The organism is Pseudomonas sp. GM48 (assembly GCF_000282335.1).
Taxonomy (GTDB): Bacteria; Pseudomonadota; Gammaproteobacteria; order Pseudomonadales; family Pseudomonadaceae; genus Aquipseudomonas.
The window spans coordinates 1-57,426 of the sequence record NZ_AKJM01000051.1 but is presented as its reverse complement, the minus strand read 5'-3'; the positions used below and the strand labels follow the sequence as shown (position 1 = coordinate 57,426).

General features: G+C 59.2%; 52 protein-coding genes and 1 pseudogene (1 of these 53 only partly in view). 37 read left to right on the top strand and 16 right to left on the bottom strand.

Annotation, left to right across the window (positions count from 1 at the left end; translation table 11 throughout):
* The 3 genes from glyS to PMI28_RS19085 all read left to right on the top strand — a co-directional run.
* Positions 1–851 carry the 3' end of a glycine--tRNA ligase subunit beta gene (glyS, locus tag PMI28_RS19075; RefSeq protein ID WP_007985081.1) on the top strand. Its footprint begins 1,204 nt before the window's first position, so only the last 851 of its 2,055 coding nucleotides appear in the window; its start codon lies off the left edge, out of view; it ends in the stop codon at positions 849–851.
* A gap of 4 nt (positions 852–855) precedes the next feature.
* Positions 856–1,395 carry a D-glycero-beta-D-manno-heptose 1,7-bisphosphate 7-phosphatase gene (gmhB, locus tag PMI28_RS19080; RefSeq protein WP_177318960.1) on the top strand — a complete coding sequence of 180 codons (540 nt, stop codon included), beginning with the start codon at positions 856–858 and terminating at the stop codon, positions 1,393–1,395.
* Between the two features lie 82 nt (positions 1,396–1,477).
* On the top strand, positions 1,478–2,257 hold the full coding sequence (locus PMI28_RS19085) for a lysophospholipid acyltransferase family protein (RefSeq protein ID WP_007985076.1): 780 nt from the start codon (positions 1,478–1,480) through the stop codon (positions 2,255–2,257).
* Between the two features lie 203 nt (positions 2,258–2,460).
* Here PMI28_RS19085 and PMI28_RS19090 read toward each other — a convergent pair whose 3' ends face one another.
* The gene (locus PMI28_RS19090) at positions 2,461–3,993 is read right to left on the bottom strand and encodes a sensor histidine kinase (RefSeq protein WP_007985074.1); all 1,533 of its coding nucleotides are present in this window, start codon (positions 3,991–3,993) and stop codon (positions 2,461–2,463) included.
* A 169-nt stretch (positions 3,994–4,162) separates the two neighbouring features.
* Between PMI28_RS19090 and PMI28_RS19095 the strand changes: the two genes are divergently transcribed.
* Positions 4,163–4,879 carry a response regulator transcription factor gene (locus PMI28_RS19095; protein WP_007985072.1) on the top strand — a complete coding sequence of 239 codons (717 nt, stop codon included), beginning with the start codon at positions 4,163–4,165 and terminating at the stop codon, positions 4,877–4,879.
* A 62-nt stretch (positions 4,880–4,941) separates the two neighbouring features.
* Here PMI28_RS19095 and gyrB read toward each other — a convergent pair whose 3' ends face one another.
* Genes gyrB through dnaA form a run of 4 tightly spaced genes read right to left on the bottom strand, consistent with a single transcriptional unit; the run spans position 4,942 to position 11,155 of the window.
* Entirely contained in the window at positions 4,942–7,359 is a 2,418-nt protein-coding gene (gene gyrB, locus PMI28_RS19100; protein WP_007985070.1) for a DNA topoisomerase (ATP-hydrolyzing) subunit B, read from the bottom strand.
* A 5-nt stretch (positions 7,360–7,364) separates the two neighbouring features.
* Complete coding sequence (recF, locus tag PMI28_RS19105; RefSeq protein WP_007985068.1) at positions 7,365–8,468, bottom strand: DNA replication/repair protein RecF; 1,104 nt, start codon at positions 8,466–8,468, stop codon at positions 7,365–7,367.
* A 20-nt stretch (positions 8,469–8,488) separates the two neighbouring features.
* Positions 8,489–9,592, bottom strand: a complete 1,104-nt coding sequence (dnaN, locus tag PMI28_RS19110) for a DNA polymerase III subunit beta (RefSeq protein ID WP_007969885.1) — start codon at positions 9,590–9,592, stop codon at positions 8,489–8,491.
* A gap of 39 nt (positions 9,593–9,631) precedes the next feature.
* A complete protein-coding gene (dnaA, locus tag PMI28_RS19115) occupies positions 9,632–11,155 on the bottom strand; it encodes a chromosomal replication initiator protein DnaA (protein ID WP_007985066.1) in 1,524 nt (507 codons plus the stop codon).
* A 566-nt stretch (positions 11,156–11,721) separates the two neighbouring features.
* Between dnaA and rpmH the strand changes: the two genes are divergently transcribed.
* The 23 genes and pseudogenes from rpmH to PMI28_RS29475 form a co-directional block, all read left to right on the top strand.
* Positions 11,722–11,856 (top strand): 50S ribosomal protein L34, encoded by a 135-nt coding sequence (gene rpmH / locus PMI28_RS29495; protein WP_003213577.1) that lies wholly within the window; start codon positions 11,722–11,724, stop codon positions 11,854–11,856.
* Between the two features lie 16 nt (positions 11,857–11,872).
* Positions 11,873–12,274, top strand: coding sequence for a ribonuclease P protein component (gene rnpA, locus PMI28_RS19120; protein WP_033063215.1), 402 nt, complete (start codon positions 11,873–11,875; stop codon positions 12,272–12,274).
* Complete coding sequence (gene yidD / locus PMI28_RS29490) at positions 12,267–12,512, top strand: membrane protein insertion efficiency factor YidD (RefSeq protein ID WP_081501401.1); 246 nt, start codon at positions 12,267–12,269, stop codon at positions 12,510–12,512. Before rnpA ends, yidD begins: the two co-directional genes overlap by 8 nt.
* Before the next feature lie 2 nt (positions 12,513–12,514).
* Positions 12,515–14,194 carry a membrane protein insertase YidC gene (yidC, locus tag PMI28_RS19125; RefSeq protein ID WP_007985062.1) on the top strand — a complete coding sequence of 560 codons (1,680 nt, stop codon included), beginning with the start codon at positions 12,515–12,517 and terminating at the stop codon, positions 14,192–14,194.
* 79 nt (positions 14,195–14,273) lie between these two features.
* Positions 14,274–15,644 carry a tRNA uridine-5-carboxymethylaminomethyl(34) synthesis GTPase MnmE gene (mnmE, locus tag PMI28_RS19130; protein WP_007985060.1) on the top strand — a complete coding sequence of 457 codons (1,371 nt, stop codon included), beginning with the start codon at positions 14,274–14,276 and terminating at the stop codon, positions 15,642–15,644.
* A 550-nt stretch (positions 15,645–16,194) separates the two neighbouring features.
* Complete coding sequence (gene mnmG, locus PMI28_RS19135) at positions 16,195–18,093, top strand: tRNA uridine-5-carboxymethylaminomethyl(34) synthesis enzyme MnmG (RefSeq protein WP_007985058.1); 1,899 nt, start codon at positions 16,195–16,197, stop codon at positions 18,091–18,093.
* Positions 18,090–18,734 carry a 16S rRNA (guanine(527)-N(7))-methyltransferase RsmG gene (rsmG, locus tag PMI28_RS19140; RefSeq protein WP_007969895.1) on the top strand — a complete coding sequence of 215 codons (645 nt, stop codon included), beginning with the start codon at positions 18,090–18,092 and terminating at the stop codon, positions 18,732–18,734. The genes mnmG and rsmG overlap by 4 nt, the downstream gene beginning before the upstream one ends.
* A gap of 18 nt (positions 18,735–18,752) precedes the next feature.
* The gene (locus tag PMI28_RS19145) at positions 18,753–19,550 is read left to right on the top strand and encodes a ParA family protein (protein ID WP_007969897.1); all 798 of its coding nucleotides are present in this window, start codon (positions 18,753–18,755) and stop codon (positions 19,548–19,550) included.
* Positions 19,551–19,559: 9 nt separating this feature from the next.
* Positions 19,560–20,432, top strand: a complete 873-nt coding sequence (locus PMI28_RS19150; protein ID WP_007985056.1) for a ParB/RepB/Spo0J family partition protein — start codon at positions 19,560–19,562, stop codon at positions 20,430–20,432.
* Positions 20,433–20,580: 148 nt separating this feature from the next.
* Positions 20,581–20,988 (top strand): F0F1 ATP synthase subunit I, encoded by a 408-nt coding sequence (locus PMI28_RS19155; RefSeq protein WP_007985054.1) that lies wholly within the window; start codon positions 20,581–20,583, stop codon positions 20,986–20,988.
* 16 nt (positions 20,989–21,004) lie between these two features.
* Positions 21,005–21,874, top strand: coding sequence for a F0F1 ATP synthase subunit A (gene atpB / locus PMI28_RS19160; protein ID WP_007985052.1), 870 nt, complete (start codon positions 21,005–21,007; stop codon positions 21,872–21,874).
* A 133-nt stretch (positions 21,875–22,007) separates the two neighbouring features.
* Entirely contained in the window at positions 22,008–22,265 is a 258-nt protein-coding gene (atpE, locus tag PMI28_RS19165; protein WP_003097235.1) for a F0F1 ATP synthase subunit C, read from the top strand.
* Between the two features lie 58 nt (positions 22,266–22,323).
* Positions 22,324–22,794 (top strand): F0F1 ATP synthase subunit B, encoded by a 471-nt coding sequence (locus tag PMI28_RS19170; RefSeq protein WP_007969903.1) that lies wholly within the window; start codon positions 22,324–22,326, stop codon positions 22,792–22,794.
* 12 nt (positions 22,795–22,806) lie between these two features.
* Positions 22,807–23,343: a F0F1 ATP synthase subunit delta gene (locus PMI28_RS19175; protein ID WP_007985049.1), complete on the top strand. Its 537-nt coding sequence runs from the start codon at positions 22,807–22,809 to the stop codon at positions 23,341–23,343.
* A 21-nt stretch (positions 23,344–23,364) separates the two neighbouring features.
* Complete coding sequence (gene atpA / locus PMI28_RS19180; protein ID WP_007969905.1) at positions 23,365–24,909, top strand: F0F1 ATP synthase subunit alpha; 1,545 nt, start codon at positions 23,365–23,367, stop codon at positions 24,907–24,909.
* A gap of 50 nt (positions 24,910–24,959) precedes the next feature.
* Complete coding sequence (atpG, locus tag PMI28_RS19185; protein WP_007934344.1) at positions 24,960–25,820, top strand: F0F1 ATP synthase subunit gamma; 861 nt, start codon at positions 24,960–24,962, stop codon at positions 25,818–25,820.
* A 27-nt stretch (positions 25,821–25,847) separates the two neighbouring features.
* Positions 25,848–27,224 (top strand): F0F1 ATP synthase subunit beta, encoded by a 1,377-nt coding sequence (atpD, locus tag PMI28_RS19190; RefSeq protein ID WP_007969907.1) that lies wholly within the window; start codon positions 25,848–25,850, stop codon positions 27,222–27,224.
* 45 nt (positions 27,225–27,269) lie between these two features.
* Positions 27,270–27,695: a F0F1 ATP synthase subunit epsilon gene (locus PMI28_RS19195; protein WP_007985046.1), complete on the top strand. Its 426-nt coding sequence runs from the start codon at positions 27,270–27,272 to the stop codon at positions 27,693–27,695.
* A gap of 113 nt (positions 27,696–27,808) precedes the next feature.
* The gene (gene glmU / locus PMI28_RS19200; protein ID WP_033063210.1) at positions 27,809–29,176 is read left to right on the top strand and encodes a bifunctional UDP-N-acetylglucosamine diphosphorylase/glucosamine-1-phosphate N-acetyltransferase GlmU; all 1,368 of its coding nucleotides are present in this window, start codon (positions 27,809–27,811) and stop codon (positions 29,174–29,176) included.
* Positions 29,177–29,393: 217 nt separating this feature from the next.
* On the top strand, positions 29,394–30,170 hold the full coding sequence (locus PMI28_RS19205) for a DeoR family transcriptional regulator (protein ID WP_007985041.1): 777 nt from the start codon (positions 29,394–29,396) through the stop codon (positions 30,168–30,170).
* Position 30,171: 1 nt separating this feature from the next.
* Positions 30,172–32,004 (top strand): glutamine--fructose-6-phosphate transaminase (isomerizing), encoded by a 1,833-nt coding sequence (gene glmS / locus PMI28_RS19210; RefSeq protein ID WP_007985040.1) that lies wholly within the window; start codon positions 30,172–30,174, stop codon positions 32,002–32,004.
* Positions 32,005–32,223: 219 nt separating this feature from the next.
* Positions 32,224–32,610 carry a TnsA endonuclease N-terminal domain-containing protein gene (locus PMI28_RS29480; RefSeq protein ID WP_081501399.1) on the top strand — a complete coding sequence of 129 codons (387 nt, stop codon included), beginning with the start codon at positions 32,224–32,226 and terminating at the stop codon, positions 32,608–32,610.
* A pseudogene (locus tag PMI28_RS29475) lies at positions 32,571–32,756 on the top strand (hypothetical protein); the annotation flags it as partial. The gene PMI28_RS29480 and the pseudogene PMI28_RS29475, both read left to right, overlap by 40 nt.
* Here the strand turns inward: PMI28_RS29475 and PMI28_RS19220 are convergent.
* The 6 genes from PMI28_RS19220 to PMI28_RS19245 all read right to left on the bottom strand — a co-directional run bounded on the left by PMI28_RS19220 (position 32,686) and on the right by PMI28_RS19245 (position 38,660).
* Entirely contained in the window at positions 32,686–33,828 is a 1,143-nt protein-coding gene (locus PMI28_RS19220; RefSeq protein WP_007985037.1) for a DegT/DnrJ/EryC1/StrS family aminotransferase, read from the bottom strand. The pseudogene PMI28_RS29475 and the gene PMI28_RS19220 sit on opposite strands and share 71 nt — an antisense overlap.
* Before the next feature lie 247 nt (positions 33,829–34,075).
* Positions 34,076–34,444: an antibiotic biosynthesis monooxygenase family protein gene (locus PMI28_RS19225; RefSeq protein ID WP_007985036.1), complete on the bottom strand. Its 369-nt coding sequence runs from the start codon at positions 34,442–34,444 to the stop codon at positions 34,076–34,078.
* A 78-nt stretch (positions 34,445–34,522) separates the two neighbouring features.
* Positions 34,523–35,233, bottom strand: coding sequence for a glutamine amidotransferase (locus PMI28_RS19230; protein WP_007985035.1), 711 nt, complete (start codon positions 35,231–35,233; stop codon positions 34,523–34,525).
* Between the two features lie 37 nt (positions 35,234–35,270).
* Positions 35,271–36,332 carry a 2Fe-2S iron-sulfur cluster-binding protein gene (locus tag PMI28_RS19235; protein WP_007985033.1) on the bottom strand — a complete coding sequence of 354 codons (1,062 nt, stop codon included), beginning with the start codon at positions 36,330–36,332 and terminating at the stop codon, positions 35,271–35,273.
* A complete protein-coding gene (locus PMI28_RS19240) occupies positions 36,329–37,291 on the bottom strand; it encodes an AurF N-oxygenase family protein (RefSeq protein WP_007985032.1) in 963 nt (320 codons plus the stop codon). Before PMI28_RS19240 ends, PMI28_RS19235 begins: the two co-directional genes overlap by 4 nt.
* Before the next feature lie 154 nt (positions 37,292–37,445).
* The gene (locus tag PMI28_RS19245; RefSeq protein WP_007985031.1) at positions 37,446–38,660 is read right to left on the bottom strand and encodes an MFS transporter; all 1,215 of its coding nucleotides are present in this window, start codon (positions 38,658–38,660) and stop codon (positions 37,446–37,448) included.
* Between the two features lie 260 nt (positions 38,661–38,920).
* Here PMI28_RS19245 and PMI28_RS19250 point away from each other — a divergent pair, with 260 nt between their 5' ends.
* Positions 38,921–40,219, top strand: coding sequence for a serine hydroxymethyltransferase (locus PMI28_RS19250; protein ID WP_007985030.1), 1,299 nt, complete (start codon positions 38,921–38,923; stop codon positions 40,217–40,219).
* 30 nt (positions 40,220–40,249) lie between these two features.
* Positions 40,250–40,426, top strand: a complete 177-nt coding sequence (locus PMI28_RS30745; RefSeq protein WP_007985029.1) for a hypothetical protein — start codon at positions 40,250–40,252, stop codon at positions 40,424–40,426.
* Here PMI28_RS30745 and pdxR read toward each other — a convergent pair.
* On the bottom strand, positions 40,423–41,919 hold the full coding sequence (pdxR, locus tag PMI28_RS19255; RefSeq protein WP_007985028.1) for a MocR-like pyridoxine biosynthesis transcription factor PdxR: 1,497 nt from the start codon (positions 41,917–41,919) through the stop codon (positions 40,423–40,425). The genes PMI28_RS30745 and pdxR overlap by 4 nt on opposite strands.
* A 135-nt stretch (positions 41,920–42,054) precedes the next feature.
* Here pdxR and serC point away from each other — a divergent pair, with 135 nt between their 5' ends.
* The 5 genes from serC (at position 42,055) to glyA (ending at position 47,856) form a co-directional block, all read left to right on the top strand.
* Positions 42,055–43,137, top strand: coding sequence for a 3-phosphoserine/phosphohydroxythreonine transaminase (serC, locus tag PMI28_RS19260; RefSeq protein ID WP_007985027.1), 1,083 nt, complete (start codon positions 42,055–42,057; stop codon positions 43,135–43,137).
* 123 nt (positions 43,138–43,260) lie between these two features.
* Entirely contained in the window at positions 43,261–44,514 is a 1,254-nt protein-coding gene (locus tag PMI28_RS19265) for a benzoate/H(+) symporter BenE family transporter (RefSeq protein ID WP_007985026.1), read from the top strand.
* The gene (locus PMI28_RS19270) at positions 44,514–45,359 is read left to right on the top strand and encodes a YggS family pyridoxal phosphate-dependent enzyme (protein ID WP_007985025.1); all 846 of its coding nucleotides are present in this window, start codon (positions 44,514–44,516) and stop codon (positions 45,357–45,359) included. Before PMI28_RS19265 ends, PMI28_RS19270 begins: the two co-directional genes overlap by 1 nt.
* 24 nt (positions 45,360–45,383) lie before the next feature.
* Positions 45,384–46,565 (top strand): aspartate aminotransferase family protein, encoded by a 1,182-nt coding sequence (locus PMI28_RS19275; RefSeq protein ID WP_007985024.1) that lies wholly within the window; start codon positions 45,384–45,386, stop codon positions 46,563–46,565.
* 25 nt (positions 46,566–46,590) lie between these two features.
* The gene (glyA, locus tag PMI28_RS19280; RefSeq protein ID WP_007985023.1) at positions 46,591–47,856 is read left to right on the top strand and encodes a serine hydroxymethyltransferase; all 1,266 of its coding nucleotides are present in this window, start codon (positions 46,591–46,593) and stop codon (positions 47,854–47,856) included.
* A 255-nt stretch (positions 47,857–48,111) separates the two neighbouring features.
* On the opposite strand, the gene PMI28_RS19285 is transcribed toward glyA, so the two are convergent.
* From PMI28_RS19285 to PMI28_RS19300, 4 genes are read right to left on the bottom strand one after another with little or no spacing between them, the layout of a single operon-like run.
* Entirely contained in the window at positions 48,112–49,137 is a 1,026-nt protein-coding gene (locus tag PMI28_RS19285) for a DUF2955 domain-containing protein (RefSeq protein WP_007985022.1), read from the bottom strand.
* Positions 49,127–50,245 (bottom strand): HlyD family secretion protein, encoded by a 1,119-nt coding sequence (locus PMI28_RS19290; RefSeq protein WP_007985021.1) that lies wholly within the window; start codon positions 50,243–50,245, stop codon positions 49,127–49,129. Before PMI28_RS19290 ends, PMI28_RS19285 begins: the two co-directional genes overlap by 11 nt.
* Positions 50,238–51,749, bottom strand: coding sequence for an efflux transporter outer membrane subunit (locus PMI28_RS19295; RefSeq protein ID WP_007985020.1), 1,512 nt, complete (start codon positions 51,747–51,749; stop codon positions 50,238–50,240). The genes PMI28_RS19290 and PMI28_RS19295 overlap by 8 nt, the downstream gene beginning before the upstream one ends.
* Positions 51,750–51,763: 14 nt before the next feature.
* Positions 51,764–52,921 (bottom strand): AI-2E family transporter, encoded by a 1,158-nt coding sequence (locus PMI28_RS19300; protein WP_007985019.1) that lies wholly within the window; start codon positions 52,919–52,921, stop codon positions 51,764–51,766.
* 595 nt (positions 52,922–53,516) lie between these two features.
* Here PMI28_RS19300 and PMI28_RS19305 point away from each other — a divergent pair.
* From PMI28_RS19305 to PMI28_RS19315, 3 genes are all read left to right on the top strand, one after another.
* On the top strand, positions 53,517–54,419 hold the full coding sequence (locus tag PMI28_RS19305; protein WP_007985018.1) for a LysR family transcriptional regulator: 903 nt from the start codon (positions 53,517–53,519) through the stop codon (positions 54,417–54,419).
* A 127-nt stretch (positions 54,420–54,546) separates the two neighbouring features.
* Positions 54,547–55,173, top strand: a complete 627-nt coding sequence (locus PMI28_RS19310) for a glutathione S-transferase family protein (protein ID WP_007985017.1) — start codon at positions 54,547–54,549, stop codon at positions 55,171–55,173.
* Between the two features lie 63 nt (positions 55,174–55,236).
* Complete coding sequence (locus tag PMI28_RS19315; RefSeq protein ID WP_007985016.1) at positions 55,237–57,267, top strand: 2Fe-2S iron-sulfur cluster-binding protein; 2,031 nt, start codon at positions 55,237–55,239, stop codon at positions 57,265–57,267.
* The last annotated feature ends 159 nt before the right edge of the window (positions 57,268–57,426 follow it).

The window sequence follows — 57,426 nt, the reverse complement described above, 5'->3', positions numbered from 1 at the left end:
AGATGCAAGGTGTCGCCGGTTACTACTACGCCCTCAACGACGGCGAGCCGGAAGACGTCGCCCTGGCCCTGAACGAGCAGTACATGCCGCGCGGTGCCGGCGCTGAACTGCCGTCCACCCTGACCGGTGCGGCCGTGGCCATTGCCGACAAACTGGACACCCTCGTGGGTATCTTCGGTATCGGCATGCTGCCAACCGGCAGCAAAGACCCGTATGCCCTGCGCCGTGCCGCACTGGGCGTGTTACGCATCCTGATCGAGAAGCAACTGGACCTGGACCTGACCGACGCCGTGGCCTTCGCCGTGGACGCGTTCGGTGCCAAGGTCAAGGCTGCCGGTCTCAACGACTCGGTGCTGGAATTCATCTTCGACCGTCTGCGTGCCCGTTACGAAGACGAAGGCGTCGACGTCGCGACCTACCTGTCGGTACGTGCCCTGAAGCCAGGCTCGGCCCTGGACTTCGACCAGCGCGTGCAAGCGGTAGAGGCCTTCCGCAAATTGCCGGAAGCCGCTGCCCTGGCCGCGGTGAACAAGCGTGTGTCGAACCTGCTGAGCAAGGTCGAGGGCTCGGTGCCTACCGTCGTAGAAGCCAAGTACTTCGACAATGCCAACGAGTTCTCCCTGTACTCGGCGATCCAGCAGGCTGACCAGGCTGTACAGCCAATGGCCGCCTCGCGTCAGTACAGCGAATCGCTGGCACGCCTGGCTGCCCTGCGCGAGCCGGTGGATGCGTTCTTCGAAGCCGTGATGGTCAACGCGGAGGACGCAAAAGTCCGCGCCAACCGTTATGCGTTGCTGGCGCGTCTGCGTGGGTTGTTCCTCGGCGTCGCCGACATTTCACTGCTGGGTTGAGGGATTGCTGTTGAAACTGCTGATTCTCGATCGGGACGGAGTGATCAATTACGACTCCGACGCCTACATCAAGTCGGTGGAGGAGTGGATTCCGCTCCCCGGTTCGATCGAAGCCATCGCGCAGTTGAGCAAGGCCGGCTGGACGGTAGCGGTCGCTACCAACCAGTCGGGCATCGCTCGCGGCTATTACGACCTCGCCACCCTGGACGCCATGCACGAGCGCTTGCGCGCACTGGTGGCGGAGCAGGGTGGTGAAGTCGGCCTGATCGTCTACTGCCCGCACGGGCCGGACGAAGGCTGCGATTGTCGCAAGCCGAAACCCGGGATGTTGAAAAACATCGCCGCACATTACAACGTATCGCTGACTAATCTATGGTTCGTCGGCGATAGCCTTGGTGACCTGGAAGCCGCTAAAGCCGTCGATTCACAGCCAGTTTTGGTAAAGACCGGAAAAGGCGAAAAAACCTTGGGCAAAACCTTACCGGCAGGCACCTTGATTTTTGACGATCTGGCGGCGATTGCCGCAGAACTTATCCACAATTAGAGCGTTTTCGAGACTCCTGACCAGGGAGTGATCGGGAGGGCGCTTTATATAGACGGGCAAAGCCCGCACGGTAACCGTCACCATGTCGATACTGCAGGCCATCAGAACCTTCCTCTTTTACCTGCTGCTGGGCACCAGCTCCTTGCTGTGGTGCAGCCTGAGCTTTTTTATCGCGCCGTTTCTGCCCTTCAAGGCACGTTATCGCTTTATCAACGTGTACTGGTGCCGCTGCGCCTTGTGGCTGAGCAAAGTGTTTCTGGGTATCCGCTACGAAGTGAAGGGTGCCGAAAACGTACCTGAACGGCCTTGCGTCATTCAGTCGAACCACCAGAGCACGTGGGAGACGTTCTTTCTCTCTGCCTACTTCTCGCCACTGAGCCAGGTGCTCAAACGTGAATTGCTCTATGTGCCGTTCTTCGGTTGGGCCATGGCCATGCTGCGACCGATCGCTATCGATCGCGACAACCCGAAAGCCGCACTCAAGCATGTCGCGAAGAAGGGCGATGAACTGCTCAAGGACAACGTCTGGGTGCTGATCTTCCCCGAAGGCACGCGTGTTCCTTTCGGCACCATCGGAAAGTTCTCGCGCGGCGGCAGCGCATTGGCGGTCAACGCCGAATTGCCGGTGCTGCCGATTGCGCACAACGCCGGCAAATTCTGGCCGAAAACCGGTTGGGCGAAGAAGCAGGGCGTCATCACTGTGATCATCGGCGCACCGATGTATGCCGAAGGCACAGGGCCGCGAGCCATTGCTGAATTGAACGATCGGGTTCAGGCATGGAACGAGCAAATGCAACGGGAAATGGGCTCGCTGCCTCCGGCTCCGCAAGCGCCGGTTTCAAACGATCAGGTGGCTGTCTGAGATTCTGTGGATAACCTGTGTACCGTTTCATTGAAAAGCGTTGTTTTTTGTACGTAACTTTATGATTTTTTTACATATTTAATAAAATGATAAAAACCATAAAAACGTGCATAAGTTTTTTTTGGACGTAAAAAAACCGGCTGATATAGCCGGTTTTTTTATGCCCGAAACAATCGCTGACTGTCGACCTGGATCGTTTGCTTTCATTCTATAAGCAGCGGAAATTGCAGCCTGAATGTCGTGCCAAAACCCACCTCGCTCTGACACTCGATTCGCCCGCCATGTCGATCCACAACGGCTTTGACCATCGACAATCCCAACCCCACCCCATCGATACCCTGGGCGGAAGAAAAGCGCCGGTACTGGCTAAACAATTCGGGTAACTCCTCAGAGGCGATGCCTTTACCCTGATCGATGAGCTCGCAGATCAGCCAGCCGCCGCTTTGACTGACGCGCAAACGGATGCGAGTGCCTGAAACACTGTACTTGATGGCATTTTCCAACAGGTTGAACAATGCCCGGGTCAACAGTGCCTGATCCGCCAGGACCAGGCTTTCCTGTGCCTCTTCTTCCACTTGATGAACCAGTTCGATCTGTTTCAACTGCGCGATGGGCAACGCCTGATCGAACACATCCAGCACCAGCATCGCAAACAGGCTCGGCTGAAACTGATAAGCCTCGGACTCGGCCCTCGCCAGTTGGGCGAAGCCATCGGTCAGCTCCAGTGCCCGGCGCACCTGCCGTTCGATTTGATCGAAGAGTTGCAGATCACCGCCTACCTGATGGCGATGTACATCGAGTAGCGCGAGGATGGCCGAGTGGGGCGCCCGCAGGTCATGGGACAAAAAACGCAACAGGACAGCGCGCTGCTCTTCCGCGTCACGTTCGACACTCAGGTCCGTCAGGCTCCACAACCAGCCGACCGGGGTTTCCCCGTCTACCGGTAACAACTCGGCACGCTCCAGTCGCAGGCTGCGTTCCTTGAGGTCGCGAAACTCCATCAGTGGCAGCGTCGACAAAGGCGACCCCCGCTCGCGAGTCAAATCCGGGTAGCCAAGCTGCACCAGGCGCTGAAGCACATCATCACCGACCAACTCTCCGCCAAACAGGTCCCGGGCCTTACGGTTGCCAAGCAAAATCTGTCCGTGGGGATCGCTGATCATCGTGGCCACCGGCAGGTACTCCAGGCCGTCGGAGATGAACCGATGTGTATCGCGAGCCCGGCTCATGGCTTGTTCGAGGGCCATGATCTGCCTTTGCAGGCGATCGCCACCGGGAAACGGAACACGACGACGCTCCGGAAAAACCTTTGGCTCACTGTCCAGTCGCGCGAGCTCCCAACCAAAATAGGTAAGCACCACACTAAGGCGACGCCAGTTCCAGATCAGATAACCGAACAGCATGCCTAACGCCGCCGGTGTCGGCGACCACCATCTCTGCAGCTCCGCGAGGCCGGCGCTGATCAGCAACGTACAAGCGATGCCAGTCAACGTCAGCCAGAGCGCCAATCGCGGGCGCCACAGCAGCAGCCCGAGAACCCACGTCAGCAAGCCAATCGACAGCAACGCGCTCAAGCCTGGCGAGGCGTCTTGCAGATTGACCTGAGCGCGATAGGACAACAGCGCAGTCAGTGGCAACAGCACCAGGCTTATCCACAACCATTCACGCACCAATTGCCGAAACAACCGCTCAACCTGGCTCGGCTCGCGACTTTCAGGGTGGCGTAGGTTATCCATGGGGAACAGGGCAGGGTGGGATAAAAGGGTTCATAGATTGCCGGCTTGAGGACGTAGACCCCAAAAAGCATAGCGGAGGTCGACCAACGGCGAGCCGCTTGCTTTCACTGTGCCGATTGAGCCGCTATCGTCGATAAAGAGCAGCCCAAGCAACAAGGAATCACCGTGTATGCGCGTTGCGATACTGGACGATGAGCCCGCCGAACTGCGCCGGGTCGAACAAACCCTGCAACAAATGGCCGAAGCCGGGGAACAGCCGTGGTCGCTGCACAGCTTCGAACGAGCCGAAGACCTGTTGCACCAACTGCGTCGTGAAACCTTCGACCTGCTGATCCTCGACTGGCAATTGCCCGAACTCACGGGTTTGTCATTGCTGCTATGGACCCGTCAACACATGGAAGCGCCGCCTGCGGCCATCATGCTCACCAGTCGCGATGGCGAGAGCGATATCGTTCAGGCCCTGAACGCCGGCGCCGACGACTATGTCAGCAAACCGTTCCGCCCCAATGAACTCAAAGCCCGTGTGGGCGCGGTGCTGCGCCGACATGGCCAGCAGCGCACGGCTGCTGAAGGGTTGAGCTTCAATGATCTGGTATTCGACGACGCCGAACTGACCGTCACTCGCGACGGCAAACCAATCGTCATGACCGAACGCGAATACCGCCTGGCGCATTGCCTGTTCAGCAACCTCGGTCGACCGCTGTCGCGGGATTACCTCTACGAACGACTCTGGCCCCATGAAGAAATGTCGTCGTCCCGGCCGCTGGACACCCACATCTATCGCCTGCGCAACAAACTTGGGCTGACGGCGGATCGTGGTTGGCAATTGCTGACGATTTATGGGTATGGGTATCGGTTGGAGAGTGTCACATCGGCAAGCGAGTGAATCGCAGGCAATAAAAAAGGCCAATGCAAATGCATTGGCCTTTTCGTTGGCGCCGACCGGGATCAGAAGTCCAGGTTGGATACCGCCAGGGCGTTGCTTTCGATGAAGTCACGGCGAGGTTCGACCGCATCACCCATCAGGGTGTTGAAGATCTGGTCCGCGCCAATGGCGTCTTCGATGGTCACTTTGAGCATGCGGCGCGAGCCCGGGTCCATAGTGGTTTCCCACAGCTGATCCGGGTTCATCTCGCCCAGACCTTTGTATCGCTGGATGGTGTGGCGCTTGGTGCTTTCGGCCATCAACCACTCAAGGGCTTCCTTGAACTCGGTGACCGATTTACGGCGTTCGCCACGCTGGATGTACGCGCCGTCGTCCAGCAAGGTGCTCAGTTGAGCGCCCAGGGAAACCACGGTCTTGTAATCATTGCTGCCGAAGAAGTCGCGGTTGAAGGTGACGTAGTTCGACAGGCCGTGGGAGATCAGTTCGACCTCTGGCAGCCAGACGTTACGCTCACGATCTTCACGCAGGCTGGCCTTGTAGACCAGACCCGACTTTTCGACGGTGCGCAGACGCACTTCGTACTGGGCCAGCCAATCCTGCATCGCTGCGTGATCGGACAGTTGATCCATGCTGACCGCTGGCAGGTAGATGAAGTGCTCGGTCAGTTCCTGCGGGTACAGGCGCGACAGACGCTTGAGGGTCTTCATCACCAGACGGAAGTCATTCACCAGACGCTCAAGGGCTTCGCCGGAGATACCCGGTGCTTCCTCGTTCAGGTGCAGGCTCGCATCTTCCAGGGCCGACTGCGTCATGTACTCTTCCATGGCGTCGTCGTCTTTGATGTATTGCTCTTGCTTGCCTTTCTTCACTTTGTACAGCGGCGGCTGAGCGATGTAGATGTAGCCACGCTCGATCAGCTCCGGCAATTGACGGAAGAAGAAGGTCAGCAGCAGGGTACGGATGTGCGAACCGTCGACGTCAGCATCGGTCATGATGATGATGTTGTGATAGCGCAGCTTGTCGATGTTGTATTCTTCGCGACCGATGCCGCAGCCCAGCGCGGTGATCAAGGTGCCCACTTCCTGGGAAGAGATCATCTTGTCGAAGCGTGCCTTCTCGACGTTCAGGATTTTACCCTTGAGGGGCAGAATCGCTTGGGTCTTGCGGTTACGTCCCTGCTTGGCAGAGCCGCCCGCGGAGTCACCTTCCACGAGGTACAGTTCGGAAAGGGCAGGGTCCTTTTCCTGGCAGTCGGCCAGTTTGCCCGGCAGACCGGCGATATCCAGCGCGCCTTTGCGGCGAGTCATCTCGCGGGCTTTACGCGCCGCTTCACGGGCACGGGCCGCGTCGATCATCTTGCCGACGACCAGTTTGGCTTCGTTCGGGTTTTCCAGCAGGAAGTCGGAGAAGTACTTGCCCATTTCCTGTTCGACCGCGGTCTTCACTTCGGAAGAAACCAGCTTGTCTTTGGTCTGGGAGCTGAACTTCGGATCCGGCACCTTCACCGAAATGATCGCGGTCAGGCCTTCACGGGCATCGTCACCGGTGGTGGCGACTTTGTGCTTCTTCGCCAGGCCTTCTGCTTCGATGTAGGTGTTGAGGTTACGCGTCAGTGCGGAACGGAAACCCACCAGGTGAGTACCGCCGTCGCGCTGTGGAATGTTGTTGGTGAAGCACAACAGGTTCTCGTTGAAGCTGTCGTTCCACTGCAGGGCGATTTCCACGCCGATGCCGTCTTCACGCTGGATGTTGAAGTGGAAGACCTGGTTGACCGGAGTCTTGTTGGTGTTCAGGTATTCAACGAACGCACGCAGACCGCCTTCATACTTGAACAGCTCTTCCTTGCCGCTACGCTCGTCCTTGAGGACGATGCCGACACCGGAGTTGAGGAAGGACAGTTCACGAATCCGCTTGGCCAGGATGTCCCAGCTGAAGTGGATGTTCTTGAAGGTTTCGCTGGAAGCCTTGAAGTGAATCTGGGTACCGGTGGTTTCGGAGTCGCCGACGATTTTCATCGGCTCTTGCGGAACACCGTGGACGTAAGTCTGTTCCCAGATCTTGCCGCTACGGCGAACGGTCAGGACCAGCTCTTCCGACAGGGCGTTAACTACCGACACACCCACACCGTGCAGACCGCCGGAAACCTTGTAGGAGTTGTCGTCGAATTTACCGCCGGCGTGCAGCACGGTCATGATGACCTCGGCTGCCGAAACGCCTTCTTCTTTATGCACGTCTACCGGGATGCCACGGCCGTTGTCGCGAACGGTGATGGACTCATCCGGGTGGATGATAATGCTGATGTCGTCGCAGTAGCCGGCGAGCGCTTCGTCGATCGAGTTATCGACCACCTCGAAAACCATGTGGTGCAGACCGCTGCCATCGTCGGTGTCACCTATATACATACCGGGACGTTTGCGTACGGCATCCAGGCCTTTCAGCACTTTAATGCTCGTTGAGTCGTACGTATTTTCTTCGCTCAATGCCTTCACTCCCGATGGTCGTGGGTCTGGGTGATACGGCCCTGTTCCACGTGGAACAGAGCGACTGGCGTTTCCGTCTGCCAGCCTTCCCTCAATAATTCGTGATCTACACAGGTGATAAAGACCTGGCAGCGTAAGTCTTCCAACAAGCGGCAAAGGGCGCGACGGTGGTGCTCGTCCAGCTCGGACGGCAAGTCATCCACCAGATAAATACACTGACCGCGTCGAGCCTGACTGACCAAGTGCCCTTGGGCAATCCGCAATGCGCAAACCACCAACTTCTGCTGGCCACGGGACAAGATGTCCGCAGCGTTGTGCGCGCCCAGTCTGAGACGCAAATCAGCACGTTGTGGTCCGGCCTGGGTATGCCCCATTTGCTGGTCCCGCTGCAAAGACCCGGCGAGCACAGCACTCAGCTCACGATCCTTGTCCCAGCCGCGGTAATAGCTGAGCGTCAAGCCTTCAAGCTCAACCAGATCGCTCAAGGTTTGTTCAAAGACTGGTTTCAAGGCTTTGATATAAGCGCGGCGGTATTCATCAATTTCAGCGCTGGCCTGGCACAGTTCCCTGTCCCAAACCGCTTGCGAAACGGCGTCAAGTGTACCATGCCGCAGCCAAGAGTTTCTCTGGCGCAGGGCCTTCTGCAAGCGCTGCCAGGTTGACATGAAGCGTGGTTCCACGTGGAACACGCCCCAGTCGAGAAACTGTCGGCGAATCTTCGGCGCACCTTCCAGCAATCGAAAACTGTCCGGATTGATTAGTTGCAGTGGCAAGATTTCGGCCAGTTGCGCAGCGCTGCGGGCATTCTGGCCATCGATACGGATCTGAAATTCGCCTTGGCGATCCCGCGAAATGCCCAAGGCGCTATGCCCACCCTCCGCCAGCTCAACCTGGCCAAAGACCGTGCACGCCAGTTGTTCGTATTGAATGACCGGCAACAGGCGGGTGCTGCGAAACGAACGGGCAAGCCCCAGCAGATGGATGGCTTCCAGAACACTGGTTTTGCCGCTGCCGTTGGCGCCGTAAAGAATATTGATGCGGGGGGAAGGGGAGAAGGTCACCGGGTGCAGATTGCGCACCGCGGTGACCGAGACGCGACTTAAGGACATCTAGCTTCTGCTGAACATGATTACAGACGCATCGGCATGACAACGTAGGCCGAGTCATCGTTGTCCGATTCCTGCACCAGCGCACTGCTGTTGGAGTCGGACAGGATCAGGCGAACCTGCTCGGTGGTCATCACGCCCAGCACGTCGAGCAGGTAGCTCACGTTGAAACCGATTTCCAGAGAGCCACCGTTGTATTCAACGCCCACTTCTTCTTCCGCTTCTTCCTGCTCCGGGTTGTTCGCCTGGATCTTCAGCTGACCGCTAGCCAGTTGCAGACGGATACCGCGGTACTTCTCGTTGGACAGAATCGCGGTACGGCTGAACGCTTCGCGCAGCGCCTGGCGATCACCCAGAACCAGCTTATCGCCGCCTTTAGGCAGAACACGCTCGTAGTCCGGGAATTTGCCGTCGACCAGTTTCGAGGTGAAGGTGAACTCACCGGTGGTGGCGCGGATGTGGTGCTGACCCAGCACGATGCTGACATTGCCGTCTGGCTCGGTGAGCAGGCGTGCCAGCTCAAGAATGCCTTTGCGCGGCACGATGACCTGGTGACGATCCGGTTGGCCGATATCGGCCTGCATCGAGCACATGGCCAGACGGTGACCGTCGGTGGCTACGGCGCGGATCACGCCAGCGGACACTTCCAGCAGCATGCCGTTGAGGTAGTAACGCACGTCCTGCTGGGCCATGGCGAAGCTGGTGCGCTCGATCAGACGACGCAGCTTGCTTTGCTCCAGGCTGCAGGTCAGCGAGCCCGGGCCTTCTTCCACGGTAGGGAAGTCGTTGGCCGGCAGTGTCGACAGGGTAAAGCGGCTACGGCCGGCTTTGACCACAAGCTTCTGCTCATCGACCTTGATGTCGATCAGCGCATCGTTCGGCAGGCTTTTGCAGATGTCCATCAGCTTGCGTGCCGGCACGGTGATGGAACCCGGATCTGCCGGCTCTTCGAGTTGAACACGACCAACCAGCTCGACTTCCAGGTCGGTACCGGTCAGCGACAATTGCTGGCCTTCGACAACCAGCAGCACGTTGGAGAGCACCGGCAAGGTCTGGCGGCGTTCGACGACGCCTGCGACCAGTTGCAGGGGTTTCAACAGGGCTTCGCGTTGAATGGTGAAATGCATGGTCTAGTCCCTTGCCTTAATTAGCTGCGCTGGTGTTCATCAAGTGGTCAGTGTACGCAGCAGGTTCTTGTAGTCCTCGCGGATGTCCGCGTCGGATTCCTTAAGTTCGTTGATCTTGCGGCAGGCGTGCAAAACAGTCGTATGGTCGCGGCCGCCAAACACGTCGCCGATTTCCGGCAGGCTGTGGTTAGTCAACTCTTTGGACAAGGCCATTGCAACCTGACGCGGACGTGCGACCGAACGCGAACGGCGTTTGGACAGCAAGTCGGAGATCTTGATCTTGTAGTACTCGGCGACGGTGCGCTGAATGTTATCCACAGAGACCAGTTTATCCTGCAACGCCAACAAGTCCTTCAGGGATTCGCGAATCAGCTCGATGGTGATATCGCGGCCCATGAAGTGCGAGTGGGCGATCACGCGTTTGAGCGCGCCTTCCAGCTCACGGACGTTGGAGCGAATGCGCTGGGCAATGAAGAACGCGGCGTCGTGAGGCAACTCGACTTTGGCCTGATCGGCCTTTTTCATCAGGATCGCCACGCGGGTTTCCAGCTCCGGCGGCTCGACCGCTACGGTCAGGCCCCAGCCAAAGCGGGATTTGAGGCGTTCTTCAAGGCCTTCGATTTCTTTCGGGTAGCGGTCACTGGTGAGAATGACCTGCTGACCACCTTCGAGCAGGGCGTTGAAGGTGTGGAAAAACTCTTCCTGGGAACGCTCTTTGCGGGCGAAGAACTGAATGTCATCGATCAGCAACGCATCCACCGAACGGTAGAAGCGCTTGAACTCGTTGATCGCGTTCAGTTGCAGGGCCTTGACCATATCCGCCACGAAGCGCTCGGAATGCAGGTACACCACCTTGGCATTCGGGTTCTTCTTTAATAGATGGTTACCCACAGCGTGCATCAAGTGGGTTTTACCCAGGCCGACGCCACCATAAAGGAAGAGCGGGTTGTAACCGTGCTTGGGGTTGTCAGCCACCTGCCAGGCGGCGGCGCGCGCCAACTGGTTGGATTTACCTTCAACGAAGTTCTCGAAGGTAAAGGTACGGTTCAGGTAACTGGTGTGCTTGAGCGCACCTTCGACCTGCACGGTACGTTGCTCGGCACGAACCGGGGCCTGTTGCGAACTGGCGCCGGCCATTGGATCGAAGCTGTCACGGGAAGGTTCTTCCTCGGTGACCTCTGTCACTTTTTGCGTGGCACGTTTGGTCGAAGCGGCGGCTGGTGCTGACGGCGGCGGACTGGCGTGCGCTTGAGCGGCCTGAGCCTGGGAGGCCGCGGCAGCCAGGGGAGCATTAGGCGCAGCACGGGGTGCCGAGCTGCGTTTGCTGCCTATTAACAAGGAAAGCGCAGGCGCCATGCCATTGCCGTGCTCATCGAGCAATTCGAGAACACGCCCCAGGTATTTTTCGTTGACCCAGTCCAGAACAAAACGATTGGGCGCATAGACACGCAACTCGTCGCCTTCGGCTTCGACCTGTAGTGGACGGATCCAAGTGTTGAATTGTTGGGCAGGCAGCTCATCGCGCAAAAGCTCCACGCACTGCTGCCAAAGTTCCACTGACACGGATATCCCCTAAGTTGAAAGCCGGTGAGGCAAAAACAAGCGGCCATTGTAGCGACCAGACGCCGACTTATCCACACGAAGGTGGTTCATCGACCAAGAAGAATCAGCGATTTATACGCAAAAAAGACGACCAGCGGTCTGTGCATAAGCTCTGTGGATAACCGTGCTTAAGGTCATTGCACAAGTGGGGGCGAAACTCGGTGGATAACCGGCCTGTGGATAAACCGCCCTTCCACACACAGGTTATCCGACAGCGCAGCACAGGCTGAACACTGTTTTCCACTGTAGTTGTCATTCTCTGTACATCAGGTAAAACAAGGTCTGAAGCTACTTATCCACAGAAGGTGGCGAGCCTAGCTTTTATAAGCTTTACAAAAAAGCTTTAAATACTTTCCTTTCTTATTTTTATATTTACCGGCGGTTTGCCCAGCGCAAAACGTCTGGAGATCTATTTATAAGGAAACGCTGGTTGGAAATTGACCTGAAGGCTTGCTTTCTCTAGAATCCCCGGTCTCTTAAAACGGGGGCCATTCCGGCCCGTTGTGGACGAACCAGGTAACACGACAATGAAACGTACTTTCCAACCAAGCACTATCAAACGCGCTCGTACCCACGGTTTCCGTGCTCGCATGGCTACCAAGAACGGTCGTGCCGTACTGTCGCGTCGTCGCGCCAAAGGTCGTGCGCGTCTGGCAGTTTGATAAGCCGGCACTGGAGGTGAGTCAGGACTTCAGTCGGGAAAAGCGTCTGCTTACTCCCCGGCATTTCAAGGCAGTCTTTGACTCCCCTACCGGCAAGGTTCCGGGGAAAAATCTCCTGCTCCTTGCGCGCAACAACGATCTTGATCACCCCCGTCTCGGGTTGGTTATCGGGAAAAAGAGCGTAAAGCTCTCCGTCGAGCGCAATCGCCTCAAACGTCTGATGCGCGAATCGTTTCGCCTGAACCAGGATTCACTGGTCGGCTGGGACATTGTTATCGTCGCGCGCAAAGGTTTGGGTGACGTAGAAAACCCCGAATTGATTCAGCATTTCGGCAAGCTCTGGAAACGACTGGCTCGCAGTTCGCCGGTACCAGCAGTCAAAACCGAACCTGTAGGGGTAGACAGTCCGGATGCGTAAACTGGCACTCGTTCCGATCCAGTTTTATCGCTATGCCATTAGTCCCCTGATGGCCGATCACTGTCGTTTCTACCCCAGTTGTTCCTGCTACGCGTTAGAAGCCATCGAAAATCATGGCTTTCTTCGCGGTGGCTGGCTGACCTTTCGTCGTTTAGGTCGCTGTCATCCGTGGAATCCCGGTGGTTATGACCCGGTTCCACCTATCCCTACCTCCCGTTCTTCTTCGATGGCCGAGTAATCATGGATATCAAACGCACGATCCTGATCGTCGCCCTGGCAATCGTGTCCTACGTTATGGTTCTTAAATGGAACCAGGACTATGGCCAGGCTGCCCTGCCGACTCAGAATGTTGCCACCAATACGACTGCATCGGGCCTGCCGGATACGGCATCTGGCTCCAACGCTTCCGCCAGTGACGACATTCCACGTGCTGCAAGCGACACCAGCGCACCTGCCGAAACACCGGTGGCTGTGAGCAAGGACCTCATCCAGATCAAAACGGATGTACTGGACCTGGCTGTCGACCCACAAGGTGGTGATGTTGCCCAGCTGACCCTGCCGCTGTATCCGCGTCGTCAGGATCACCCGGAAATTCCGTTCCAGCTGTTCGATAACGGTGGTGAACGTACTTATCTGGCGCAAAGCGGCCTGATCGGCACCAACGGTCCGGATGCAAATTCTGCCGGTCGTCCGGTTTATTCCTCGGAGAAGAAGGTTTATCAACTGGCTGACGGTCAGGACCAATTGGTCGTGGACCTGAAGTTCAGCAAGGACGGCGTCAACTACATCAAGCGTTTCACCCTGAAACGCGGCCTGTATGACGTAACCGTTTCCTACCTGATCGACAACCAGAGCGCTCAGCCCTGGACGGGTGCGATGTTCGCGCAATTGAAGCGTGACGCCAGCGCCGATCCATCTTCCACAACCGCCACCGGTACCGCGACTTACCTGGGCGCAGCCCTGTGGACAAGTTCCGAGCCGTACAAGAAAGTGTCCATGAAGGACATGGACAAGGCGCCGTTGAAGGAAACCGTCACTGGCGGTTGGGTTGCCTGGTTGCAGCACTACTTCGTGACCGCATGGATTCCGGCCAAGGGCGAAAACAACATCGTCCAGACCCGTAAAGACAGCAAAGGCAACTACATCATCGGCTACACCGGCCCATCGATGAGTGTTGCGCCGGGTGCCAAGGCTGAAACCAGCGCTGTTCTGTACGCCGGTCCGAAAAGCCAAGCCGTGCTGAAAGAGTTGTCCCCAGGTCTGGAATTGACCGTCGACTACGGCATTCTGTGGTTCATCGCCCAACCGATCTTCTGGTTGCTGCAACATATCCACGCCATTGTGGGTAACTGGGGCTGGTCGATCATCTTCCTGACCATGCTGATCAAAGGGATTTTCTTCCCGCTGTCGGCTGCCAGCTACAAATCCATGGCGCGCATGCGTGCAGTGGCACCGAAACTGGCTGCGCTGAAAGAGCAACATGGCGATGACCGGCAGAAAATGTCGCAAGCCATGATGGAGCTGTACAAGAAAGAGAAGATCAATCCGCTGGGTGGTTGCTTGCCAATCCTCGTGCAGATGCCGGTTTTCCTGTCGCTGTACTGGGTTCTGCTGGAAAGCGTCGAAATGCGCCAGGCGCCGTTCATGCTGTGGATTACTGACCTGTCGATCAAGGATCCGTTCTTCATTCTGCCGATCATCATGGGTGCAACCATGTTCATCCAGCAGCAGCTGAACCCGACTCCTCCAGATCCGATGCAGGCCAAGGTGATGAAGCTGATGCCGATCATCTTCACCTTCTTCTTCCTGTGGTTCCCGGCGGGTCTGGTGCTGTACTGGGTTGTGAACAACTGCCTGTCGATCGCCCAACAGTGGTACATCACACGTAAGATCGAAGCGGCTACCAAAGCAGCTGCCTGATTTACACTGTGGATAACCACTCAAGACGCCCCCTAGTGGGGCGTTTTGCTATCTGTCACTTTTGTCTGGATACCGGTTTATGAGCGCTCCTCGTGAAACCATCGCCGCTGTCGCCACCGCTCAGGGTCGCGGCGGCGTAGGCATCGTCCGTATTTCCGGGCCGTTGGCCAGCGTTGCGGCCAAGGCCTTCAGTGGTCGCGAACTCAAGCCGCGATTTGCCCATTACGGTCCGTTTTTCAGTGAAAACGACGAGGTGCTGGATCAGGGCCTCGCGCTGTATTTTCCAGGACCAAACTCGTTCACCGGCGAAGATGTCCTGGAACTCCAGGGCCATGGCGGCCCGATCGTTCTGGATATGTTGCTCCAGCGCAGCCTTGAACTGGGTTGCCGGCTCGCCCGACCGGGGGAATTCAGTGAGCGCGCCTTCCTCAACGACAAACTTGACCTCGCCCAGGCCGAAGCCATTGCCGACCTGATTGAAGCCAGTTCCGCCCAGGCAGCGCGCAACGCTTTGCGCTCCCTGCAGGGGGCTTTCTCGTCACGTGTGCATAACCTCACCGAGCAATTGATCGGCCTGCGAATCTATGTCGAAGCGGCCATCGACTTCCCGGAAGAGGAAATCGACTTCCTCGCCGATGGCCACGTCCTGAGCATGCTCGACAAAGTGCGCGACGAGTTATCCACTGTCATGCGCGAAGCCGGGCAGGGTGCCTTGCTGCGTGACGGCATGACGGTGGTCATCGCCGGTCGTCCGAATGCCGGTAAATCCAGCCTGCTCAATGCCCTGGCCGGGCGTGAAGCGGCGATCGTGACCGAAATTGCCGGCACCACCCGTGACGTACTGCGTGAACATATCCACATCGATGGCATGCCGCTGCACGTGGTGGATACCGCCGGTCTGCGCGATACCGATGATCATGTGGAAAAAATCGGCGTCGAGCGTGCCTTGAAAGCCATCGGCGAAGCGGATCGGGTACTGCTGGTAGTCGATGCCACTGCACCGGAAGCCCTTGATCCATTCGCACTCTGGCCGGAGTTTCTGGAAATCCGTCCCGATCCCGCGAAGGTCACCCTGATCCGCAACAAGGCCGATCTCACGGGCGAAGCCATTGCCCTGGAAGTCAGCGAAGATGGCCACGTCACCATCAGCCTGAGCGCCAAGTCCGGTGGTGTCGGCCTGGAGCTGCTGCGCGATCACCTCAAGGCCTGCATGGGCTATGAACAAACGTCCGAAAGCAGCTTCAGCGCTCGCCGGCGACACCTTGAGGCGCTACGTCATGCCAGTGCTGCCCTCGAGCATGGTCGTGCCCAATTGACCCTGGCCGGTGCTGGAGAGTTGTTGGCCGAGGATTTGCGCCAGGCTCAACAATCGCTGGGAGAAATCACCGGCGCTTTCAGTTCCGATGACCTGCTTGGGCGGATTTTTTCCAGCTTCTGTATCGGTAAATAGCCCTCCTGTTGTTCACAGACAGGCCATTCGTGCCTGTCTGCTCTCTCCTTTTCTGAATAAACCCTCGAGTGCCGAGCGAACTTTGTCTGCTTGAGCGGGATTCCTGTGCCTGATTTTCGAGTAAACGGCGCTTTTCTGTGGATTAAGCCCTGTGAATAACCGCAGCTAAGGTCAGTTGATAACAGGGCTCGAAAACTGAACATAACCGCCTCTGTGGATAACCACCTCTTTCATCCACAGGCTTACACCGGTTATCCAAGGGCCTCATTGGCACATGAACACAGGGTTTTGAACCTCTGTACACATTGGAAATAAAGGCCTGTGTCAATCTATCCACAGAAAGGCAGGTGCATAGAAATAAACATAAAAACAAAGATTTAATAAATTTCTTTCTTTTTAATTTCTATAACTCCGACTTTTCCACAGCTGGTTAAATTTTGTGCAAAGGGTTCTTTAGGAAGGGCGAAGTCCCTATACTTGTCGACCAGGTCCAAAAACCTGAGCTCAAACTATTCCTGAATTACCTACTTAAGCAGGCACGAGGTGCGTGGTGGATTTCCCTTCCCGTTTTGAAGTGATCGTCATCGGCGGCGGTCATGCCGGTACCGAGGCAGCACTGGCCTCAGCACGTATGGGGGTGAAAACCCTGTTGCTGACGCATAACGTGGAAACCCTCGGTGCCATGAGTTGCAACCCGGCCATTGGCGGGATCGGCAAAAGCCATCTGGTCAAGGAAATCGACGCCCTCGGCGGCGCGATGGCCATTGCTACCGATAAAGGTGGCATCCAGTTTCGCGTGTTGAACAGCCGCAAAGGCCCGGCGGTGCGAGCAACCCGTGCCCAGGCAGACCGGGTTCTGTACAAGGCCGCTGTCCGCGAAATCCTGGAAAACCAGCCGAACCTGTGGATATTTCAACAGGCTGCTGACGATCTGATCGTCGAGCAGGAACAAGTCCGTGGTGTTGTCACACAAATGGGTCTGCGTTTCTTCGCCGATTCCGTGGTGTTGACCACCGGCACGTTCCTCGGTGGACTTATCCACATCGGTTTGCAGAATTTCTCCGGTGGTCGCGCCGGTGATCCGCCATCGATCGCGCTGGCTCACCGTCTACGTGAACTGCCACTGCGTGTGGGTCGTTTGAAAACCGGTACTCCGCCGCGTATCGACGGCCGGTCTGTGGATTTCTCGGTGATGTCTGAGCAACCGGGTGATACGCCGATCCCGGTGATGTCGTTCATGGGCAACAAGGAACAGCATCCACAGCAAGTCAGCTGCTGGATTACCCACACCAATGCCCGCACCCACGAAATCATTGCTGCGAACCTCGACCGTTCGCCGATGTATTCCGCTGCAGGCGAGATCGAAGGCATCGGTCCGCGTTATTGCCCATCGATCGAAGACAAGATCCATCGCTTTGCCGACAAGGAAAGCCATCAGGTCTTCATCGAACCGGAAGGTTTGACGACAAACGAGCTGTATCCGAACGGGATATCCACAAGCTTGCCATTCGACGTGCAATTGCAGATCGTGCAATCGATCCGCGGCATGGAAAACGCGCACATCGTGCGTCCGGGCTACGCGATCGAGTACGACTACTTCGACCCGCGTGATTTGAAATACAGCCTGGAAACCAAAGTCATCGGCGGATTGTTCTTTGCCGGGCAGATCAACGGCACCACCGGTTACGAAGAAGCCGGCGCCCAGGGTTTGCTGGCCGGGACCAACGCCGCACTGCGTGCGCAAGGCAAAGATGCCTGGTGCCCGCGTCGCGACGAGGCCTACATCGGCGTGTTGGTCGACGACCTGATTACCCTCGGTACCCAGGAACCGTACCGGATGTTCACGTCCCGTGCCGAGTACCGCCTGATCCTGCGCGAAGACAACGCCGACCTGCGGTTGACCGAAAAAGGTCGCGAACTGGGCCTGGTGGATGACGTGCGTTGGGCCGCTTTCTGCAAAAAACGCGAAAGCATCGAACTGGAAGAGCAGCGCCTGAAAAGCACTTGGGTACGCCCGGGCACCGAGCAGGGCGATGCGATTGCCGAAAAATTCGGCACGCCGCTGACTCACGAATACAACCTGCTCAATCTCTTGAGTCGTCCGGAAATCGACTACGCTGGTCTGATTGCCGTGACCGGTGACGGCGCAGAAGATCCACAGGTTGCCGAACAGGTCGAAATCAAGACCAAGTACGCTGGTTACATCGATCGTCAACAGGATGAAATTGCACGCCTGCGGGCCAGCGAAGACACCAAACTGCCTGTGGATATCGATTACACGAACATTTCCGGTCTCTCCAAAGAGATCCAGAGCAAGCTCGGTGCGACCCGTCCAGAGACTTTGGGCCAGGCCTCGCGAATCCCGGGCGTAACGCCGGCAGCCATTTCGCTGTTGATGATTCATTTGAAAAAACGCGGCGCGGGCCGTCAGTTGGAGCAAAGCGCTTGAGTTCGTTGGTCACTTCGCAACATGCAGAAGAGTTATCCACAGGTGCCCGCCAGCTTGGCGTCACGCTGACAGAAACCCAGCACGCGCAACTGCTGGGTTATCTGGCCCTGTTGATCAAATGGAACAAGGCTTACAACCTCACCGCCGTGCGTGATCCAGACGAAATGGTTTCCCGTCACTTGCTCGATAGTCTGAGTGTGATGTCGTTCATCGAAAACGGTCGCTGGCTCGACGTTGGCAGTGGCGGCGGCATGCCTGGCATTCCCCTGGCCATCCTGTTTCCCGAGTCCCAGGTGACGTGCCTTGACAGCAACGGCAAGAAAACCCGTTTCCTGACCCAGGTCAAACTCGAACTCAAACTGGATAACCTGCAAGTTATCCACAGTCGCGTTGAAGCGTTCCAGCCTGCCCAGCCGTTCAACGGGATCATTTCCCGGGCGTTCAGCAGCATGGAAAACTTCAGCAACTGGACTCGCCACCTCGGCGATAGCGAAACACGCTGGCTGGCAATGAAGGGCGTTCATCCGGCCGATGAGCTGGTAGCATTGCCGGCAGACTTCCACCTCGATAGCGAACACGCCCTGGCCGTACCTGGTTGCCAAGGCCAACGCCATCTGCTGATACTGCGCCGCACGGCATGATTGGGAACACAAGCAAGAATGGCTAAGGTATTCGCGATAGCGAACCAAAAGGGTGGCGTGGGCAAAACCACCACCTGCATCAACCTCGCAGCATCCCTGGTCGCGACCAAGCGCCGGGTGCTGTTGATCGACCTTGATCCACAGGGCAACGCCACCATGGGTAGCGGTGTGGATAAACATGGCCTGGAAAACTCGGTCTACGACCTGTTGATCGGCGAATGTGATCTGGCCCAGGCCATGCACTTCTCCGAACACGGTGGTTACCAGTTGTTGCCGGCCAACCGCGACCTCACCGCGGCCGAAGTGGTACTGCTGGAAATGCAGATGAAGGAAAGCCGTCTGCGCAGCGCACTGGCGCCGATCCGGGAAAACTACGATTACATTCTGATTGACTGCCCGCCGTCGCTGTCGATGCTGACTTTGAACGCACTGGTTGCCGCCGACGGGGTAATTATCCCCATGCAGTGCGAGTACTTCGCACTCGAAGGCTTGAGCGACCTTGTGGATAACATCAAGCGTATCGCTGAACTGCTGAACCCGAACCTCAAGGTCGAAGGCCTGCTGCGTACGATGTACGACCCGCGCCTGAGCCTGATGAACGATGTCTCGGCGCAGCTCAAGGAACACTTCGGCGAGCAGCTCTACGACACCGTCATTCCGCGCAACATCCGTCTGGCCGAAGCGCCAAGCTACGGCATGCCGGCGCTGGCGTACGACAAAGCATCGCGGGGCGCCGTTGCCTATCTGGCATTGGCGGGCGAAATGGTTCGTCGTCAACGCAAAAACTCACGCATCGCCGCTGCTCAGGCAACTTAAGGAATCCCCATGGCCGTCAAGAAACGAGGTCTCGGACGTGGACTGGATGCTCTGTTGAGTGGTCCGACTGTCAGCTCGCTGGAAGAACAAGCGGCGCAAGCCGATCAGCGTGAGCTGCAGCACCTTCCCCTGGATCTGCTCCAGCGCGGCAAATACCAGCCGCGTCGTGACATGGATCCGCAGGCGCTCGAAGAACTGGCGCAGTCGATCAGGGCTCAGGGCGTCATGCAGCCCATCGTGGTTCGCCCGATCGGCAGCGGCCGCTTTGAAATCATTGCGGGCGAACGTCGCTGGCGTGCCAGTCAGCAAGCCGGGCAGGAAACCATCCCGGCGATGGTGCGCGATGTACCCGATGAAACCGCGATCGCCATTGCGCTGATCGAGAACATTCAGCGCGAAGACCTGAACCCGATTGAAGAAGCGGTGGCCCTGCAGCGATTGCAGCAGGAGTTCCAGCTGACTCAGCAACAGGTGGCCGAGGCCGTGGGCAAGTCCCGGGTGACGGTGGCTAACCTGCTGCGCCTGATTTCCTTGCCGGAAGTCATCAAGACCATGCTGTCCCACGGCGACCTGGAAATGGGGCATGCCCGTGCTTTGCTCGGTTTGCCGGAAAATCAACAGATTGAAGGGGCGCGACATGTTGTCGCACGCGGGCTGACCGTGCGCCAGACTGAGGCACTGGTTCGCCAGTGGTTGAGTGGCAAACCGGAGCCTGTTGAACCGGCAAAACCGGACCCGGATATCGCCCGTCTCGAGCAGCGTCTGGCCGAGCGCCTAGGCTCTGCGGTGCAGATTCGCCACGGTAAGAAGGGTAAAGGGCAGTTGGTGATTGGTTACAACTCACTGGATGAGCTTCAAGGCGTACTCGCACATATCCGCTGAAACATTTCCTCATGTAGCGTGCAGAGGGAAATCACTACCTGACAGTTGAATAGGGGCAGAACCGCCCCTATACTCTGCGCGCATTTTGTCGGCACAAATTATGCCAAGTTATTGAATTTCGGCAGCCGGCCATTGGAGAGCAAAAGTGATGGAAACCCGCACGCCAAACCGCTTGCCGTTCCATCGCCTGGCAGTTTTTCCGGTGTTAATGGCTCAATTTGTCGTTCTGCTCATTGCCGCTCTGGCGCTCTGGCAACGGTATGGAGTCGTTGCCGGGTACTCGGGACTTTGCGGAGGCCTGATAGCCTTGCTTCCCAATGTTTATTTCGCTCATAGGGCATTTCGGTTTTCCGGCGCCCGGGCAGCTCAAGCCATCGTCCGGTCATTTTATGCTGGCGAGGCGGGCAAACTGATTTTGACGGCGGTGCTTTTTGCATTGACGTTCGCAGGTGTGAAGCCATTGGCGCCGCTGGCTGTATTCGGCGTCTTCGTGCTGACCCAACTGGTCAGCTGGTTCGCTCCCCTGCTGATGAGAACAAGACTTTCGAGACCTTAGGGCGTTTGAGGCAACCATGGCAGAAACAACCGCTTCGGGCTATATCCAGCACCACTTGCAGAACCTGACCTTCGGTCAGCTCCCTACCGGCGGCTGGGGCTTTGCCCACACCGCAGCAGAAGCCAAGGAAATGGGCTTCTGGGCTTTCCACGTCGATACCCTCGGCTGGTCGGTCGCGTTGGGTCTGTTTTTCGTTCTTCTTTTCCGCATGGCGGCCAAGAAAGCGACTACCGGTGTACCTGGTGCTTTGCAGAACTTCGTTGAAGTATTGGTCGAATTCGTCGATGGCAGCGTGAAAGACAGCTTCCATGGCCGTAGCCCGGTGGTTGCACCACTGGCACTGACCATCTTCGTCTGGGTGTTCCTGATGAACGCCGTCGACCTGGTACCGGTCGACTGGATTCCTCAACTGGCCATCCTGATCTCCGGCGACCACCACATCCCGTTCCGTGCCGTGTCGACCACCGACCCGAACGCTACTCTGGCCATGGCCTTCTCGGTGTTCGCGCTGATCATTTTCTACAGCATCAAGATCAAGGGCCTCGGTGGCTTCATCGGCGAGCTGACCCTGCACCCGTTCGGCAGCAAGAACATCTTCGTTCAAGCCCTGCTGATCCCGGTGAACTTCCTGCTGGAATTCGTGACCCTGATTGCCAAGCCGATCTCCCTGGCTCTGCGTCTGTTCGGCAACATGTATGCCGGCGAGCTGGTCTTCATTCTGATCGCTGTGATGTTCGGCAGCGGCCTGCTCTGGCTGAGTGGCCTGGGCGTTGTTCTGCAGTGGGCGTGGGCTGTGTTCCACATCCTGATCATCACCCTGCAGGCGTTCATCTTCATGATGCTGACCATCGTCTACCTGTCGATGGCGCACGAAGAAAACCATTAAGGCCAGTCTCGACTAGTCTGATGTCCTTCCCGGTAAAACGGGAAGGGGCTCTTCACGGAGCCTCTGAAACGATTTGTTTTACCGCTTTAATCTAAAAAACCTAAACCATACGACGTAAAAGTCGGGAGGAAAGATGGAAACTGTAGTTGGTCTAACCGCTATCGCTGTTGCACTGTTGATCGGCCTGGGCGCACTGGGTACCGCAATTGGTTTCGGCCTGCTGGGCGGCAAGTTCCTGGAAGGCGCAGCGCGTCAGCCAGAAATGGTTCCAATGCTGCAAGTTAAAATGTTCATCGTTGCCGGTCTGCTCGACGCCGTAACCATGATCGGTGTTGGTATCGCTCTGTTCTTCACCTTTGCGAACCCGTTCGTTGGTCAAATCGCTGGCTAATTACTCGGATCTTCCGGGTAATTTGGTGTGATGGACAACGTAACTGCGAGGTGTTGGCGTGAACATTAATGCGACCCTGATTGGCCAGTCCGTTGCGTTCCTGATTTTTGTACTGTTCTGCATGAAGTTCGTATGGCCTCCGGTCATCACGGCACTGCACGAACGTCAAAAGAAGATCGCTGATGGTCTGGACGCTGCCAGCCGAGCAGCTCGCGACCTGGAGTTGGCCCAAGAGAAAGCGGGTCAGCAACTGCGCGAAGCGAAAGCTCAGGCAGCTGAAATCATCGAGCAAGCCAAGAAACGCGGTACCCAGATTGTCGACGAAGCCCGTGAACAGGCTCGCGTCGAAGCTGACCGTGTGAAGGCTCAGGCTCAGGCCGAGATCGAACAGGAACTGAACAGCGTCAAAGACGCGCTGCGCGCCCAAGTGGGTAGCCTGGCCGTTGGCGGTGCTTCGAAGATCCTGGGCAAAGCAATCGATCAAAACGCGCACGCAGAGCTGGTTAACCAACTGGCTGCTGAAATCTAAGCGAGGGCGATCATGGCAGAACTGACCACGTTGGCCCGACCTTACGCTAAGGCGGCCTTCGAGCACGCTCAGGCCCACCAGCAACTGGCCAATTGGTCAGCCATGCTCGGCCTGGCAGCAGCGGTGTCGGAAGACGACACCATGCAGCGCGTGCTCAAGGCCCCGCGACTGACGAGCGCAGAAAAGGCCGCCACGTTCATTGACGTGTGCGGCGACAAGTTTGATGTAAAGGCACAGAACTTCATTCACGTCGTTGCCGAAAACGACCGTCTCCCGCTGTTGCCGGAGATCGCCGCTCTGTTCGACCTGTACAAGGCCGAGCAAGAGAAATCGGTAGACGTTGAAGTGACCAGTGCCTTCGCATTGAACCAAGAACAGCAAGACAAACTCGCCAAGGTTCTCAGTGCACGACTCAACCGGGAAGTGCGCCTGCAAGTCGAGGAAGATTCATCCCTTATTGGGGGTGTTGTCATCCGCGCCGGCGACCTGGTTATCGATGGCTCGATTCGCGGCAAAATCGCGAAACTTGCCGAAGCATTGAAATCTTGAGTTTGAAGGGGCAGCAGAGCAATGCAGCAACTCAATCCTTCCGAAATAAGTGAAATTATCAAGGGCCGCATCGACAAGCTCGATGTGACCTCCCAAGCCCGTAACGAAGGCACTGTCGTCAGCGTATCTGACGGCATCGTGCGGATTCACGGTCTGGCCGACGTAATGTACGGCGAGATGATCGAGTTTCCGGGCGGCGTCTTCGGCATGGCCCTCAACCTGGAGCAAGACTCTGTAGGTGCCGTTGTATTGGGCGCATACCAGACTCTGGCTGAAGGCATGAGCGCCAAGTGCACTGGCCGCATCCTGGAGGTTCCGGTTGGTAAGGAACTGCTGGGTCGCGTAGTCGACGCACTGGGTAACCCGGTTGACGGCAAAGGTCCGCTGAACAACACCGAGACCGACGCGGTCGAGAAAGTTGCTCCAGGCGTGATCTGGCGTAAGTCGGTAGACCAGCCTGTACAGACTGGCTACAAGGCTGTCGATGCCATGATCCCTGTCGGCCGTGGCCAGCGTGAGCTGATCATCGGTGACCGTCAGATCGGTAAAACCGCTCTGGCGATCGACGCGATCATCAATCAGAAAGACAGCGGCATTTTCTGCGTCTACGTAGCAATCGGTCAGAAGCAATCGACCATCGCCAACGTTGTTCGCAAGCTGGAAGAAAACGGTGCACTGGCTAACACCATCATCGTTGCAGCGAGCGCTTCGGAATCTGCAGCACTGCAGTTCCTGGCTCCGTACTCCGGTTGCACCATGGGCGAATACTTCCGCGACCGCGGTGAAGACGCGCTGATCGTTTATGACGATCTGTCCAAGCAAGCAGTGGCTTACCGCCAGATTTCCCTGCTGCTGCGCCGTCCACCAGGCCGTGAAGCTTACCCAGGCGACGTGTTCTATCTCCACTCCCGTCTGCTGGAGCGCGCATCCCGCGTTTCGGAAGAGTACGTAGAGAAGTTCACCAACGGCGCAGTGACCGGCAAAACCGGTTCCCTGACCGCACTGCCGATCATCGAAACCCAGGCTGGCGACGTTTCCGCGTTCGTTCCGACCAACGTGATTTCCATCACCGACGGTCAGATCTTCCTGGAATCGGCCATGTTCAACTCGGGCATCCGCCCTGCAGTGAACGCCGGTGTTTCGGTATCCCGTGTGGGTGGTGCCGCTCAGACCAAGATCATCAAGAAGCTGTCCGGTGGTATCCGTACCGCTCTGGCTCAGTACCGTGAACTGGCGGCATTCGCCCAGTTCGCTTCTGACCTGGACGAAGCGACCCGTAAGCAACTTGAGCATGGTCAGCGCGTTACCGAGCTGATGAAGCAGAAGCAATACGCGCCAATGTCGATCGCCGACATGTCGCTGTCGCTGTATGCCGCTGAGCGTGGGTTCCTGACCGACGTTGAAATCGCCAAGATCGGCAGCTTCGAACAAGCGCTGATTGCTTACTTCAACCGCGATCACGCCGACTTGATGGCGAAGATCAACGTGAAGGGTGACTTCAATGACGAGATCGATGGCGGCCTGAAAGCCGGTATCGAGAAGTTCAAGGCCACCCAAACCTGGTAAGCCGCAGCGGGAGCCTAGCGGCTCCCGCTTGCTAACCTGATAGGTGTTACATGGCAGGCGCAAAAGAGATTCGCAGTAAGATTGCGAGCATCAAAAGCACGCAAAAGATTACCAGCGCCATGGAAAAAGTGGCGGTCAGCAAAATGCGCAAGGCACAAATGCGCATGGCTGCTAGCCGTCCTTATGCGGAGCGCATCCGCCAGGTTATTGGCCATCTGGCCAACGCTAACCCGGAATATCGCCACCCGTTCATGATCGACCGTGAAGTAAAGCGCGTCGGTTATGTCGTAGTGAGCAGTGACCGTGGTCTGTGTGGTGGCTTGAACACCAACCTGTTCAAGGCTTTGGTCAAGGACATGGCGGTAAACCGCGAAAACGGCGTCGAGATCGATCTGTGTGTAGTGGGTAGCAAGGGTGCGGCTTTCTTCCGCAACTTCGGCGGTAACGTCGTTGCAGCTATCAGCCACCTGGGTGAAGAGCCGTCGATCAATGATCTGATCGGCAGCGTCAAGGTGATGCTGGATGCCTACCTGGACGGCCGTATTGACCGCCTGTCCGTGGTGTCCAACAAGTTCATCAACACCATGACACAACAGCCTACCGTGGAGCAGTTGATTCCACTGGTGGCAACCCCGGATCAAGAACTCAAGCACCACTGGGACTATCTCTACGAACCGGATGCCAAGGAGCTGCTCGACGGCTTGATGGTCCGTTACGTGGAGTCGCAGGTCTACCAGGCGGTGGTCGAGAACAACGCGGCTGAACAAGCTGCGCGGATGATCGCGATGAAGAACGCTACCGACAACGCCGGTGATTTGATCAGCGATTTGCAGCTGGTCTACAACAAGGCGCGTCAGGCTGCGATCACCCAAGAGATCTCGGAAATCGTCGGCGGCGCTGCCGCGGTTTAACGGTTCAAATATTCAGAGGATCCAGCTATGAGTAGCGGACGTATCGTTCAAATCATCGGCGCCGTTATCGACGTGGAATTTCCACGCGACAGCGTACCGAGCATCTACGACGCCTTGAAAGTTCAAGGCGCCGAAACCACTCTGGAAGTTCAGCAGCAGCTGGGCGACGGCGTGGTTCGTACCATTGCGATGGGCTCCACCGAAGGCTTGAAGCGCGGTCTGGACGTCAACAACACTGGCGCAGCCATCTCCGTACCGGTCGGTAAAGCGACCCTGGGCCGGATCATGGACGTACTGGGCAACCCGATCGACGAAGCTGGCCCGATCGGCGAAGAAGAGCGCTGGGGCATTCACCGTCCTGCGCCAACCTTCGCTGAACAAGCCGGTGGCAACGAGCTGCTGGAAACAGGCATCAAGGTTATCGACCTGGTTTGCCCGTTCGCCAAGGGCGGTAAAGTCGGTCTGTTCGGTGGTGCCGGTGTAGGCAAGACCGTAAACATGATGGAACTGATCCGTAACATCGCCATCGAGCACAGCGGTTATTCCGTGTTCGCCGGTGTGGGTGAGCGTACTCGTGAGGGTAACGACTTCTACCACGAGATGAAGGACTCCAACGTTCTGGACAAAGTGGCACTGGTTTACGGTCAGATGAACGAGCCGCCGGGAAACCGTCTGCGCGTAGCCCTGACCGGCCTGACCATGGCCGAGAAGTTCCGTGACGAAGGTAACGACGTTCTGCTGTTCGTCGACAACATCTATCGTTACACCCTGGCCGGTACTGAAGTATCCGCACTGCTGGGCCGTATGCCTTCGGCAGTAGGTTACCAGCCGACCCTGGCTGAAGAGATGGGCGTGCTGCAAGAGCGCATCACTTCGACCAAGCAAGGTTCGATTACTTCGATCCAGGCGGTATACGTACCAGCGGACGACTTGACCGACCCGTCGCCAGCGACCACCTTCGCCCACTTGGACGCCACCGTCGTTCTGTCCCGTGACATCGCTTCCCTGGGTATCTACCCGGCGGTAGACCCACTGGACTCGACTTCGCGTCAGCTGGACCCGAACGTGATCGGCAACGACCACTACGAAACCGCTCGCGGTGTTCAGTACGTGCTGCAGCGTTACAAAGAACTGAAGGACATCATTGCGATCCTGGGTATGGACGAGCTGTCGGAAGCCGACAAGCAGTTGGTAAACCGTGCTCGTAAGATCCAGCGCTTCTTGTCGCAGCCGTTCTTCGTGGCTGAAGTCTTCACCGGTGCTTCGGGTAAATACGTTTCCCTGAAAGACACCATTGCTGGCTTCAAAGGCATCCTCAACGGTGACTACGACCACCTGCCAGAACAAGCGTTCTACATGGTTGGCGGCATCGAAGAAGCGATCGAGAAAGCCAAGAAACTGTAATCCCGGCGCCCGGCAACGGGCGCTAATTTAGGTTGAGGCAATCAGATGGCTATGACAGTCCATTGCGATATCGTCAGCGCGGAAGGAGAAATCTTTTCCGGTCTGGTCGAGATGGTGATTGCGCACGGTGCACTGGGTGATCTTGGTATCGCCCTGGGTCACGCGCCGCTGATCACTAATCTGAAGCCAGGTCCGATCCGCCTGGTCAAGCAGGGCGGGGAAGAGGAGGTGTATTACATCTCCGGTGGTTTCCTCGAGGTTCAGCCGAACATGGTCAAGGTTCTTGCCGACACCGTGCAACGCGCTGCCGACCTGGACGAAGCCGCAGCTTTGGAAGCCGTTAAGGCTGCCGAGAAAGCCCTGCACGAGCGAGGCGCGGAATTCGATTACGGTTCTGCTGCCGCACGTCTGGCCGAGGCTGCAGCTCAGCTGCGCACCGTCCAGCAGATCCGCAAGAAGTTCGGCCACTAAGGCTGCATTTGTTGTGTGATTGATTAAAAAGGGTAGCCTCGGCTACCCTTTTTTCTTTTCCGATTTTTACAACCCGGTCGCAGCCGCTGACCACCCAGGATTGGTAGCCAGTTATGTCTCTTGAAATCGTTATTCTCGCTGCTGGCCAAGGCACGCGCATGCGTTCCGCTTTGCCGAAAGTTTTGCACCCGATTGCCGGCAACTCCATGCTCGGCCATGTTATCCACAGCGCCAGGCAACTTGATCCACAGCGCATCCACGTCGTGATCGGTCATGGCGCCGATGCCGTGCGCGACCGCCTGGCAGCGGATGATCTGAATTTCGTCCTGCAGGATAAACAGTTGGGTACCGGCCACGCCGTTGCTCAAGCCGTGCCGTTCATTCAGTCCGACACCGTGCTGGTGCTCTACGGTGATGTGCCGTTGATCGAAGTTGAAACCCTGCAGCGCCTGCTCAAGCAGGTGGGGCCGCAGCAGTTGGGCTTGCTCACCGTCGAACTGGATGACCCGACGGGTTACGGCCGTATTGTTCGTGATGCCGCTGGCAAGGTTGCAGCCATCGTCGAACAGAAAGATGCCAATGAAGCCGAACGCAAAATCACCGAAGGCAATACCGGCATTCTGGCGCTGCCGTTTGCCCGTCTTGGTGACTGGATGAGTCGACTCTCCAATAACAACGCCCAGGGCGAGTATTACCTGACCGACATCATCGCCATGGCAGTGAGCGATGGTCTGGTGGTGGCCACCGAGCAACCGCACGACGCTATGGAAGTGCAGGGCGCCAATGACCGCAAGCAGCTGTCCGAACTGGAACGGCATTATCAATTGCGCGCCGGTCGTCGTTTGATGGCTCAAGGTGTGACGCTGCGCGACCCGGCACGTTTCGATATGCGCGGAGACGTGACAGTAGGCCGCGACGTGCTGATCGACATTAACGTGATCCTCGAAGGCAAGGTCGTCATTGAAGATGACGTGGTGATTGGCCCGAACTGCGTGATCAAGGACAGCACCCTGCGCAAGGGCGTGGTCATCAAGGCCAACAGCCATATCGAAGGCGCCATTCTGGGTGAAGGCAGCGATGCCGGCCCGTTCGCACGTCTGCGTCCAGGCACCGTGCTGGAAGCCCGGGCGCATGTGGGTAACTTCGTCGAGTTGAAAAACGCTCACATGGGCGAAGGCGCCAAGGCCGGTCACCTGACTTATCTGGGCGATGCCGAAGTGGGGGCGCGTACCAACATCGGTGCCGGTACCATCACCTGTAACTATGACGGCGCCAACAAGTGGAAAACCGTGTTGGGCGAAGATGTGTTCATTGGTTCCAACAACTCGTTGGTGGCGCCTGTGGATATCCTGGCGGGTGCGACCACCGCGGCCGGTTCGACGATTACCTCGACTGTGGATAAATCCCAGTTGGCCATCGGGCGTGCTCGTCAGAAGAATATCGACGGCTGGAAGCGGCCGGAGAAGATCAAGAAGGGCTGAGTTATCCACATCCCAATGATCGGCTGAAGTTATTCACAGCCTGATCCATTGCATTCGCGGGCAAGCCCGCTCCCACAACGGTATTCGCCAACCTGTGGGAGCGGGCTTGCCCGCGATGCTTTTATCCACAGATCTTTTTGTCGCAACACGCTTGACGAAGTTTCGCCGATAGGTTTTGATTGCTTCCGATATCTTTCGAATCGAAACTTACCAGCTCATGTCGAAGCGCAACACACCTCAACGTCGTCACAACATCCTCGCCTTGCTCAATGAGCAGGGCGAAGTCAGTGTGGATGAGTTGGCCAAGCGCTTCGAAACCTCGGAAGTGACGATTCGCAAGGATCTGGCGGCACTTGAAAGCAATGGTCTGTTGCTGCGTCGTTACGGCGGGGCGATCACCATGCCTCAGGAGCTGGTCGCGGACCTTGGTCAGCCGGTTTCCATATACAAGCAAGCCATCGCCCGTGCCGCCGTCGCACGGATTCGCGAGCATGCGCGCATCATTATCGACAGTGGCAGTACCACCGCCTCAATGATTCCGGAACTCGGGCAGCAACCCGGTCTGGTGGTGATGACCAACTCGCTGCATGTCGCCAATGCCTTGAGCGAACTTGAGCACGAACCGGTGCTGTTGATGACCGGGGGTACGTGGGACCCGCACTCCGAGTCCTTTCAGGGGCAGGTTGCCGAGCAGGTTCTACGCTCTTACGACTTTGACCAGCTGTTTATCGGGGCCGACGGCATCGATCTGGTTCGCGGTACAACCACCTTCAACGAACTGCTCGGGCTGAGCCGGGTCATGGCCGAAGTCGCCCGCGAAGTGGTCGTGATGGTGGAGGCCGACAAGATCGGCCGCAAGATTCCCAACCTGGAGCTGCCCTGGAGCAGTGTCCATACCCTTATTACGGATGAACGCCTGCCGCTTGAGGCTCGCGATCAGATTCAGGCCCGCGGCATCAATTTGATATGCGCGGCTATCAGTCAGGAGAAATAGCATGTGTGGAATTGTCGGCGCAGTCGCAGAACGTAATATCACCGCCATCCTCGTCGAAGGCCTGAAGCGCCTCGAGTACCGTGGGTATGACAGCGCTGGCGTGGCGGTCTACACCAACGATGAAAAACTCGAGCGCCTGCGTCGTCCGGGCAAGGTCAGTGAGCTGGAGCAGGCATTGGCCACCGAACCGTTGGTGGGTCGACTGGGTATTGCCCACACGCGCTGGGCCACCCACGGTGCGCCATGCGAGCGCAATGCTCACCCGCATTTCTCCGGCGACCTGGCGGTGGTGCACAACGGCATCATCGAAAACCATGAAGCCCTGCGTGAACAACTCAAGGCCTTGGGCTATGTGTTCACCTCGGACACCGACACCGAAGTCATCTCCCACCTGCTGAACCACAAACTCAAGGATCTGCGCGATCTGTCCGTGGCCCTCAAGGCGACCGTCAAAGAGTTGCACGGTGCTTACGGCCTGGCGGTGATCAGCGCGCAGCAACCGGATCGCCTGGTTGCGGCCCGCAGTGGCAGCCCGTTGGTCATTGGCCTGGGCCTGGGGGAAAACTTCCTCGCGTCCGACCAATTGGCCCTGCGCCAGGTCACCGACCGCTTCATGTACCTGGAAGAAGGCGATATCGCCGAAATCCGCCGCGACAGCGTGCAGATCTGGGACGTTGACGGCCAGGCTGTCGAGCGCGAGACCGTGCAATACCGCGACGGTGCCGAAGCCGCTGAAAAGGGCGAGTTCCGCCACTTCATGCTCAAGGAAATCCACGAGCAACCGTCCGTGGTGCAGCGCACCCTGGAAGGTCGCCTGAGCCAGAACCAGGTACTGGTACAGGCGTTCGGCCCACAGGCTGCCGAACTGTTCGCCAAAGTGCGCAACGTACAGATCGTCGCGTGCGGCACCAGCTACCACGCCGGCATGGTCGCGCGTTACTGGCTCGAAGAGCTGGCCGGCATTCCTTGCCAGGTCGAAGTCGCCAGCGAGTTCCGCTACCGCAAGGTGGTGGTGCAGCCGGACACCTTGTTCGTGACCATTTCCCAGTCTGGTGAGACTGCCGACACCCTGGCCGCGCTGCGCAATGCCAAGGAACTGGGCTTCCTCGCCAGCCTGGCGATCTGCAACGTCGGCATCAGCTCGCTGGTGCGTGAATCCGATCTGACCCTGCTGACCCAGGCCGGTCGTGAAATCGGCGTGGCTTCGACCAAAGCCTTCACCACGCAATTGGTTGGCCTGTTGTTGCTGACGCTGTCCCTGGGCCAGGTTCGTGGCACCTTGGCCAAAGGCGTCGAAGCGACGCTGGTCGAAGAACTGCGTCGACTGCCAACCCGTCTGGGCGAAGCGCTGGCCATGGACAGCACCGTGGAAAAAATCTCCGAGCTGTTCGCCGAGAAACACCACACGCTGTTCCTCGGCCGTGGCGCGCAGTTCCCGGTAGCGATGGAAGGGGCACTCAAGCTCAAGGAAATCTCCTACATCCACGCCGAAGCCTATCCAGCCGGCGAGCTGAAACACGGCCCGTTGGCGCTTGTGGATAACGACATGCCAGTGGTGACCGTGGCGCCGAACAACGAGCTGCTGGAGAAGTTGAAGTCCAACCTTCAGGAAGTCCGCGCCCGCGGTGGCCAGTTGATCGTCTTCGCTGACGAGAAGGCCGGCATGACCAACGGTGAAGGCACTCACGTGGTGCACATGCCGCACATCCACGACATCCTGTCGCCGATTCTCTACACCATCCCGCTGCAGCTGCTGTCGTACTACGTTGCCGTACTCAAAGGCACCGACGTCGACCAGCCGCGTAACCTGGCGAAGTCGGTAACTGTGGAATAAGTTATCCACAGATGATTGAGCTGTTTGGTTTCAGACAATAGATTTCGACACAATGCCAAAAGCCCCTGATTTCAGGGGCTTTTCTTTTTTATGTCCTCCACCAGATGTCCGATTTTGGATAGTGATCATGCTGAAGGTTTAGTCTGGTAGCGGTGATCAGACTTATTCACAGGGCTGATAATTTCCTAGGACGTTCCGTCTCATGGCCGTTCGCGCAAGGTGCATGGAGTAAAGGTTGATCGACTCCATCACCTCTTGTCTGATCTTGAATACGGGTATTTGCTCGTAGCCGAGTTTTCCCCAGATGTCTTGGACATACGTGAGCAATTTCCCATCCTTCCGCAATCTGCGGTTCAGTCGATTGCTCATGCTTTGAATACTCGTTATCCCGTTTATCCAGGCACCAAGGTGCCTTTTGTGATGACGACGGATTTTCTGCTCACAATCAAGCAGCCAGATGGAAGCACGCGCTTAGCGGCCCGTACGCTCAAATACACCGAGTCGCTTAAGCCTGGCAAAGGACTTGAACGCACCCAGGAAAAGTTTGAGATCGAACGAGCTTACTGGGAACGCTCAAGTTCTGGATGGGAAGTACCCACTTCCTGACCAAAACACTGCCGAGAGTAAGCACTGAGATGAGCCTTCATGTGCTCGCGTACAACCTCAAACGAATGATGAGCATCATCGGCATCGCAGTACTGCTTTCACTGCTTCCACCGAGCGTTCGACGTCCCTTGTTGTCATGGCATTGAACATCGGCAGCGAAACGATCAGACGGCCAACCCGTTCTGCAATCGGGAACATACCTTCCTTGAAGCCGCGCGCGCGGTACAAGCTCAATAAGTGGATCGAGGGGTAATGACAGCCGATGCCGACACCGTGCTCTTGCATCTGCTCCATAAACGTAGCCCGGGCCGACTTACCGTCCTGACGCTCTGGCAGCACTAGCTGAAACATGTGCCAGTTGCTGTTCTCGAAATCGGCGACCGGTAGTTGAGCACCGTATTTCGCTTCGAAATCACTGCCGAGGCACTCGAAATAGTATTTAGCCAACTCTCGACGATGGGCAGTGATCGCTTCAATATGCGCGAACTGGCCCAGGCCGATGGTCGCGGCAATGTCGGTCATATTGTATTTGCCGCCCAGGACATCCACATCCAAACCATCGAAGCCGCTGCGAGTGACACCCTGCAACCGGTGTTTCTCGGCAAGACGTGCCTCTTCGAGATTATTCAGCACCAAGCAACCGCCTTCGGATGAGGTGATGTTCTTGTTGGCCTGGAAGCTGAAGGACACAAAATCACCAAAAGCCCCGATGCGCTCGCCTTTCCAGGACGAGCCCAACGCTTGTGCAGCATCCTCCACCACCCGCAGGTTGTGTTTTTTCGCCAGCGCATATAAACGATCCATATCCAGCGGCAGACCCGATAGATAGACCGGAATGATCGCCTTGGTCCGTGGTGTGATTGCCGCTTCGATTTGAGCCAGATCGATATTGCGAGTGACTGGATCAACGTCGACAAACACAGGGGTCGCACCCACTTCAATGATCACGTTGGCCGTTGCAACCCACGAGATCGGAGTGGTGATGACTTCGTCACCAGCACCGATACCCGCGATGCGCAAGGCGATCTCCATGGTGCAGGTTCCGGAATTGAACGTCCGTACCGGGCGTCCGCCGAAATAGTCCGAGAGCTGCGCTTCGAATAACTGGACCTTAGGCCCACTGGTAATCCAGCCGGAGCGCAAGACGTCGCCGACGGCTGCGATCGTGGCTTCGTCGATAGAGGGTTTGGCAAACGGCAGGAAGTCTGGATAGTTCATGATGGTCGTGAAGTCCTTATATATTTGTTGGAGTAATCGACCGCCTGTGAATAAGGAGTTGGCGGGAACACGTAGACGCTTTCGGTCGCAGCCACGTAGCCGAAGCACTGCAATGTCGGCCATCAGCATCCAGCTAGAGACTCAACAGATTGGTAGCGGGTGCGCCCGGTCGTCCAGGCGCCTTGCCGCTCACCACAACCACCGACAATAAATCTCTCGCCCCTGTGCAGCTGACGAGAATACGGGGTTATACCACCGCGGCAGCCGTGGCGGGTTCACCGTCGACCACTACGTTGTACGGTGCCTGTTCGCGATCACGCAGGCCGTAATCACGAATCACCGATGTCACGCGCACGCGATAGTCATCGAAGATTTTGTCGCGCCCGGCGCGCTGGGCCGACAGGTGGGCTGTCACGTTGCGCCACTGCACTACGGCTTCCTCATCGCGCCAGGTGGTGACCGACATTACCTTCTTGGGGTTCAGCGTGCTTTGAAAGCACTCGACGGAGATAAACCCGCTCATGGGTTCAAGCAGCGGGGTCAGCTTGTTGACCAGGTCAACATAGGTCTCGCCCTGGCCTGGCAGTGCCTGCAACTCAAACAAAACTACGATCATTTTTGACTCCTCATCCTTGACGGTATTTTCAGGTGGTTTTACACGGTGCAAATGCGGGGGGAGGTTGCCCGACCGCCTTTAGTGTTTTATCGGGGTGCCCAGGTTGTTCAGCCAGGCCCGCATGACGTGGCCCGCGGCGCGGGTCAGGCGGTCGCCGAGGTTAATGGCCTCGCTCCGCAACGCGACAGGATCGATTCCGGTTTGAGCCAGTTCGCTGGCATGGCCAACCAGCCATTGCTCGATGTTGGCTGTATCGGCTTCGAGGTGAAATTGCAGGCCGAGAATCGTGTTGCCCACGGCGAATGCCTGATGAGCACCCACCTGGGTACTGGCCAGCAGCACAGCGCCTTCCGGCACATCGAACTGGTCGCCGTGCCAGTGCAGCACGGGGGTGTCCATCAGCGCGGCGAGCGGCGAGTCCTGACCGGCCGCGGTCAGGGTCAGCGGTGAAAAACCGATCTCCTTGACCCCCATCGGGTAGACGTTGGCGTGCATGGCCCGGGCGATCAATTGCGCACCGAGGCAGATGCCCAGCAGGGGATTACCGGACGCAACGCGCTGGCGCACCAGCTTCAATTCGTCGTGCAAAAACGGATACAGCTGCTCGTCATGGGCCCCGATAGGGCCGCCGAGTACGATCAGCAAGTCGGCCTGCAACACCTGCTCGCTGTAGATGGCGTCGACTGTGGGGTCCAGGTAAATCAGCGTATAGCCTTCTTCGGCCAGAACGGCATCCAGGGTGCCAACGTCTTCGAAGTGAATGTGGCGCAATGCAATGGCAGTTTTCATGGAAAAACCCAGTTGTTGAAGTAAGGACGGTAACGGTTCATGCCGTGGTGGTGAGTTCGACCTTGATCGTCCCGGATTGCGGGAAGGTGCAGCAGGCGAGGGCGTAGCCTTCGTCCTTGTCCTTGTCCGTCAGGCAAAAGTCGGGCTCAAGGGTGTAGTGACCCTCCGACACCTTCAGCCGGCAGTGACCGCAGATGCCGGCGCGGCAAAGGCTGCGCACCGCAATACCGCTGGTTTCGAGCATCTCCAGCAAATTCTTGCCGGCGGGTGGCTCCAGCACCTGATCGTTGTGGTTCAAGTACAGGCGCAGCGTCGCGTCGGTCTGAGCCTCGGTCTGTGCGGCGGTGACCGGCGCGGCCGGTGGCGTGAATGACTCGATCAGCAAGCGGCTGGCGGGGAACATGGCCTGCGTGTGTTCGCGCATGCCCTGGGCGAAGCCATGGCTGCCGCAGATCACCACGCTCTCGGGGTTACCCAGCCGGCTCAGGTCCTGGGCTTGGGGACGACCGGCGCTGAAGTGCCCGTTGTTGTTGACCGCTTCGCGGGTGACGAACACCTGCAAGGAGAACCACGATGTGGTCAGCTCAAGCTCCAGCAACTCATGTAGAAACGGAATCTCGGCGATGGTCGGCACACACAGCAGCAGGCTCACATCGGGCACCGCCAGTCCGCGTCGCGCGCGCTCGACCAGGCCGCGCAGCAACGCAATCGGCAAGGTGATGCCGATGCCGCCGGCGAGCATGCCGACTTGTCGGCAACCCAGAACCGACTTCAGCGAAATATCACCCGCCACAAACTGCACCGAGGTGGTCGAGCCGGCTTGCAGCGTAGCGTGCAACTGGTCCGAAACCCCGCCATGGCCTTCGCGCTTGACCGCAATGTCGAACCGGTCGGCGCCGCGCTTGCGCGTGATCGAATACAGCCGCTGGTGATGGGTGCCCGCCATGTCAGCGGCGTGCAGGGCCACGTGTTTTCCTGCTTCCAGGCTGTCGAGGAATTCGGCGGTTGCGTCCACCGCGCGCAGGGTGAAGACTTTTACGTTGGCCGTTTCAATGGTCACGTGTTCGCACAGGGCCTGGAGGGACGTCATGGCGTTCATGCGCGGGCCTTCTCGCCTAAGGTTTCAATGGCATGCTCGGCACTGCTGAGGCCGTTGCCGGTCAAGCCGATCCGGTCTATCAGGGCTTCGAGCGAGTCGGTGTAGACGCTGATTTCGTTGTTGTCGCCCACGTCATGCAGGATCTCGCCGGCATGGGGGAAATCCAGCATCGAAAACACGGTGGACCATGCGCCCATTTCGTTATTGGCGAACATCTGCACCGTGCGCAGGATGATCGAGCGCAGGTACTCGCGTTCCTTGCGGCTCAGGCCATTGACGATGTCGGAAGCGACGAAGCTGAAGACGCTGGAATGGCTCCACTCGTCCATAGCATGGGTGCGCGTGACCTCATGGCACACCGCCTGAATGCTGGCGTCCTCGGCCATGGTCTTGAGGTAGTCGGTGATCAGCGTTTCGCTGGCGCACGCGACGCCGAAGCGGGTCAGGCGTCGCTCCCATTCGGCGGTGCAGTTTGCCAGAAGGGCCTCGCGCCAGGTCACCAGGTTGAAGGCGCTGAAATCCAGCGGGGTGAGTTTGCGCATGTCATAGATATAGTTGCAGGCCATGATGGACATGCGCGTGTGCAGGGCTTCGTCGAGCAGTGCCTGAGACATCACGTCCTGCAGCAGGGCGCGGTTGTTGCTCGGCGGCGGGGTCTTGATAATGTCCTCGCAGGCAGGCACGACCACATTGCATTCGATGTAGATGGTCTTGAGGTTGTAGATGCCCCACGCGTAGGACAGGCATTTGGATTGCAAGTCCTGGGGAGCTTCGAGCCAGGCCTGGTGATGACGAAACGGCAGCAGCGACAGACTGAAGTCGTGCTTGTCGGCATCAAAGGCGAGGCCCCAGTAGTTCGGTTGCAGGTTGTTGACGGCGGCGCGGTTTTTCCAGAGCGTGGATAGTTTGGCCAGCATGTTTTTTACCACGTCATCGGTACCATAATTCAAACGTTCCATGTTTTAACTCCAAGGAAATCGGCTTTTGGTGTTCGGGTTTACTGTGCAGTCCTTGCAAAAATAACGGGTCCGCACAAGCGGGGGGCAACGCAATAAATACGGGACGGTGCCCTTCAAGTCTGCGGCAAAAACACACTGGGGCTATTGACCCAGGTCACTTAAATGCCACTTGCGGTGCCATCATTTTTCGGGTCCTGGCCAAGGACCGCTCCTGCATCAGGGTCAGTACAACGGTCAGGCCCATGAAGGCGGCGCTGGCCCAGAAAATTGCGTCGGGGTGGCCTTGGTCGAGCAGCCAGCCGAACCCGACGGGACCGATGGCGCCACCGATATTGAAACCTGTAGAGACGATGCCGAAGGTTTTGCCTTCGGCATCCTTCGGGGCGGCCGCACGTACCAGCATGTCGCGGGACGGTGCGATCACCCCGGTCAGGAAACCCGCAGTCCCCAGCACGACCAGCAGCGCCGGCTCGCTCAAGCGTGCCGTGGCGACCAGCAGCATCAGCACGGTGGCCAAGGCAAACGCGCTGGCTGCCACTACGCCATGGCGGCGGGTCCGGTCGGCCAAGGCTCCCCCTGCCAGCACGCCGAAGGCGCTGGCAAAGAGGAAGGCGGTCAACGCCGAGTTGGCCCAGGTCAAGGCCACGCCCTGGCCTTGCATCAGGGCGGCGACCGAGAACTTCTCAATCGCGCCGGTGCTCAGGTTCAGCAGCACGAACAACAGGGTCAGGCTTAGCACCATAGGCGAGAGCAGTGACAGGCGACGGGCGCCGAGGGGTGTCGGGTCGGCGGCGGGATGCACGCGACTGACCCGGGCCAGTGCGGAGCCAGGGATCAACAACAGCGCCAGCGCGACAAACCCCACCAGTGCCGCCGCCGCGAAGGCCATGGCCGGGTTGCTCGCCACCGCGATACCCAGCAAAAACACAGGGGCCACGGCCGCGCCAAGGAAACCGGCAAAGGTATGCACGGAGAACGCCTTGCCGATGTGGGCGGGGTCAATGTGTCGGGACAGCAGGGCGTAGTCGGCCGGGTGATAAATGGCGTTGGCGACGCCGGCCAGCGCAATGCCGATCAACAAACAGGTGTAGCCGGGCAGGAGTGCAATCAGCAGGAAACTGCTGCTGCCCAGCGCCAGCGCGACCAACAGCAAGCGCCTGGCACCGTGGCGGTCCACGGCAAACCCCATGGGCGCCTGTACCAGCGCCGTGACGATATTGAACAGGCTGAAAGCCAGGCCCAGCTCGACATAATCCACGTTGAAAAAAGCCGGAAGCAGGGGGAACAGCGCCGCCAGCACCATGATGTGCAAATGACTGACAAAGTGCGCTGCGGCGACCTGAGGCAACAACCCGATATGAATCGTCATGGCGAAACCTGTGTGATGAGCATGGCAAAACCGGCGCAGAGCTTAATGAGGCGATGGTCTTGCGCGATAGTCCATTACCGATGAGTCCATCAGACCACTTTGAATGGCTGCGATTTCGCGACGCCTGCCCCTGCGTATACGTGTGGCAGCGGCATTGAGCGCGGTGGTCTGCAACGTCGGCACGAACTGGTATGGCTGGCCGGTCCGTGGGCGGCTAGGGTAGTGCGGCGTGTTATCGGACGTTTACACAGGGAGTGACCATGCCGCATTTCGCTTATCGGGAGGGCCACGCGCTGCCAGGGGTCAGTGGCGTTGCGCTGCCCCAGGTGGACGGGGAGGTGTGGCGCGCCATCGACGCCGAGCGTCAGCGCCAGGTGCAGTCAATCGAGCTGATCGCCGCCGAAAACGTGGTCAGTCGTGCAGTGCTCGAGGCCCAAGGGTCGGTGCTGACCAACAAATATGCCGAGGGCTACCCAGGGCGTCGCTATTACGCCGGTTGCTGCAATGTCGATGCAATTGAAGAACTCGCCATCGATCGGGCCAGGCAACTGTTCAGCTGTGCCTATGCCAACCTGCAACCCCATTCGGGCAGCCAAGCCAACCAGGCTGTGTTTCTGGCTCTGCTGGCGCCGGGGGACAAGATCCTGGGCCTGGACCTCAAGTCCGGTGGGCACCTGTCCCATGGTGCTGCGTTCAACTTGTCCGGGCGCTGGTTTCAGGCCCTCAGCTATGGGGTGCACCCGGTGACCCATAGGGTCGACATGGATCAGGTCGAGCAGATCGCCCGACAAGAACGCCCACGCCTGATCATCGCAGGGGCCTCGGCGTATTCACGGGCGCTGGATTTCGCCCGGTTTCGTGCGATTGCCGACGAGGTGGGTGCGTTCCTGATGGCCGACATCGCCCACGTCGCCGGGCTGGTCGCGGGTGGTGCGTATCCGTCTCCAGTGCCGTTCGCCCACGTCACCACCCTCAGCACCCACGCCACGTTGCGCGGTCCGCGTGGCGGGATGATCCTGTGCAATGAGCAGGCCATCGCGCAGAAGATCAATGCGGCTGTATTCCCCGGCCTGCAGGGCGCGGCACTGATGCACACCGTAGCGGCCAAGGCCGTGGCGCTGGGCGAGGCATTGCAACCGGCCTTCGGCGCTTATGCCCACGCCGTGGTCGCCAATGCCCAGGCCTTGTGCGGCCGATTGGCTGAAGGTGGGCTGTTGGTCGTGTCGGGCGGCACCGACTGTCACTTGGGGGTGATTGACCTGCGGCCCTGGGGCCTGGTGGGGAATGTCGCCGAGCGTGCGTTGGAGGCAATCGGCATTACCGTGAACAAAAATGTCGTGCCCGGCGATGAGGTCAAGCCCACCGTGACGTCCGGCATTCGTCTCGGCAGTGCGGCGTGCACTTCGCGTGGCATGGGGGTCGATGAATTCAGGGAGATCGGCGACATGATTCTGGCCATGCTCGGTGGCTTGCGCAGCGGTGCCCTCGACGGCCGCACTGAACGCTCGATTCGTGAAGGCATCAGCGACCTGACCAAGCGTTTCAGGTTGCCGTATTAACCGCCTGCGCTTTTTTGAAAAGGAATTCCAATGCCCGGCATCATCCCCACCGGCCGTCTGGCGGCCACCCGCACGTCACGGTTCAGACTGTTCACCACCGCCAAGCCTCAACCCGTCATCGCGGTTGAATGCCCCAAGCTGCCCAGGCGTGCGCGGATGGCCGCCCAGGCCCAGCAGCTGCTGATGAACTATGCGCTGGGCCATTAGATTTTCAGGGCGTTGGCCAGGCGCAACATGGCGGCTTCGATTTCATACGCGGTCAGGGAGGAGTAGCCCAGCAGCCAGCCCTGTTGCTTCGGGTCGCCCGCGTACAAGCCGCTGAGGCCGGACAGTTGCACGCCGGCAGTGGCGGCCTGGCGGATGGTTTTTTCCTCGGACCATCCGGCTTTCAGCACGCAGGGGATTTGCAACCCGCCCGGCGGCAGTTCGGCGGTGACCACCGTGCTCAAGTACTTGCCGATGGCATCGTGCATGATCGACCGGCGTCCGGCATACAGCTTGCGCATGGCCCGGACATGCGCGTTGTAATGGCCGTCTTCCATAAAGCGCGCCAGCGTCAGTTGCAGCGTTTGCGGAGTGTGGCCGTCCATCATGCTGCGCGCATAGGCAAAGGGCTTGACCAGCTCGGAGGGCAGCACCATATACCCCATGCGCAGGCCGGGGTAGAGGGTCTTGCTGAACGTGCCGATGTAGAGCGTGCGCTGATACTTGTCCAGGCCCTGCACGCACGCCGTGGGTTGCCCGTCGTAATGGAACTCGCTGTCGTAGTCATCCTCGATGATCCACTTACCTTTTTGCGCCGCCCAATTGATCAACTCAAGACGCCGCTCCAGCGGCAACGTCGCGCCGGTGGGGTATTGGTGCGAGGGCGTGACATACACGCAATTGGCGCCGCTGCGGTCGGCGTACAACAGGTCGGTGCGGATGCCCCGTTCATCGACATCAATGGGCAGCACCTTGGTTTCGGCGATTTCGAAGGCCTTGCGGGCGCCGTAATAGCCGGGGTTTTCCAGCAGAATCGGCTTGCCGGCGTCCACCAGCAACTGCGCGCACAGATACAACGCCTGACGCGTACTGCTCAATACCAGCACCTGGTCGGGGGAGCATTTGGCGCCGCGTTCGAGGTTCAGGTAGGTGGCAATCGCTTTGCGCAGGGGCTCGGCCCCTTGTGGATCGCCATGCAGCAGCACGTTCGCGCGATAGTCCTTCATGACCTGGCGCTGCAAACGCTCCCAGACATCCGTCGGGAAGCTGCGGGTTTCCGGCAGGCCGGTGGCGAATGCCTTGATGACTTGCTGATCGCGCACGCCACCGGTGTCGAAGATCATCCGCCCGCGTTGGCTGAGTTCGGCGCCCGGTGCGGCGACGCTGCTCCTGACTTCCTGAGCCTTGAGGCGTCGGCGGCCGGCACCGCGCAATTCGACGCCCACCGTGTCGCAGACGTAACTGCCGGCGCCTTCGCGGCGCACGATAAACCCGTCCCGATGCAACTGCACATAGGCGTTCTCAACGGTGTCGCGGGCGCAGCCCAGTGACTTGGACAGCACCCGCGTGGCGGGCAGTTTCAAGCCGGGGCCGAGGGCGCCGTCGAGTATCAGCGCACGCAACGCACGCTGGATCCGCTGGTGCAAATCCAGCAGCTGAAACTCAGCGTCGTTGAGGCGCATCTTCAAGGTTTCCAGCTCGAAGGTCTTTGCCATGTGGTCTGCTCTCTTTCCATGAATTGGCAGGTAAAGGCAGGCCAGTTTATCCGTAGACTCTGGCCCTCGCCACCCCAGGCGTTACCTCGGTGATTACGCACAGGGCAAGCGTTCTTGAACAGGAGTTACTCAACCATGGCTCGGTCACACAACTTCAGCGCAGGCCCCACCGCGGTGCCGTTGGACGTCCTCACTCAGGCGCACGAGGAGTTTTTCGATTTTGCCGGCACCGGCATGTCCGTGATGGAAATCAGCCATCGTTCGCAGGTGTTCATGACGGTGGCCCGCGAGGCCGAACGGGACCTGCGCGATATCCTCGGGGTGCCCCCCGCCTACAAAGTGCTGTTCCTGCAAGGGGGCGCCTCGTTGCAGTTCGCTCAAGTGCCGATGAACCTGATAGGCGATAAAGGCACGGCGGATTACCTGCACACCGGCCTCTGGTCGGGCAAGGCGATCGAGGCTGCACGGCGCTACTGCGATGTACGCGTGGTTGCCAGTACCCACGCGTCCGGTTTCGACCGCGTCCCCCATGCCTCGGACTGGCGCCTTAACGCCGACGCCGCCTACTTGCACTACACCGAGAATGAGACGGTGCACGGCGTGCAGTTTATCGACACGCCCGCGAGCGACGTGCCGCTGGTGTGCGATGCCTGTTCAAGCCTGCTGTCCAAGCCGATCGACATTGCCAGGCATGGGCTGGTGTATGCCGCCGCGCAGAAAAACATGGGCGTGGCCGGGTTGACGGTGGTCATCGTGGACCCGGCGTTGCTGGAGCGTTCCCATGCCTTTACCCCGGACATTCTCAACTACGCGCGCATCAGCGACGCGCAGTCGATGCTCAATACTCCGGCGACCTTCCCCTGGTACCTCACCGGCTTGACGCTCAAGTGGATCAAGCACAGCGGCGGTCTGCAGGCTCTGCATCAGCGCAACCAGGCTAAGGCGGGAATGCTGTACCGCGCCATCGATGGGAGTGACGGGTTTTATCGCAACCCTGTGCAGTTACCGTATCGCTCCATCAACAACGTGCCCTTCCGGCTGGCCGAGGCGGCTCTGGAGAAGGCCTTTTTGCGGAGCGCCGAGCAGGCCGGCCTCAATGGCCTCAAAGGCCACGCCAGCGTCGGCGGCCTGCGCGCCAGCCTCTACAACGCCGTTTCAGTGCCTGCGGTCGAGGCGCTGTGCGATTTCATGAACGCGTTTGCGCGCGAGCATGGCTGAGCCGACCACGCAAAGTGGTCTGGTCTGCTGCGTTAAAGCGTAGGGGTAAAACCTGCCATTCAACGGCTATAAATGACCGCTTACCAGCGACCGGATACATCGTCCAGCAAGGAGCCAAGACCTATGTCATCTACTCAATCTCTCTCGTCCCTGCGTCTGCGGGACCTGCTGCACCCGGTGGTTGCCGGGCTGATTTCGGTGATCGTCAATTACGGCGGCACCTTCATCCTGGTGTTTCAGGCCGCCAAGGTCGCAGGGCTCAGCCCTGAGTTGACGGCGTCGTGGGTTTGGTCAGTGTCGATCGGGGTAGGGGTGACCGGGCTGTTCCTCAGTTGGGTGAGCCGCGAGCCGATCATCACCGCCTGGTCGACCCCGGCGGCGGCTTTTTTGATCGTCGCCTTGGCGACCACACCCTACGCCGAGGCCATCGGGGCTTACATGATTTCGGCTGCAGCGTTCGTGCTGCTGGGCGTGTCCGGCTACTTTGAAAAAGCCGTTCGCCTGATCCCGCCCGGTGTGGCAGCGGGCTTGTTGGGCGGCATCCTGCTGCAGTTCGGCATCGGTGCGTTCGCCAGCATGAGCGTCGACCCGTTATTGGTCGGGGTGTTGATCGGCGCCTACATCGTGTTCAAGCGCTTGAGTGCGCGCTATGCGGTGGTCGGCATTCTGGTGCTGGGGCTTGGCTTTCTGCTGATGCAGGGGCGCGTGGATTTCATGGGGCTGGCGCTGGAGTTTGCGACACCGGTGTTCACACGCCCTGAGTTCTCGGTCAATGCGTTGTTGAGCGTGGCGTTGCCGCTGTTTCTGATCACCCTCACGGGGCAGTACATGCCGGGCATGCTGGTGCTGCGCAATGACGGGTTCAACACCAGTGCCAACCCGATCCTCAGCGTGACCGGGCTGGGTTCTTTGCTGATGGCGCCGTTCGGTTCCCATGCCTTCAACATCGCGGCCATCACGGCCGCCATCTGCACTGGCAAGGAAGCGTCTGAAGATCCGTCCAAGCGCTGGATCGCAGGCGTGGCCGCGGGCATCTTCTACATCTTGGTGGGGATTTTCGGCGTGACCCTGGCGGCGGTGTTCATGGCCTTCCCGGCGACCTTCATCACCACCCTGGCCGGGCTGGCCCTGTTGGGCACCCTCGGCGCGAGCCTGGCCAATGCCATGGCGGACGTGAAATCGCGGGAAGCGTCGCTGATCACCTTTCTGGCCTGCGCGGCCAATATCACCCTGCTGGGCATCGGCGGCGCGTTCTGGGGCCTGGTCATCGGCCTGGCGGCCTACGCCGTGCTCAATGGGCAGTTGCCGCGTCGTGAAAAGACTGCTGTCCCACAGGCCGAACCGGTTGCAGTGCCCACCAACGGAGCGGCCAACTGATGTCTGATCAAACCGAAGACCTCAACATCCTGCATGCGCGCCATGGTCGTTACCCACAGGCCGACAGTGTCGAAGACTTTCGCCGCAACCTGGCCGCCGTGCAGCAACGCATTGTCGAGGCGTGCCGTCGGGTAGGGCGGGACCCGGCCGGTGTGCGCTTGCTGCCGGTCAGCAAAACCTTTGATGAAGCTCATCTGCGTCTGGCCTATGCCGCCGGTTGCCGCCTGTTGGGCGAGAACAAAGTGCAGGAAGCACAGCGCAAGTGGGAAGCCATGACCGACCTGCAAGACCTGCAATGGTCGGTGATCGGCCATTTGCAGACCAACAAGGCCAAGCAGGTCGCACGCTTCGCCAGCGAGTTCCAGGCCCTCGACAGCCTGCGGGTGGCCGAGGCGCTGGACCGTCGCCTGCGCATTGAAGGTCGGCAGATGGACGTGTTCGTCCAGGTCAATACCTCCGGCGAAGCCAGCAAGTACGGGCTGGCGCCCGATGACGTGGCGGCTTTCCTGGAGACTATGCCAGCGTTCCCGACACTGCGGGTTCGCGGGTTGATGACGCTGGCGCTGTTCTCGGCCGACGCGGTGCGGGTACGCCCATGCTTCGTCCGGCTGCGTGAATTGCGCGACCGCTTGCGTCATTGCGCCCCTGACGGGGTGTCGCTGCAAGAGCTGTCGATGGGCATGTCGGGTGACTTTGAAATCGCCATTGAAGAGGGCGCGACCGTGGTGCGCGTCGGACAAGCGATCTTCGGTGCCCGAGCCATGCCGGATGCGTACTACTGGCCGACCGCCGATGCCGGCCCCCTCAGTGAAGACACGTTGTTGTCGATCACTCCCAGCCGTTGATCCCCCTCTACAGGAAGGCCCGCAATGTCCGCTGCACCCGCTTACCTCATGCACACCTCAGCCCGACAACCGGTTTCGTTCAGCCGAGGCCAGGGCGCCTCGTTGTGGGACACCGAGGGTGTTGAATACCTGGATGCCATCGCCGGTGTGGCGGTGACGAGCCTGGGGCATGCCAACCCCGAAATTGCCGCGGCCATCGCCGAACAGGCCACGGTGTTACTGCACACGACCAACCTGTTTCACATCCCATGGCAGGAGCAATTGGGCGAACGACTGTGCCTGCTCTCGGGCATGCAACGGGCGTTTTTCTGCAACTCCGGAGCGGAGGCCAACGAAGCGGCGCTCAAACTGGCCCGCCTGCACGCCAACGCCCGGCAGGTGACCCAGCCGCAAGTGTTGGTGATGGACAACAGTTTTCACGGGCGCACCCTGGCCACCCTCGCCGCCACCGGCAACCCCGCCGTGCATCGCGGCTTCGAGCCCCTGATGCCGGGCTTTGTGCGAGTGCCTTTCGACAACATCGAGGCGATTCGCCAGGTCGCGGCGCAGTCACCCGATATCGTCGCGGTGCTCGTCGAGCCGGTGCAGGGTGAGGGGGGCGTGCACGCCGCCTCTGCCGGCTACCTGCAGGCCCTGCGCCAACTGTGTGATGAACACGACTGGCTGATGATGATCGATGAAGTGCAGACCGGGCTGGGCCGCACCGGTACCTGGTTTGGCTTTGAGCATGCGGGCATCGAGCCGGACGTCATTACCCTGGCCAAAGCGCTGGGCAACGGTTTCCCCATCGGCGCGTGCCTGGCGCGGGGCAAGGCCGCCGAGCTGTTTTCCCCCGGCCACCATGCGTCCACGTTCGGCGGTAACCCGCTGGCGTGCCGCGTGGGCTGCACAGTGCTCGACATCATGCAGCGCGATCACATCCCGCAACGCGCTGCCGCCTCGGGCCGCCGCTTGTTGGCGGCCTTGAAGCTGGCGCTGGGCAACCATCCTGAGGTGGTGTCCGTTCGCGGCATCGGCTTGATGATCGGCATTGAACTCAATGGCCCGTGCGCCGAACTGGTCGGCCGGGCCCGTGAAGAACAACGTCTGCTGATCACCGTCACACGGGGCACCACCGTGCGCCTGTTGCCGCCGCTGATCTGCGATGACGCACAGATCGACGACATCGCCGCGCGCATCACGCGCCTGCTGTCACCCGCCGCTTGAATTCTTGACCAAGGACACTTTGCACATGTACGACTCGACGCTGACCCTCAACGCTTTCGACCCTGAGCTGTATGAATCGATTCACAACGAAGAGCATCGCCAGGAAGACCATATCGAGCTGATCGCCTCGGAAAACTATGCCAGCCCGCTGGTGATGAAAACCCAGAGCACGGTGCTCACCAACAAGTACGCCGAAGGCTACCCCGGCAAGCGCTATTACAGCGGCTGCGAATACGTCGATGTGGCCGAGCGGCTGGCCATCAAGCGGGTCAAGGCCCTGTTCGACTGCGACTACGCCAACGTGCAACCCCATGCGGGCGCCCAGGCCAACGCGGCGGTCTTCCTGGCACTGATCAACCCCGGTGATACGGTGATGGGCATGAACCTGGCCCAGGGCGGTCACCTGACCCACGGCAACCCAGCCAACTTTTCGGGGCGTCACTACACCATCGTGCCTTATGGACTGGACCCGAAAACCGGCTTTCTTGACTATGACGAGATGGAGCGAATCGCACTGCAGACACGCCCCAAAATGTTGATCGGTGGTTTTTCCGCGTATTCGCGGTACAAGGACTGGGCACGCATGCGCAGCATTGCCGACAAGGTAGGGGCTATCTTCTGGGTCGATATGGCCCACGTCGCCGGGCTGGTCGCCGCGGGCGAATACCCGGACCCGCTTCCCCATGCGCATGTGGTCACCAGCACCACGCACAAAACCCTGCGCGGGCCACGCGGCGGTTTGATTTTGTCCAAGGGACAGGATGAAGACTTTTACAAAAAGCTCGATTCCGCTGTGTTTCCCGGCGTGCAGGGCGGGCCGCTGATGCACCAGATCGCGGCCAAGGCCGTGGCGTTCAAGGAAGCGCTTGCGCCGGAGTTCAGCATCTACCAGACCCAAGTGGTCATCAACGCCCGGGCCATGGCCGGGGTGTTGCAAAAGCGCGGGTACAAGATCGTCTCGGGCGGCACCGACAACCACATGATGCTGATCGACCTGTCCGACAAGCCCTACACCGGCAAGGAGGCCGACGCGGCCCTGAGCAGTGCCTATATCACCGCCAACAAAAACTCGGTGCCGAATGACCCGCGCTCACCGTTTGTGACATCCGGCCTTCGTATCGGTACCCCGGCGGTGACCACCCGCGGGTTTGGTGTGGAGGCCTGCGAGCAAGTGGCCGGCTGGTTGTGCGACGTACTGGACGCCCTGGAAAACGGAGACAGCGACAAGGTCGGGCACCACGTGCGCGAACAGGTTGTCGCGCTGTGCCGTCGTTTTCCAGTCTATCGCTGAGTCTGGCCCGGTCATTCCCTGATCGGGTGGTGGCCGGGTGTTCAATTGTTTTATCAGGCGATCCCCTTGGCCACACCCACGCGCCATTGACCAGGTAACACCTGGATCGAGCGATTCAAGAGTACCAGTGCGCGTTACCCGAACTGAGTCTGCAGCATAGACATAGAGCGGAGCGCTGCATTGCGGGCTCGGCAGCTGCTACAGATCGCATGACCGCTTAACTGGCTGGCATTACCTTCTCAGGGGGGGCTGTTTCTAGGTGGACGTCATTCGACGTTGCCGCCGCGTGTCGAGCAAATACACCATCGCACAAGCATACAAAGTCACCAGAATGAACAGGCCCATGCGTATGGCGAAGGCGGTGTAGACGTCCTTGCCCGCGGCACTGTCCTGCACCGATTGGCCGAGCAGAATGATCAGGGTCGCCAGGCTGTTGAGCCAGAAACTCGGTGGTTGTCGGGTCATGGCCAGGCCGTAGAGTTTTCTGGCCACCAGCAAGCCGAACAGCAGCATCCACAGAAAGAACATCCACAGGTTGACGAACAGGCTCAGCGCGCACCAGAAAAGGATCGCCATCAGGCCGCCGAGCAGGGTCGAGCCGAGCAATTCCTGGCCGGCGCTGCGGGCGCTGGTTGCGCAGCTCTGTTGGCCGAGGCTGACGGCTTTCATGATGATCGGCAGGTAGCTGGCCGGGTCGATCATGGCCAGCAGGAACGTCGGCAGCACCACCAGCGTGGCTCGTAGCGCCAGCCAGCTGCTTTCGGTGGGCGTAAGGTTCGGGCCGGGCTTGGCCGGTGGGGCGCTGGCGGGGTCGGGAAACAGCCAATGGCTGATGGTCAGCGTGGTGACGGCCAGGAACAGTCCCTTGACCAGGGCCACGATCACCTCGAGCGCCAGGGCGAATTCAGCGGTTCCGGCGGAACTGATCAAGGTCAGGCCCACCACCAGGAATGTCGCCACCAGCGGGTTGCCGCCGCGCAGACCATAACCGAAGGCCAGAAACAGACACAGTCCGACCAGCAACACGCCACTGAACGGGTAGTAGCGCAGCAGGGGAATGAGCAGCAGGCCGGTCCCGGTGGTCAACATCAGGATCAGGATCAGACCCAGGCTGGCCTTGAACGGCAACGGTCGGTTCATCGCCGCCAGCATCATCAGCGCCAGCATCGGCGCGAGGAACGGGATGGGCAGGGCTAGACCAAAGCTCGCCGCCAGGCACAGCGCCGTGCCGAAGCTCAGGCGCAGGGCGCGCTGAACCCGGGCCGGGCGCTCAATACGCATAGGACATCCAGCTCATCAGGCGCAGGAACAGGCGACCGAGAACATTCAGCGGATTACCTTCACCCGGGAACGCCATGACTTCGGCCTGCCCGCCGGCCCGGATGCCTTGCGGGCTGGTCAACTCACCGGGCTCGAATTCGATAATGACCGGAAATCGCTGGGCAGGGCGCAGCCAATCGCGGCTGTTCTCCACTTTCGGCAGGCTCCCCGGCTGGGTGGTCTGGCCGACATCAACGCCATAGCCGACGCTGCGCACATGGCCTTTGAAGATTCTCCCCGGCAGGGCATCGAGGACGATGGAAACCGGCGTCCCGGGCTGGACGCTTCCCAGGTTGTTTTCGGTCATGTCGGCGCTGATCCAGACATCGTGGATGGCGATCAGGGTCATCACCGGAGCACCGGCGGCGGCGAACTGGCCGACATCGGTGCGCAAATCGGTGATCAGGCCGGCCGAGCGCGCGTGGACCTTCGTGTTGCTCAAATCCAGCTCGGCTTTTTCAAGGTTGCTGGCGGCGCTGAGCAACTGGGCGTTTTCTGATTCGTTACCGCCCTGTTGTTCCCGTGCCCGTTGCACTTCGGCCTTGGCTGCAGCGACCTGGCTGATGGACTCTTCGAGGGTGGCGCGGGAAATCTCCAGGCGGCGCAGCGAGATGGTGCCCGGGTCTTCGCGGTACAGACGTTCAAGGCGCTGGATGTCCTGGCGTGCCTTGAGCTCGTTGGCTTGGGATGCGCGCAGGGATGCTTGCTTGGAGTCGACGCCGGCGGTGTTGGCGCCCACCTGGCGACGGGTCGACTCAAGGTCGGCGCGGGCGCGATCGACGGCAATCTGGTACTGCTCCGGATTGACTTCAAACAGCAATTCGCCGGCCTTGACGTCCTGGTTATTGCGTACGTGCACCTGGGTCACCCGGCCGGATACCTCGGCCGCCACCGGCACCACGAAGGCCTGCACTCGCGCCTGTTGCGTGTAGGGTGTGTAGCGGTCGGCCAGCAGGTACCAGACCAGGCTCAGGATGATCAACAGCACCACCCAGTTGATCGCTTTTTTGGCCGGGTCGGCGGCGGGTGCCGAGGTGTTCTCGGCGGCCGGTTGTGGGCTGTCAGTCATGGGCACTTTCCTTCGGTTCGTCGAGCAGATCGCCCCAATCGGTCCGTTGTTGCATCTGTTGGCGGGTGGCGGGGTCGATCATCGGCCGGTCGCTGTACCAGCCACCGCCCAGGGCCTTGTACAGAGCGATCAGGCTGTTGACGGCGGTGCCACGGTTGACCAGGTAGATGTCTTGCTGGGCGAACAGGGCGCGCTGGGCATCCAGCACGCGCTGGAAATCCGAATAGCCTTCGCGGTATTGGGCATTGGCCAGGGTCACCGAACGTTCGGCGGCCACCGACGCATCGCTGAGGATTTGGTCGCGCTCCAACGCCTTGATCAAGCCGGTCGCGGCATCGTCGGCCTCGCGTGCAGCCTGGCGCACGCTGTCCTGGTAGATAACGATCAATTGCTGCAAGCGGGCATCCTGCACGCGGACGTTGTTGGTGATCCGACCATGGTCGAAGATGTCCCAGCGCATACTGGGGCCGGCCACCAGGTCGAGGGTATTGGATGCACCATTGAGCGAGCTGGCGGACCAGACGATGCTGCCCAGCAGACTGATGGAGGGGTACAGGTCGGTCTCGGCCACGCCGATCAATGCCGACTGCGCCGCCACTTGCAGCTCGGCAGCGCGAACATCGGGGCGCCGCACCAACAGGTTGGCAGGCACATCCTGCAAGACCGCGGTATCGAGCAGAGGCACCACCCCGGTGTAGCGATCAAGATCAGGGATCGTGCCGGGAGGCTGGCCGATCAGGGTGGACAACGCATTGCGCAAGCTCGCCACCTGGCTTTCGAAATCAGGGATGGTACTGAGGGTGCCCAGGTACTGGGTCTTGGCTTGTTGCAGATCGAGTTCGGCTTCGGCTCCGCTTTTGAACAGGCGCTCGGTGATCTCGTAGCTGCGTTTTTGCAATGCGGCGTTACTGCGGGCGATGTGCAGGCGCGCCTCGGCGGTACGCAAGGCGTAGTAGGTTTGCGCCAGTTGCGCGTGCAACAGCACCAGGGCATTTTCATAGTTGGCCTGGGCAGCAAACCAGGATGCGTCGGCTGATTCGATGGCACGGCTGAAACGCCCCCAGAAATCCAGCTCCCAACCAATATCGAAACCGGCGCTGTATTGCCAGAAATGCGTGTCCTGGGGGTTGGCGCCGCCCGATTGTCGACGGTTCAGGTAGAGGCTGTCGGCGCTGGCCTGCTGCAATTGCGGGTAGCGTCCACTCAGGGCGATGCCCAATTGCGCGCGGGATTCCATGACCCGCAGGCCTGCGACCTGCAGGTCGGCGTTGTGGGCATCGGCTTCGGCGATCAAGTGGTCCAGCACCGGGTCGTCGAACACGCGCCACCATTGGCGACTGTCCGGTTGCGGCCGTTTTTGCCCGGCGATTTCCAGGGCCGGGCTGTTCCAGTGTTCGACCCAGGGCTGGGCCGGTGACTGGAAATCCGGGCCCAGTTGCACGCAGCCACCCAGAACGACGGTGCCGCAGAGCAGCAGCCGGCTGATGCGAGCAGGGCATGGCATCAAGCGCAAACTCCTCAGAGGGGACGCTGATCGTTCATTGCCTCGATTTTCGGAGTCTCGTTCACCGCGTCGATCTGAGGCGTCTCGTTCAGTCCCTCGGCCGACGGTTGGTCCTGGACCCATTGCCAGAACAGTTGGTAACCCACCGCCAACGCTACCGGCCCGATGAACAAACCGATGAAGCCGCCGCTCACCATGCCGCCCAGGGCGCCAATCAGAATCACCGGCATCGGGACATCGACGCCACGACCCAGCATCAATGGCTTGAGGACGTTGTCGGCCATCCCGGCAATCAGGCTGTAGATGCCAAACACGATGGTTCCCAGGGTGGTGCCATCGGTGGCGAAGACATAAGCGATCACCGGAAGGGTCACCAGCAGCACCGGTAATTGCATGATCCCCATCAACAGCGCAACCATCGCCAGCAGCCCGGCACCGGGGACGCCCATGAGCACGAAGCCCACGCCTACCAGCAACATCTGAATGAACGCGATGCCCACCACGCCCTGGGCGACTGCGCGGATGGTTGCCGTGCAGAGCTCGGTAATGCGTGGGCCACGCTCTGGTCCGGAAAGGCGCGAGGTGATGGCCAGGGCGCTTCTTTCGCCGTTTTCGCCATAGGCCATGAATACGCCGGCAATGATCAGGGCGCCGATGAACAACAGAAAACCCACACCAACGTCAGCCATTTTGCCCAACAAGGTCAGGCCGATGGACTTGATATAGGGCATCAGCTTCATGAACACACTGCTCATGTTGGTGGCGGCCTGCATCCAGTAGTCGTAGAGCGGCTGGCCAATAAGCGGCAGGGAGGCGATTTTTTCGCTGGGTAGCGGGATCTGCAGCGAATCGGACTTGAGGATTGCCAGGGTGCCCTGGATCGACTCACTGATCGAGGTGCCCAGCAGGTAGATCGGTACCATCAGCAAGGCCAGGGCGACCACCACGATCAGGGTCGCGGCATGACCGTCCTTGTTGACCAGCTTGCGCTTGATGAGCGCATGCAGTGGATACAGGGTGATGGCCAGAATCAGTGCCCAGAGCATGAGGTTGAGGAAGGGGTGAAAGATCTGGAAGCAGAACAGTACCAGCACCGTAATGAGCCCGGCGCGAATCAGTACATCGAGCAAACCACCGGACAGTGCTCTAGCAGAAATGTTTGTGCGTAACATTTTCGAACTCCTTGCTGTGTCACACAGATTAGCCAGCCATATGAAGTTCAACTTTTCCCTACTAAGTGAACCCTTGAAGCAAGATCGACGGACAGCCGTCCAAGCGTTAACAACCCATAACGCCTTACACCGGGTAGAGAAAATTTCAACGGGGTGCCTACCAAAAACTCAATAGGTAACAGGGTGGCTTGTAGTATAGGAGCAGTCGTGTATTCCGCCTGTTCAGGCAGACCGGAATCGCGCTGCAGTTGATGGTGCCCGCTGATGAGCCTTTACCTGGAGATTGGTTTGACGCAGTGCCAATGGCTGGTTTTTCCTGTCAGGTATTAGCCGTTGCAGCTGGCGGGTCCGGATAATTGCGAACAGTTGTACCCGTCGCAAGATAATAATCCTCAATAATTATCAATAATTCCCGGTGCGTTTGTTCGAGTGTCCGTGGGTTTGAGACTCACATTGTTTTCACGGAGTAGACGCTAGAGTTCAGTAGCCCATTGATTTACTTGATGGTCGTGTACCCCATTATGTTATTGACCGCCTGCGCAACAAATCCCGGTCAGCGGTTGCGACTTTATTGATTCGAAAGGAGGACATGTCCATGGACCGCTTCCAGGAAATGCAGGTCTTCGCTGCCGTCGCCCAGGAACAGGGTTTTTCGGCGGCGGCGCGGCGTTTGGGCCTGTCGGCGGCCAGCGTCACCCGAGCGGTGGCGGCGCTGGAGAAGCGTATTGGCACGCAACTGCTCACACGTACAACGCGCAGTGTGCATTTGAGTGAGGCCGGTCAGCGATATCTGGAGGACTGTCGGAGAATTCTCGCCGAGGTGCAGGAAGCGGAGGATTCGGCAGCAGGCAGCCATATCCATCCTCGTGGGCAACTGACCATCACCGCACCGGTTTTGTTTGGAGAGCTGTTTGTCACGCCGTTGATGGTGAGCTACCTGACGCAATTCCCCGAGGTCTGCATCAACGCGATGCTGGTGGATCGGGTGGTGAGCGTGGTCGAGGAGGGCATTGATGTGGCCATCCGCATCGGCGAACTCCCTGACAGCAATCAGCATGCGATCCGCGTGGGCGAGGTGCGGCGGGTGATCTGCGCTTCGCCACAGTTTCTGGCCAGCCATGGTCGGCCCAGGCATCCACAGGAGCTGGCCCAGGCGTCGATTATTGCGACATCGGCCATTGGCCAACTCAGGAGTTGGCCATTCATTGAAGACGGCGAAACCTTGAGTGTGCGGGCTGAGCCGCGACTGGTGGTGACGGCGAATCAGGCGGCCATCACGGCAGCCAGTTTGGGGTTGGGATTCACGCGGGTACTGTCATATCAAGTCGCGAGCAAGGTGGCCGCCGGGGAGCTGGAAATCATTCTGGCCGACTTCGAGCTGCCGCCATTGCCTATCCATGTGCTCTATCAGGGTGGACGCAAAGCGCCGGCCCGGGTGCGCAGTTTTGTGGATTTCGCGGTAAAGACACTGCGCGAGCATCCGGCGCTCAATCATTGAGTTATTTCATCCTCTGAAATAATGGATTGCGTTTGCTGGTGATTCTGTTGTTTTGGTTGTGGGTGGAAGATACGCCCCATCGGCGCTGCTCTCTCCTGAACAGCACCACTGACCCGAGGTGTCGACCATGCAAGCGATCAAACTCTACAACTTCCCACGTTCCGGCCACGCGCATCGTGTCGAGTTGATGCTGTCCCTGCTGAAATTGCCGACCGAATTGATCTTCGTTGACCTCGCCAAGGGCGAACACAAGCAACCGGCGTTCCTGGCGCTCAATGCATTCGGTCAGGTGCCGGTGATTGATGACGAGGGCGTGGTGCTGGCCGATTCCAACGCGATTCTGGTTTATCTGGCGCAAAAGTACGGCAATGGTCGCTGGCTGCCGACGGATCCGGTGGGGGCCGCCAAGGTCCAGCGCTGGTTATCGGTGGCTGCCGGTCCGATTGCCTTCGGCCCTGCCCGGGCTAGATTGATCACCGTGTTTGGCGCGCCTTACAACGCTGAAGAAGTGATTGCCTACGCCCACACCGTGCTCAAAGTGATCGATCACGAACTGGCCAATACGCCGTATCTGGCTGGCAGCGAGCCGACGGTGGCCGACGTCGCGGCCTACAGCTACATCGCCCATGCGCCCGAGGGCAACGTGTCGCTGGACGAGTACACCAATATTCGCGCCTGGCTGGCTCGCATCGAAGCCTTACCGGGTTTTGTCGGCATGCCGCGCACCGTCGCCGGTCTGCAAAAAACTGCCTGATGCTGGCGGCCCGGAGTTGCCGGGCCGCCCCGTTCTGCGCCACTGGCGCAGGGGAGAAGCCCTATGGACCGTTCACCCTGGCATGCCGGCGAGAAACAATTGCAGGCGCATGTAGGCGTTGCCGAACGAATGGAAATTTTCGGTCGTAAGGTGATTCGCAGCGAGATGCCGGATCAGCACCGCACGTTTTATCAGCAATTGCCGTTCATGCTGTACGGAGCGGTGGATGCCGACGGTCATCCCTGGGCCAGTATCCTTGAAGGCCAGCCCGGTTTCGCACACTCGCCAGAACCTGGCCTGCTGCAATTTCGCAGCCTGCCGACCTTTGATGATCCCGCGCAGTTGAGCGACGGCGCGGCCATCGGCCTGTTGGGCATCGAGTTGCACACCCGCCGTCGCAACCGCATCAACGGGCATGTCCGCGCCATGACCACGGGCGGTTTCGCGGTGACGGTGGATCAGTCCTTCGGCAATTGCCCGCAGTACATTCAGTTGCGCCAGTTTCACTCGGTGCCGCTGGCCGACCCCTCGACGCGTGTCGCCCAGCATTTCAGCGGGCTGGATGATGCGGCCAAAGCCATGATTGCCGGGGCGGACACGTTCTTCGTTGCCAGTTATGTGGATGTCGACGGCGAGCGCTCGGTGGATGTTTCTCACCGTGGCGGTCAGAGCGGTTTCGTACACGTGGAAGGCAATCGCCTGACCATTCCGGACTTCGCCGGCAACCTGCATTTCAACACCTTGGGCAACCTGCTGCTCAATCCCCGGGCCGGGTTGTTGTTCATCGATTTCAATACCGGGGATTTGCTGCAGCTCAGCGGGCGTACTGAAATCCTTCTGGAAGGTCCTCAGGTCGAGGCGTTCCAGGGGGCCGAGCGCCTGTGGACAATCGATGTCGAGCAAGTCGTACGCCGCCCCGCCGCACTGGCGTTGCGCTGGCGTTTCGACGGCGTTTCACCCACCAGTTTGCTCACCGGTACATGGGCGCAGGCCGAGGCACGTCTGCAGGCCAAGGCTTTGGGCGATCAATGGCGGCCGTTGCGGGTGGCGCGGATTGAGGCGCAAAGCCACAACATTCGCTCGATTTACCTGGAGCCTGCCGATGGAGCCGGGTTGCCACTGTTTCAGGCCGGGCAGCATTTGCCCCTGCGCTTCAATATTGACGGTGATGTACACATCCGCACGTACAGTTTATCGAGCGCTCCGTCCGATGATTTTTTCCGCATCAGCGTGAAGCGTGACGGGCGGGTGTCTACGCATTTGCATGAGCAGATTCGTGTCGGCGACCTGTTGGAGGCGCGAGCGCCGCAAGGGCACTTCACCGTAGCGCCCCATGAGCGTCGGCCACTGGTGTTGCTGGCGGCCGGGGTGGGCATCACGCCGCTGTTGTCGATGCTGCGCGAGGTGGTTTACCAGGGATTGCGCACTCGCCGTATCCGCCCGACGTGGTTTATCCAGAGTTCGCGCACGCTGGCCGACCAGCCGTTTCGCCGGGAACTGGATCGCTTGCTCGAAGATGCCGGTGACGCGGTGCGGGTAGTGCGTTTGCTCAGCCAACCGGAAGCCGAGGCGGTGCAAGGAGAGGACTTCGACCTCAGTGGACGGATCGACGTCGCGCTGCTCAAGGATCTGCTGACGGTCGAGGATTACGATCAGCTGGATTTTGTTGTCTGTGGCCCCGGAAGTTTTACCCAGGCGCTGTACGACGGCTTGCGCGAGCTGGACATTCGCGATTCGCGGATTCACGCCGAAACCTTTGGCCCGTCGACATTGCGCCGGCGCCCGGACCCCGATGCGGTGGTCATCGAGCAACCGCCAGCCGCCACCACGTCCGTACCCGTGGTGTTCCAGCGTTCGGCCAAGGAGGCGCGCTGGCAACCGGAGGGCGGCAGCTTGCTGGAGTTGGCGGAAAGCCGGGGCCTGCGTCCGGAATTCAGTTGTCGCGGTGGCTCCTGCGGCACCTGCAAGACGCGCTTGGTCAGCGGTCAGGTGCATTACCCACTGCCGCCAGCGGAGGTGCCGGATGACGGACACGTACTGATTTGCTGTGCGATTCCGGCGCAGGGGGCGCAGCCGTTGGTGCTGGATATCTGAAGGAAGATTACCGCTGAACATTGCCCGCCGGTCGATGGCTGGGTAGGGTAGTGGGCAGAACGAAAAAGGGCCCAGAGGCTACGCCTTCCTTGTAGCAGCTGCCGAAGGCGGCGTCCGGCTGCGCAGCAGTCGTAAATCCGGCTTGCACGATCTCTCTGA

Coding starts and splice junctions, on each gene's coding strand:
- PMI28_RS19085 (WP_007985076.1), top strand. CDS start 1,478: ATGTCGATACTGCAGGCCATCAGAACCTTCCTCTTTTACCTGCTGCTG.
- PMI28_RS19090 (WP_007985074.1), bottom strand. CDS start 3,993: ATGGATAACCTACGCCACCCTGAAAGTCGCGAGCCGAGCCAGGTTGAG.
- PMI28_RS19095 (WP_007985072.1), top strand. CDS start 4,163: ATGCGCGTTGCGATACTGGACGATGAGCCCGCCGAACTGCGCCGGGTC.
- recF (WP_007985068.1), bottom strand. CDS start 8,468: ATGTCCTTAAGTCGCGTCTCGGTCACCGCGGTGCGCAATCTGCACCCG.
- dnaN (WP_007969885.1), bottom strand. CDS start 9,592: ATGCATTTCACCATTCAACGCGAAGCCCTGTTGAAACCCCTGCAACTG.
- rpmH (WP_003213577.1), top strand. CDS start 11,722: ATGAAACGTACTTTCCAACCAAGCACTATCAAACGCGCTCGTACCCAC.
- yidD (WP_081501401.1), top strand. CDS start 12,267: ATGCGTAAACTGGCACTCGTTCCGATCCAGTTTTATCGCTATGCCATT.
- yidC (WP_007985062.1), top strand. CDS start 12,515: ATGGATATCAAACGCACGATCCTGATCGTCGCCCTGGCAATCGTGTCC.
- mnmE (WP_007985060.1), top strand. CDS start 14,274: ATGAGCGCTCCTCGTGAAACCATCGCCGCTGTCGCCACCGCTCAGGGT.
- PMI28_RS19145 (WP_007969897.1), top strand. CDS start 18,753: ATGGCTAAGGTATTCGCGATAGCGAACCAAAAGGGTGGCGTGGGCAAA.
- PMI28_RS19150 (WP_007985056.1), top strand. CDS start 19,560: ATGGCCGTCAAGAAACGAGGTCTCGGACGTGGACTGGATGCTCTGTTG.
- PMI28_RS19155 (WP_007985054.1), top strand. CDS start 20,581: ATGGAAACCCGCACGCCAAACCGCTTGCCGTTCCATCGCCTGGCAGTT.
- atpB (WP_007985052.1), top strand. CDS start 21,005: ATGGCAGAAACAACCGCTTCGGGCTATATCCAGCACCACTTGCAGAAC.
- atpE (WP_003097235.1), top strand. CDS start 22,008: ATGGAAACTGTAGTTGGTCTAACCGCTATCGCTGTTGCACTGTTGATC.
- PMI28_RS19175 (WP_007985049.1), top strand. CDS start 22,807: ATGGCAGAACTGACCACGTTGGCCCGACCTTACGCTAAGGCGGCCTTC.
- atpA (WP_007969905.1), top strand. CDS start 23,365: ATGCAGCAACTCAATCCTTCCGAAATAAGTGAAATTATCAAGGGCCGC.
- atpG (WP_007934344.1), top strand. CDS start 24,960: ATGGCAGGCGCAAAAGAGATTCGCAGTAAGATTGCGAGCATCAAAAGC.
- atpD (WP_007969907.1), top strand. CDS start 25,848: ATGAGTAGCGGACGTATCGTTCAAATCATCGGCGCCGTTATCGACGTG.
- PMI28_RS19195 (WP_007985046.1), top strand. CDS start 27,270: ATGGCTATGACAGTCCATTGCGATATCGTCAGCGCGGAAGGAGAAATC.
- glmU (WP_033063210.1), top strand. CDS start 27,809: ATGTCTCTTGAAATCGTTATTCTCGCTGCTGGCCAAGGCACGCGCATG.
- PMI28_RS19205 (WP_007985041.1), top strand. CDS start 29,394: ATGTCGAAGCGCAACACACCTCAACGTCGTCACAACATCCTCGCCTTG.
- glmS (WP_007985040.1), top strand. CDS start 30,172: ATGTGTGGAATTGTCGGCGCAGTCGCAGAACGTAATATCACCGCCATC.
- PMI28_RS19220 (WP_007985037.1), bottom strand. CDS start 33,828: ATGAACTATCCAGACTTCCTGCCGTTTGCCAAACCCTCTATCGACGAA.
- PMI28_RS19225 (WP_007985036.1), bottom strand. CDS start 34,444: ATGATCGTAGTTTTGTTTGAGTTGCAGGCACTGCCAGGCCAGGGCGAG.
- PMI28_RS19230 (WP_007985035.1), bottom strand. CDS start 35,233: ATGAAAACTGCCATTGCATTGCGCCACATTCACTTCGAAGACGTTGGC.
- PMI28_RS19235 (WP_007985033.1), bottom strand. CDS start 36,332: ATGAACGCCATGACGTCCCTCCAGGCCCTGTGCGAACACGTGACCATT.
- PMI28_RS19240 (WP_007985032.1), bottom strand. CDS start 37,291: ATGGAACGTTTGAATTATGGTACCGATGACGTGGTAAAAAACATGCTG.
- PMI28_RS19245 (WP_007985031.1), bottom strand. CDS start 38,660: ATGACGATTCATATCGGGTTGTTGCCTCAGGTCGCCGCAGCGCACTTT.
- PMI28_RS19250 (WP_007985030.1), top strand. CDS start 38,921: ATGCCGCATTTCGCTTATCGGGAGGGCCACGCGCTGCCAGGGGTCAGT.
- PMI28_RS30745 (WP_007985029.1), top strand. CDS start 40,250: ATGCCCGGCATCATCCCCACCGGCCGTCTGGCGGCCACCCGCACGTCA.
- pdxR (WP_007985028.1), bottom strand. CDS start 41,919: ATGGCAAAGACCTTCGAGCTGGAAACCTTGAAGATGCGCCTCAACGAC.
- serC (WP_007985027.1), top strand. CDS start 42,055: ATGGCTCGGTCACACAACTTCAGCGCAGGCCCCACCGCGGTGCCGTTG.
- PMI28_RS19265 (WP_007985026.1), top strand. CDS start 43,261: ATGTCATCTACTCAATCTCTCTCGTCCCTGCGTCTGCGGGACCTGCTG.
- PMI28_RS19270 (WP_007985025.1), top strand. CDS start 44,514: ATGTCTGATCAAACCGAAGACCTCAACATCCTGCATGCGCGCCATGGT.
- PMI28_RS19275 (WP_007985024.1), top strand. CDS start 45,384: ATGTCCGCTGCACCCGCTTACCTCATGCACACCTCAGCCCGACAACCG.
- glyA (WP_007985023.1), top strand. CDS start 46,591: ATGTACGACTCGACGCTGACCCTCAACGCTTTCGACCCTGAGCTGTAT.
- PMI28_RS19285 (WP_007985022.1), bottom strand. CDS start 49,137: ATGCGTATTGAGCGCCCGGCCCGGGTTCAGCGCGCCCTGCGCCTGAGC.
- PMI28_RS19290 (WP_007985021.1), bottom strand. CDS start 50,245: ATGACTGACAGCCCACAACCGGCCGCCGAGAACACCTCGGCACCCGCC.
- PMI28_RS19295 (WP_007985020.1), bottom strand. CDS start 51,749: ATGCCATGCCCTGCTCGCATCAGCCGGCTGCTGCTCTGCGGCACCGTC.
- PMI28_RS19300 (WP_007985019.1), bottom strand. CDS start 52,921: ATGTTACGCACAAACATTTCTGCTAGAGCACTGTCCGGTGGTTTGCTC.
- PMI28_RS19305 (WP_007985018.1), top strand. CDS start 53,517: ATGGACCGCTTCCAGGAAATGCAGGTCTTCGCTGCCGTCGCCCAGGAA.
- PMI28_RS19310 (WP_007985017.1), top strand. CDS start 54,547: ATGCAAGCGATCAAACTCTACAACTTCCCACGTTCCGGCCACGCGCAT.
- PMI28_RS19315 (WP_007985016.1), top strand. CDS start 55,237: ATGGACCGTTCACCCTGGCATGCCGGCGAGAAACAATTGCAGGCGCAT.